The organism is Luedemannella helvata, from assembly GCF_039528415.1.
Lineage (GTDB): Bacteria > Actinomycetota > Actinomycetes > Mycobacteriales > Micromonosporaceae > Luedemannella > Luedemannella helvata.
The window spans coordinates 56706-104509 of the sequence record NZ_BAAALS010000001.1 but is presented as its reverse complement, the minus strand read 5'-3'; the positions used below and the strand labels follow the sequence as shown (position 1 = coordinate 104509).

Annotated in this window: 46 protein-coding genes and 1 pseudogene (1 of these 47 only partly in view); 30 read left to right on the top strand and 17 right to left on the bottom strand. The window is 71.9% G+C overall.

All coding sequences use genetic code 11. The features are described from left to right. Positions 1-315, top strand: a 315-nt coding sequence (locus ABD191_RS00505; RefSeq protein ID WP_344075495.1) for a hypothetical protein, incomplete at its 5' end; no start/stop codon positions are given. A 54-nt stretch (positions 316-369) separates the two neighbouring features. On the opposite strand, the gene ABD191_RS00500 is transcribed toward ABD191_RS00505, so the two are convergent. Next, a complete protein-coding gene (locus ABD191_RS00500) occupies positions 370-2154 on the bottom strand; it encodes an acetyl/propionyl/methylcrotonyl-CoA carboxylase subunit alpha (protein WP_344075493.1) in 1785 nt (594 codons plus the stop codon). Positions 2155-2230: 76 nt separating this feature from the next. Here ABD191_RS00500 and ABD191_RS00495 point away from each other — a divergent pair, with 76 nt between their 5' ends. The 3 genes from ABD191_RS00495 (at position 2231) to ABD191_RS00485 (ending at position 4664) form a co-directional block, all read left to right on the top strand. Further along, positions 2231-2863 carry a PadR family transcriptional regulator gene (locus ABD191_RS00495; RefSeq protein ID WP_344075492.1) on the top strand — a complete coding sequence of 211 codons (633 nt, stop codon included), beginning with the start codon at positions 2231-2233 and terminating at the stop codon, positions 2861-2863. Between the two features lie 64 nt (positions 2864-2927). Beyond that, a complete protein-coding gene (locus ABD191_RS00490; protein ID WP_344075490.1) occupies positions 2928-3887 on the top strand; it encodes an ATP-binding cassette domain-containing protein in 960 nt (319 codons plus the stop codon). A 12-nt stretch (positions 3888-3899) separates the two neighbouring features. After that, positions 3900-4664, top strand: a complete 765-nt coding sequence (locus ABD191_RS00485) for an ABC transporter permease (RefSeq protein ID WP_344075488.1) — start codon at positions 3900-3902, stop codon at positions 4662-4664. A gap of 40 nt (positions 4665-4704) precedes the next feature. Here ABD191_RS00485 and ABD191_RS00480 read toward each other — a convergent pair whose 3' ends face one another. Both ABD191_RS00480 and ABD191_RS00475 read right to left on the bottom strand, forming a co-directional pair. Next, the gene (locus ABD191_RS00480; protein ID WP_344075487.1) at positions 4705-5358 is read right to left on the bottom strand and encodes an O-methyltransferase; all 654 of its coding nucleotides are present in this window, start codon (positions 5356-5358) and stop codon (positions 4705-4707) included. Beyond that, positions 5355-6011 carry a Maf family protein gene (locus ABD191_RS00475; protein ID WP_425560633.1) on the bottom strand — a complete coding sequence of 219 codons (657 nt, stop codon included), beginning with the start codon at positions 6009-6011 and terminating at the stop codon, positions 5355-5357. The genes ABD191_RS00480 and ABD191_RS00475 overlap by 4 nt, the downstream gene beginning before the upstream one ends. Positions 6012-6054: 43 nt before the next feature. Between ABD191_RS00475 and mscL the strand changes: the two genes are divergently transcribed. Continuing rightward, complete coding sequence (mscL, locus tag ABD191_RS00470; RefSeq protein ID WP_344075483.1) at positions 6055-6615, top strand: large conductance mechanosensitive channel protein MscL; 561 nt, start codon at positions 6055-6057, stop codon at positions 6613-6615. A gap of 72 nt (positions 6616-6687) precedes the next feature. Here mscL and ABD191_RS00465 read toward each other — a convergent pair whose 3' ends face one another. Next, a complete protein-coding gene (locus ABD191_RS00465; protein ID WP_344075480.1) occupies positions 6688-6864 on the bottom strand; it encodes an acyl-CoA carboxylase epsilon subunit in 177 nt (58 codons plus the stop codon). 81 nt (positions 6865-6945) lie between these two features. Between ABD191_RS00465 and ABD191_RS00460 the strand changes: the two genes are divergently transcribed. Continuing rightward, positions 6946-9231 carry a prealbumin-like fold domain-containing protein gene (locus tag ABD191_RS00460; RefSeq protein ID WP_344075478.1) on the top strand — a complete coding sequence of 762 codons (2286 nt, stop codon included), beginning with the start codon at positions 6946-6948 and terminating at the stop codon, positions 9229-9231. Here the strand turns inward: ABD191_RS00460 and ABD191_RS00455 are convergent. Beyond that, the gene (locus ABD191_RS00455) at positions 9224-10405 is read right to left on the bottom strand and encodes a glutathionylspermidine synthase family protein (RefSeq protein ID WP_344075476.1); all 1182 of its coding nucleotides are present in this window, start codon (positions 10403-10405) and stop codon (positions 9224-9226) included. The genes ABD191_RS00460 and ABD191_RS00455 overlap by 8 nt on opposite strands. Next, positions 10405-10803, bottom strand: a complete 399-nt coding sequence (locus ABD191_RS00450) for a hypothetical protein (RefSeq protein ID WP_344075474.1) — start codon at positions 10801-10803, stop codon at positions 10405-10407. Before ABD191_RS00450 ends, ABD191_RS00455 begins: the two co-directional genes overlap by 1 nt. 64 nt (positions 10804-10867) lie before the next feature. On the opposite strand from ABD191_RS00450, the gene ABD191_RS00445 reads away from it, so the two are divergent. Next, the gene (locus ABD191_RS00445; RefSeq protein ID WP_344075472.1) at positions 10868-11290 is read left to right on the top strand and encodes a DUF350 domain-containing protein; all 423 of its coding nucleotides are present in this window, start codon (positions 10868-10870) and stop codon (positions 11288-11290) included. On the opposite strand, the gene ABD191_RS00440 is transcribed toward ABD191_RS00445, so the two are convergent. Then, entirely contained in the window at positions 11287-12978 is a 1692-nt protein-coding gene (locus ABD191_RS00440) for a TerB N-terminal domain-containing protein (RefSeq protein ID WP_344075471.1), read from the bottom strand. The two genes, ABD191_RS00445 and ABD191_RS00440, sit on opposite strands and share 4 nt — an antisense overlap. 70 nt (positions 12979-13048) lie before the next feature. Further along, positions 13049-14626 carry an acyl-CoA carboxylase subunit beta gene (locus ABD191_RS00435; RefSeq protein ID WP_344075469.1) on the bottom strand — a complete coding sequence of 526 codons (1578 nt, stop codon included), beginning with the start codon at positions 14624-14626 and terminating at the stop codon, positions 13049-13051. Between the two features lie 31 nt (positions 14627-14657). On the opposite strand from ABD191_RS00435, the gene ABD191_RS00430 reads away from it, so the two are divergent. Further along, positions 14658-15521: a biotin--[acetyl-CoA-carboxylase] ligase gene (locus ABD191_RS00430; RefSeq protein WP_344075468.1), complete on the top strand. Its 864-nt coding sequence runs from the start codon at positions 14658-14660 to the stop codon at positions 15519-15521. A 76-nt stretch (positions 15522-15597) separates the two neighbouring features. Further along, positions 15598-16158 carry a PH domain-containing protein gene (locus tag ABD191_RS00425; RefSeq protein ID WP_344075466.1) on the top strand — a complete coding sequence of 187 codons (561 nt, stop codon included), beginning with the start codon at positions 15598-15600 and terminating at the stop codon, positions 16156-16158. A 631-nt stretch (positions 16159-16789) separates the two neighbouring features. Here the strand turns inward: ABD191_RS00425 and ABD191_RS00420 are convergent. Then, on the bottom strand, positions 16790-17473 hold the full coding sequence (locus tag ABD191_RS00420) for a GtrA family protein (RefSeq protein WP_344075464.1): 684 nt from the start codon (positions 17471-17473) through the stop codon (positions 16790-16792). 63 nt (positions 17474-17536) lie between these two features. Next, positions 17537-18067, bottom strand: coding sequence for a GtrA family protein (locus ABD191_RS00415; protein ID WP_344075462.1), 531 nt, complete (start codon positions 18065-18067; stop codon positions 17537-17539). Between the two features lie 269 nt (positions 18068-18336). Between ABD191_RS00415 and ABD191_RS00410 the strand changes: the two genes are divergently transcribed. The 11 genes and pseudogenes from ABD191_RS00410 (at position 18337) to ABD191_RS00360 (ending at position 32696) form a co-directional block, all read left to right on the top strand. Next, complete coding sequence (locus ABD191_RS00410) at positions 18337-20142, top strand: phosphoenolpyruvate carboxykinase (GTP) (RefSeq protein WP_344075461.1); 1806 nt, start codon at positions 18337-18339, stop codon at positions 20140-20142. Positions 20143-20246: 104 nt separating this feature from the next. Further along, complete coding sequence (locus tag ABD191_RS00405) at positions 20247-21017, top strand: isoprenyl transferase (protein WP_344075459.1); 771 nt, start codon at positions 20247-20249, stop codon at positions 21015-21017. A 76-nt stretch (positions 21018-21093) separates the two neighbouring features. Continuing rightward, positions 21094-21387 (top strand): annotated as a pseudogene (locus ABD191_RS00400) (hypothetical protein); the annotation flags it as partial. A gap of 351 nt (positions 21388-21738) precedes the next feature. Further along, positions 21739-23121: an RNA 5'-3' helicase PhoH2 gene (gene phoH2, locus ABD191_RS00395; protein ID WP_425560614.1), complete on the top strand. Its 1383-nt coding sequence runs from the start codon at positions 21739-21741 to the stop codon at positions 23119-23121. Positions 23122-23495: 374 nt separating this feature from the next. Next, positions 23496-25805, top strand: a complete 2310-nt coding sequence (locus ABD191_RS00390; protein WP_344075456.1) for a YVTN family beta-propeller repeat protein — start codon at positions 23496-23498, stop codon at positions 25803-25805. A gap of 148 nt (positions 25806-25953) precedes the next feature. Continuing rightward, the gene (locus ABD191_RS00385; RefSeq protein WP_344075454.1) at positions 25954-27342 is read left to right on the top strand and encodes a multicopper oxidase domain-containing protein; all 1389 of its coding nucleotides are present in this window, start codon (positions 25954-25956) and stop codon (positions 27340-27342) included. 74 nt (positions 27343-27416) lie between these two features. Continuing rightward, complete coding sequence (locus tag ABD191_RS00380; RefSeq protein ID WP_344075452.1) at positions 27417-28265, top strand: YcnI family protein; 849 nt, start codon at positions 27417-27419, stop codon at positions 28263-28265. Further along, positions 28262-30004 carry a copper resistance CopC/CopD family protein gene (locus ABD191_RS00375; RefSeq protein WP_344075450.1) on the top strand — a complete coding sequence of 581 codons (1743 nt, stop codon included), beginning with the start codon at positions 28262-28264 and terminating at the stop codon, positions 30002-30004. Before ABD191_RS00380 ends, ABD191_RS00375 begins: the two co-directional genes overlap by 4 nt. A gap of 269 nt (positions 30005-30273) precedes the next feature. Continuing rightward, a complete protein-coding gene (locus tag ABD191_RS00370) occupies positions 30274-30897 on the top strand; it encodes an aggregation-promoting factor C-terminal-like domain-containing protein (RefSeq protein WP_344075449.1) in 624 nt (207 codons plus the stop codon). A gap of 121 nt (positions 30898-31018) precedes the next feature. After that, positions 31019-31681 carry a rhomboid family intramembrane serine protease gene (locus ABD191_RS00365; protein WP_344076110.1) on the top strand — a complete coding sequence of 221 codons (663 nt, stop codon included), beginning with the start codon at positions 31019-31021 and terminating at the stop codon, positions 31679-31681. 43 nt (positions 31682-31724) lie between these two features. Further along, positions 31725-32696 carry an NAD(P)/FAD-dependent oxidoreductase gene (locus ABD191_RS00360; RefSeq protein WP_344075447.1) on the top strand — a complete coding sequence of 324 codons (972 nt, stop codon included), beginning with the start codon at positions 31725-31727 and terminating at the stop codon, positions 32694-32696. A 28-nt stretch (positions 32697-32724) separates the two neighbouring features. On the opposite strand, the gene glpX is transcribed toward ABD191_RS00360, so the two are convergent. Continuing rightward, positions 32725-33762 (bottom strand): class II fructose-bisphosphatase, encoded by a 1038-nt coding sequence (gene glpX / locus ABD191_RS00355; protein ID WP_344075445.1) that lies wholly within the window; start codon positions 33760-33762, stop codon positions 32725-32727. A gap of 142 nt (positions 33763-33904) precedes the next feature. Here glpX and ABD191_RS00350 point away from each other — a divergent pair, with 142 nt between their 5' ends. Next, positions 33905-34492, top strand: a complete 588-nt coding sequence (locus tag ABD191_RS00350) for a DUF4245 domain-containing protein (protein WP_344075443.1) — start codon at positions 33905-33907, stop codon at positions 34490-34492. A 66-nt stretch (positions 34493-34558) separates the two neighbouring features. Next, positions 34559-35353 carry a hypothetical protein gene (locus ABD191_RS00345; RefSeq protein ID WP_344075441.1) on the top strand — a complete coding sequence of 265 codons (795 nt, stop codon included), beginning with the start codon at positions 34559-34561 and terminating at the stop codon, positions 35351-35353. Positions 35354-35387: 34 nt separating this feature from the next. Here ABD191_RS00345 and ABD191_RS00340 read toward each other — a convergent pair whose 3' ends face one another. Beyond that, complete coding sequence (locus ABD191_RS00340; protein ID WP_344076108.1) at positions 35388-35597, bottom strand: exodeoxyribonuclease VII small subunit; 210 nt, start codon at positions 35595-35597, stop codon at positions 35388-35390. 11 nt (positions 35598-35608) lie between these two features. Beyond that, a complete protein-coding gene (gene xseA / locus ABD191_RS00335) occupies positions 35609-36832 on the bottom strand; it encodes an exodeoxyribonuclease VII large subunit (RefSeq protein WP_344075439.1) in 1224 nt (407 codons plus the stop codon). A 122-nt stretch (positions 36833-36954) separates the two neighbouring features. Here xseA and ABD191_RS00330 point away from each other — a divergent pair, with 122 nt between their 5' ends. Next, the gene (locus tag ABD191_RS00330) at positions 36955-37914 is read left to right on the top strand and encodes a 4-hydroxy-3-methylbut-2-enyl diphosphate reductase (protein WP_344075437.1); all 960 of its coding nucleotides are present in this window, start codon (positions 36955-36957) and stop codon (positions 37912-37914) included. A gap of 68 nt (positions 37915-37982) precedes the next feature. Then, the gene (locus tag ABD191_RS00325) at positions 37983-38447 is read left to right on the top strand and encodes a hypothetical protein (protein ID WP_344075435.1); all 465 of its coding nucleotides are present in this window, start codon (positions 37983-37985) and stop codon (positions 38445-38447) included. 3 nt (positions 38448-38450) lie between these two features. On the opposite strand, the gene rmuC is transcribed toward ABD191_RS00325, so the two are convergent. After that, a complete protein-coding gene (gene rmuC, locus ABD191_RS00320) occupies positions 38451-39590 on the bottom strand; it encodes a DNA recombination protein RmuC (protein ID WP_344075433.1) in 1140 nt (379 codons plus the stop codon). A 61-nt stretch (positions 39591-39651) separates the two neighbouring features. Between rmuC and ABD191_RS00315 the strand changes: the two genes are divergently transcribed. Both ABD191_RS00315 and valS read left to right on the top strand, forming a co-directional pair. Then, positions 39652-40410 carry a hypothetical protein gene (locus ABD191_RS00315; protein ID WP_344075431.1) on the top strand — a complete coding sequence of 253 codons (759 nt, stop codon included), beginning with the start codon at positions 39652-39654 and terminating at the stop codon, positions 40408-40410. Between the two features lie 41 nt (positions 40411-40451). Next, complete coding sequence (gene valS, locus ABD191_RS00310; RefSeq protein WP_344075429.1) at positions 40452-43070, top strand: valine--tRNA ligase; 2619 nt, start codon at positions 40452-40454, stop codon at positions 43068-43070. A 284-nt stretch (positions 43071-43354) separates the two neighbouring features. On the opposite strand, the gene ABD191_RS00305 is transcribed toward valS, so the two are convergent. Next, positions 43355-43804, bottom strand: a complete 450-nt coding sequence (locus tag ABD191_RS00305) for a GNAT family N-acetyltransferase (RefSeq protein WP_344076105.1) — start codon at positions 43802-43804, stop codon at positions 43355-43357. A 59-nt stretch (positions 43805-43863) separates the two neighbouring features. Beyond that, a complete protein-coding gene (gene sodN, locus ABD191_RS00300; RefSeq protein ID WP_344075428.1) occupies positions 43864-44268 on the bottom strand; it encodes a superoxide dismutase, Ni in 405 nt (134 codons plus the stop codon). Positions 44269-44328: 60 nt separating this feature from the next. Between sodN and ABD191_RS00295 the strand changes: the two genes are divergently transcribed. The 4 genes from ABD191_RS00295 (at position 44329) to ABD191_RS00280 (ending at position 47619) form a co-directional block, all read left to right on the top strand. Beyond that, positions 44329-44676 (top strand): S24/S26 family peptidase, encoded by a 348-nt coding sequence (locus ABD191_RS00295; RefSeq protein ID WP_344075426.1) that lies wholly within the window; start codon positions 44329-44331, stop codon positions 44674-44676. 57 nt (positions 44677-44733) lie between these two features. Then, the gene (locus ABD191_RS00290) at positions 44734-45894 is read left to right on the top strand and encodes an NAD(P)-dependent malic enzyme (protein WP_425560613.1); all 1161 of its coding nucleotides are present in this window, start codon (positions 44734-44736) and stop codon (positions 45892-45894) included. Between the two features lie 221 nt (positions 45895-46115). Then, positions 46116-47069 carry a zinc-binding dehydrogenase gene (locus tag ABD191_RS00285; protein WP_344075422.1) on the top strand — a complete coding sequence of 318 codons (954 nt, stop codon included), beginning with the start codon at positions 46116-46118 and terminating at the stop codon, positions 47067-47069. 160 nt (positions 47070-47229) lie between these two features. Further along, complete coding sequence (locus ABD191_RS00280) at positions 47230-47619, top strand: hypothetical protein (protein ID WP_344075419.1); 390 nt, start codon at positions 47230-47232, stop codon at positions 47617-47619. 3 nt (positions 47620-47622) lie between these two features. On the opposite strand, the gene ABD191_RS00275 is transcribed toward ABD191_RS00280, so the two are convergent. Next, on the bottom strand, positions 47623-47804 hold the final stretch of the coding sequence (locus tag ABD191_RS00275; RefSeq protein ID WP_344075417.1) for an acetate kinase. 955 nt of this gene lie beyond the right edge of the window; only the last 182 of its 1137 coding nucleotides appear in the window; the start codon falls outside the window, past its right edge — the gene reads right to left on this strand; its stop codon occupies positions 47623-47625.

The window sequence follows — 47804 nt, the reverse complement described above, 5'->3', positions numbered from 1 at the left end:
GTCGTGCTTTTGGTGGGGTGGGCCCGGCTGCTGCTCGCCAAAGGTGTGACTTTGGTGGGGTGTGGGCGGCTGCTGTTCGCCATAGTCGTGCTTTTGGTGGGGTGGGCCCGGCTGCTGCTCGCCAAAGGTGTGACTTTGGCGGGGTGGGCCCGGCTGCTGCTCGCCAAAGGTATGACTTTGGCGGGGCGTGGGGGGCAGGCACTCGCCAGAAGCGTGCCTTTGGCGGAAGCTCGTCTGCCGCACCCCGCCAAAGTCGTGACATTGGCGGGGTGCGGCAGCGGGGATGCGGCAGCGGGGGTGGGGCAGCGGGGATAGGGCAGCAGCGGGTGGCGGGGCCGGTGCGTCAGGCGGGGCGGGTGGGTCGCGGTGTCAGCTGATGTGGCAGATCACCGCGCCGGTCGCCAGGGTCTCGCCGATCTTGGCGGTCAGTTCGCGGATCGTGCCGGCGCGGTGGGCGTAGAGGGGCTGCTCCATCTTCATCGCCTCGACGACGATGACCAGATCACCCTCGGCCACCTCGTCGCCGTCCGCCACCGCGATCTTTACGATCGTGCCCTGCATCGGGCTGGTCAGGGACTCGCCCGTCGCCGCGTGGCCGGACCGGCCGCCGGTTCGGCCGCCACGCCGGTGCGGGCCGGACCCGCCGGCCGCCTCCGCGCCCCTGCCGCGCGCTGCGGGCGCGGCAGGACCACCGAGCGCCAGGTCGGCGGGGAGGGTGACCTCCAGGCGCTTGCCGGCGACCTCGACCACGACGGACGTGCGGGTGTCACCCGCCGCCGGGGACGGCGCCCCGGCCGTATGCGGCGCGACCTCGCCCGTCCATTCCGTTTCGATCCAGCGGGTGTGCACGCGGAACGGCTCGTCCGTGAAGGCGGGGTCGCGGATGACGAGGCGGTGGAACGGCAGCACCGTGGCGATGCCCTCCACGACCATCTCGTCGAGGGCGCGGCGGGCGCGCTCCAGCGCCTCCTGTCGCGTCTCGCCGGTGACGATCACCTTGGCGAGCAGGGAGTCGAAGTTGCCGCCCACGGAGTCGCCCGCGGTCACGCCGCTGTCGACGCGTACGCCCGGGCCGGTGGGAAGGACCAGCGCGGAGATGAGGCCGGGCGCGGGCAGGAAGCCGCGACCGGCGTCCTCGCCGTTGATCCGGAACTCGATCGAGTGCCCGCGCGGGGTCAGGTCAGCCGCGTGGCGCAGTTTCTCGCCGGCGGCGATGCGGAACTGTTCGCGGACGAGGTCGATGCCGGCGGTCTCCTCGGTGACCGGGTGCTCGACCTGCAGGCGCGTGTTGACCTCGAGGAAGCTGACCGTGCCGTCGCGGCCGACGAGGTATTCGACCGTGCCGGCGCCGTGGTAGCCGGCCGCCAGGCAGATCGCCCGGGCGCTCGTGTGGATCTGCTCGCGCTGCTCAGCGGTGAGGAACGGCGCGGGGGCCTCCTCGACGAGCTTCTGGTGGCGGCGCTGCAGCGAGCAGTCGCGGGTGCCGACGACGATGACGTTGCCGTGCTGGTCGGCCAGCACCTGCGCCTCGACGTGGCGGGGGCGGTCGAGGTAGCGCTCCACGAAGCACTCGCCGCGCCCGAACGCGGCGACGGCCTCGCGGGTGGCGCTGTCGAACAGCGCGGGGATCTCCTCCAGCGTGTGGGCGACCTTGAGGCCGCGCCCGCCGCCGCCGAAGGCGGCCTTGATGGCGACGGGGAGGCCGTGTTCGCGGGCGAACGCGACGACCTCGTCGGGGCCGGAGACGGGGTCGGTCGTGCCGGCGACGAGGGGGGCGCCGACCCGCTGGGCGATGTGCCGGGCGGTGACCTTGTCACCGAGGTCGCGGATGGCCTGCGGGGACGGGCCGATCCAGGTCAGCCCGGCCTCGATGACGGCGGTCGCGAAGTCGGCGTTCTCGGCCAGGAAGCCGTAGCCGGGGTGGACGGCGTCCGCGCCCGCCCGGCGGGCGATGTCGAGGATCTTGTCGATGCGGAGGTAGGTGGTGGCGGCGATGTCGCCGTCGAGGGCGTATGCCTCGTCGGCGAGGCGGGCGTGCGGCGCGTCGCGGTCGCTGTCGGCGTAGACGGCGACGCTCCGCAGACCGGCGTCCCGGCAGGCGCGGATGACGCGGACCGCGATCTCGCCCCGGTTGGCGATGAGGACTGTATGCACGCAGGTCAGCTTAGGTTCCCGTCCTGAAGACGGTCGACATGGCAGCTTAGTCAAGTTTGGCTATTACGCTTTAGTCATGTCGACGACCCGTCTCATGATCCTCGGCCTGGTGCGCTGGTTGCAGCCCGTGCACGGGTACTACGTGCGCCGCGAGTTGGAAAGCTGGAACGTGGAGGAGTGGGCCGCCATCGCGCCCGGCTCGATCTATCACGCGCTGCGCAAGCTCAGCCAGGAAGGGCTGCTGGAGGAGGTCGGTACCGAGCAGGTGTCCGCCCGCCCGGCCCGGACGTCCTATCGGGTGACACCTGCGGGCGAGCAGGAGTTTCAGGAGCTGCTCCGGCGGTACTGGTGGGACTACAAGGCGCCGGTGGACCCGTTCCAGGTCGCGTTCTCGTTCATCTGGTGCATGCCGCCCGAGGAGGCGGCGGCGGCGCTGCGGCACCGTGCCGCGCGGCTGCGCGCGGTGTCGGGCGGCCAGGCGGCGATGGTCGAAAGCGAGTTCATGCGGGCGAACAAGCCTGTTCATGTCGCCTGGATGTTCGAATTGTCGGTGGCCCGTGCTGAACTCGAAGCCGACTGGTGCGAGCGGATGGCCGACCGGATCGAGGCGGGCGAGCTGCGGGGCGACTGGGAGCCGGTGGGGTTTGACGAGCGGGTCGAGGCGGGACGGATCGTCCGGGAGGCGGCATCGCGATCTAACGAGAAATAACCAATGTTGACTACGACAGCTATATCGCGATAGCGTGCTGAGCGTTCACCGGACGGGAGTTAATATGATCAAGACAACTGGCCTGCGGAAGTCCTTCCGTAGCCGTGCGGGACGGGACACGACCGTGGTCGACGCCGTCCGCGGCGTTGATCTCCAGGTGTCCGAGGGCGAGATCTTCGGGTTCCTGGGCCCCAACGGGGCCGGCAAGACGACCACGCTCCGCATGCTCGCCACGCTCATCGAGCCCGACGGGGGCGACGCCATCATCGCGGGCGCCAACCTGCGCACCGAGCCCGGCGAGGTGCGCCGGCGCATCGGCTACGTCGCCCAGGGCGGCAGCACCTGGGACGACTCGACCGCGCGGGAGGAGCTCGTGCTCCACGCGCGCCTCTACGGCCTGAGCAAGGCCGAGGCCCACCAGCGCGCCGCCAGGGCGCTGGAGGGCTTCCAGCTCGCCGAGTACGCCGACCGCAAGTGCAAGACCTACTCGGGCGGCCAGCGCCGGCGCGTCGACATCGCGCTCGGCATCATCCACCAGCCCAAGGTCGTGTTCCTCGACGAGCCCACCACCGGCCTCGACCCGCAGAGCCGCGCCCACATGTGGGACGAGATCCGCCGGCTGCGCACCGAGGGGCTGACTGTGTTCCTCACCACGCACTACCTCGACGAGGCGGACGCGCTCTGCGACCGCATGGCGATCATGGACCACGGCGAGATCGTCGCCGAGGGCACTCCCGAGGAACTCAAGCGCGAGATCTCCGGCGACGTGCTCAACCTGGGCCTGCCGGCCGGCGTCGCTGAGCGCGCCGGCAAGGTGCTCAACGCGGAGGAGTTCGTCCGCAAGCTGGAGGCCATGGACGGCGGCGGCCTGCGGCTCTACGTCGACGACGGGGCGATCGCGATCCCCCTGGTGCTGCGCGCCCTCGACGGCGCCGGCCTCGCCCTGAACACCATCGAGCTGCACCGGCCGAGCCTCGACGACGTGTTCCTCACCAAGACCGGCCGATCGCTGCGGGAAAGCTGAGGCGAACCACCCATGAAGTTCCTCCGTGACACCTGGCTGATCCTGCAGCGCCAGATGCTGTTGCTGCTGCGCAACCCGGTCTGGCTGTTTGTCGGCATCTTCCAGCCGGTCATGTACCTGTTGCTGTTCGCGCCGCTGCTCAGGCCCGCGCTCGTGCCGCTGGGCGCGACCACCAACGCCGAGATGTACCGGATCTTCGTGCCCGGCCTGCTCGTGCTCCTGGCCATCTTCGGCGGCCTGTTCCAGGGCTTCGGGCTCATCGCGGAGCTGCGCGCCGGGGTCATCGAGCGGTCCCGGGTCACCCCGGTCAGCCGGCTGGCGCTGCTGCTCGGCCGCTCCCTGCGCGACGTCGTCTCGCTCCTCGCACAGGCGGTCATCATCACGCTGCTCGCGCTCGCCTTCGGGCTGCGCGTCTACCTCGGCAACCTGCTCCTGGCGTTCCTGCTGCTCGGGCTCATCGCGCTGATGACCTCGGCGGTCTCCTACGGGGTGGCGCTCAAGGTGCGCAGCGAGGACGCCCTCGCGCCGGTGATGAACACGGTCGCCCAGCCGGTGCTGCTGCTGTCGGGCATCCTGCTGCCGCTCGCGTTCGCGCCGCAGTGGCTCAAGAACGTCGCCCAGTGGAACCCGTTCTCCTGGGCGGTGGACGGCACCCGGGCGCTGTTCGCCGGGCACCTCGACGACCAGCGGGTCTGGCAGTCGCTGCTCATCATGGGCGTGCTCACCACGCTGGCGGTGGTCTGGGCGGCCCGGGAGTTCGCCCGCAGCGTCCGTTGACCCCTCCGGCGGGGCGCCACGGGGGCGCCCCGCCGGAGGCTCAGCGCCTGCGCGCGATCGTGAGACCGTCGGCGATCGGCAGCAGCACGGACTCGACCCGCTCGTCGGCGAGCACCTGCTCGTTGAAGGCGACCATGGCCTCGTCGTCCGGTGACTGCGGGTCGATGATGCGGCCGTGGCGCAGCACGTTGTCGACGAGGATCACGCCGCCGGGCCGCATCCGCGGCACCAGCTCCGCCCAGTACGCCGAATAGCCGCGCTTGTCCGCGTCGATGAACGCCAGGTCGACGTGGGGCTCGGCGGGCAGCTCCCGCAGCTTGTCGGCGGCCGGCCCCAGGCGCAGCTCGATCCGGTCTGCCAGGCCCGCCCGGGCCCAGTACCTGCGGGCGATCGACGTGTACTCGTCCGAGATGTCGAAGCAGGTCAGGAGCCCGTCGTCCGCCATGCCCCGGGCGATGGAGAGCGACGACAGGCCGGTGAACGTGCCGACCTCCACCGCCCGGCGCACGCCCAGCAGGCGGGTGAACAGGGTCAGGAAGCCGGCCTGCTCCGGCGCGATCTGCATGCCCGACTCGGCCGGCAGCGCGGCCAGGGTCTCGGCGATCAGGTCGGCGATGAGGGGATCCGGTGCGGAGCCGTGCGCGACGACGTACGCGTGCAGGTCGTCGGGGAGCCCCAGGGTCTTCGCGGTCACGCCTCGACCCTAGCCGCCCACAGGTCGGGCACGGTCACGCCGTGCGCCCCGAGCAGCTCGCGCAGCAGCGGCAGGGACAGGCCGACGACCGTGCCCGGGTCGCCGTCGATGCCCGCGACGAACCAGCCGCCGAGCGCGTCGATCGTGAACGCCCCCGCCACGTGCAGCGGTTCGCCCGTGGCCAGGTAGGCGTCGACCTCCGCGTCCGAGACGTCGGCGAACCGCACCGTCGTACGGGCGACGCGCTCGTGCAGCTCGTTCGTCTCCGCGTCGACGACGCAGTGCCCGGTGTGCAGCACCCCCTCCCGTCCCCGCATCGCGTGCCAACGCTTGCGCGCGTCCTCCGCGTCCGCCGGCTTGCCGAGGATGGCCCCGTCAAAGGCCAGAACGGAGTCGCAGCCCAGCACGAGACGCCGGTACCCGTCGCCGTTCACCCCGGCCGGCGGCGCGTGCAGGCGCAGCCGCACGGCGACCGCCTCCGCCTTGAGCCGGGCGAGCGTGCCCGACAGCACATCCGCATCCACGGCATCCACAGTGGACTCGTCAACTCCGCTGACCAGCACCTCGGGTTCCACTCCGGCGGCGCGCAGCGTCTTGAGCCGGGCCGGGCTCGCCGAGGCGAGGACCAGCAGGGCACGTGTCGTACTCACGATGGTCACGTTACCGATCGAGGGGGCCAGCGGCAGAATGTCGCGCATGCGGAAGCTGGTACGCGAGTTCCGGGCGTTCGCGATGAGCGGCAACATGCTGGACCTCGCGCTCGGCTTCATCATCGGTACGGCGTTCGCGGCGCTCGTCCAGTCCCTGGCCGAGAACGTGCTCATGCAGATGGTGGCCGCCGTCGCCGGCCAGCCGGACTACGCCGACCTGACGATCACCATCGGTTCTGCGAAGATCAATTATGGGACGTTCGTCACCGACCTGCTGAACTTCCTCATCCTCACGGCCGTGCTGTTCTTCGTCATCAAGATGATCAGCTGGCTGGGCATCGCCAAGGGGCGGGTGTTCGGCCGCCGGGACTGCCCGTGGTGCGAGGAGGAGGTGCCGGCCGAAGCGCTCGTCTGCAAGTTCTGCCGCCACCCGCTCGTCGAGAAGCTGCCGACCCTGGCGGAGGCTCAGGCGCGCCTCGACGCCCGCGAGGCCCGCCGCATCCCCGGCCTGCTGGACCGCCGCCGGCCACCGGCCTCATCGCCGGGCGACCAACCTCCGGACGATGATCCGCCGATCGCCTCGCCACTCACCCCGGTCGACCGCTGAATCCTGGCGCACGAAGCCGCCCATAGCCGGCCTTTCCTGCCAAGATCGCGTGACGAACCGCCGCGGGCGGCGTCAGCGGCGCGGGCGGGCGGAGCGGGCCCAGCGGGAGATGGGCGCGGGCGCGACCACCGCCGGGGCGGTCGACGTGACGGCCAGGGCGACGACGACGGCCGCCAGTTCCTCGTCCGTCGGCGCGCCGCGCACCACGCGCAGGCGCGACGGTTCGTTGTCCGTACCGGGTGCTGCCATACGGAGAGCATAGGACGGGGGTGCACGGGTGACGCGGGGAGATACCGTCAACGCAACCAGCCGTCATCGAAAGGTCCGGATGTGATCCCCCACCGCGTGCGCGCATCGTGGCGGTTCGCCGCGGCGACGCTCGCCTGCGGCGTACTCCTGGGGACGGGCGCGGACCCGGCGGCGGCCGACGAGCCGCAGGCGAGCGCGGTGTCCGCGCCGGTGGCCTACCGGGTGACGTTCGCCGCACGGGTGTGTGACGGGTTCGAGCAGATCAGCGCGGCACGGGTGCGCGGCGACCGGGCGGAAGGGCCGCGCCAGCCCGGGCGCGACTCGCCGTACGCGCCGGGGCAGGCGGTGGACCCGCAGGTGGAGGCGGCGGCGCAGCCGGGCTGCCGGCCGCTGCCCAACGTGCCGTTCACGCTCGGCCAGGGCCGCAGCCGGGGCGCGCCGCTGAGCGTGGTGACCGAACCGTTCCGCACGGCGATCTCGACGCGCGACACGACGCCGCTGCTCGACGCGCGGGGGCAGCCGACCGGCGGGTCGATCGCGGGGGCCACGACGGTGACGTTGACGTCAGCGCAACGCGTCGCGTCGCAGTCGCGCGGCCGGCTGTGGGCGCAGGCCGGCACGCCGGGAGCGCCGCTGCCGGCCGGGCTGGCGTTCGGGACGCTGCGGTGCGCGCTCGACCAGCGCGACGGCGCGAACGTGGCGTGGGTGGGCTTCCCCGCGCAGGTCCGGCACGTGTTCTGTGTGGCGTACTACGTGACGGGCCCGAGCGTGGCCACGGGCACGGTGGTGGTGCGCGCGGCGCTGACCCGCCCGGTCGGCTACCCGCAGCCGGTGCGCCTGCGCACCGACCTGACGTACGCGCAGGACGGCGTGGCGCGGCTCACCGTGCCGGGCGGCGCGTCCACCCAGCCGTCGCGCGGCACCGGCTCGGAGGCTCGGTTCACCCGGCTGGCCACGGCGCCGGGCGGCGTGCCGTACTCGATCGCGGCGGAGCCGCCGCCGGGCTGGACGGTCGCGTCGCTGACCTGCGCGTCGGCCACGACCACCTCGGTCGTGACCAGCGCGGGCGCGGTGGCGACCGTGGCGCTGGCCGCCGACGACATCGTCACCTGCACGTACCTGTTGGTGCCGCCCGCGGTCACCGGGCTGGTGCTGCGCGCGGTGGCCGAGGAGGGCGCGGGCACGTTCAGCTACGCCGTACGCGGGCCGGCCAGCGCCGACCTGGTCGCCACGACGGGCGCGCCGGGCGAGCCCGTCTACGCGGCCGGCGCGGACCTCAGCGCGCTGCCACCCGGGTCGTACGCGGTGACCCAGACCGCGCCCGCCGACGGGTCGTGGCGGTTGGTGTCCGTGACGTGCGACGGCCTGCCCGTGCCCGTGTCCGGCAACGCGGCGACGATCGACGTGCCCAGCCCGGGCGCGCCCCGCGACTGTGTCTTCCGCAACAGCCGTGCGCAGGGCAACCTCACGCTGCGGCTGGCCACGACGACCGGCGCGGGCGCCGGCGTCTTCGTGGTCGCGGGAGGGTCCGCGGGCCTCACCCCGGTGGGCGGGTTCGGCCTGGTCGCCAGCACCCCCGAGGGGGGTACGCCCACGAGCGCCAGCGGCGACCTGCCGACCTCGCTGCCGCTCGGCGAGTACGACGTGACCGCGCTGCCCGCGCTCGCCTCGTCCTCCGGCTCGTGGCGGCTGGCCGCGCTGGCCTGCGACGAGGGACCCGGTTCGCCGGCCGTGGGCGTGGACGGCCCCGCCGCGCTGACGGTGTCGCTGACGGCCGAGCGCCCGTCGCGCACGTGCACGGCCACGTATTCGCGGGTCGCGGCCACCCGGCTGCGGCTGATCTGGTCGGCGCCGGGCGACACGAGCCCGCCCGCGTCGCCGGGAACCCCGCTCTTCCTCGACGTGACCTGCGCGGACGGGGCGACCGGCCGGCTGGTCCGCGCGCCGGGCGCGCAGGAGGCACAGCTGCCCAGGCCGTTGTACTTCGCGGCCGCCACGACCTGTGAGGTCACGGCCGGGCCGGGGGTGCCGGCCGGGCTGAGCGTGACCGTGCGGGCCGAGCCGCGGCCGGCCGGCGACGTGCCGGTCGCGTCGCCGACCGCCGGGGCCGCCCCCGGCGGGGACGGCCTGGCGGTCACGGGCCTGCCGGCGCACGTGGCGCTCGACCTGTCCCTGGCCGAGGTGGTCGTGACCGTGCTGGACGCCCCGCCCGCCCCGACGAGCGCGCCGCCGCCGCCCGTGGTGGCCGGCGGGTCGTTCCCGGTGCCGCCGATGGCGCTGGTGGGCGCGGGGGTGGTCCTGGCCGGGGCGTTCCTGCTGCTGCTCGTGGTGGTGCGGGCCCGGACGCAGCACCGGGCCGTCAGATGATCACATGCGGGATGAACCGGGCGTTCGTGTCCGTGATCAGCCCGGTGGTCTCCCGGATGCCGAGGCCGGCCGGCTCGTCGTCGACCATCCAGGCGCCCAGCACGGCCCGGTTCCCGTCGAATTCGGGCAGCGCGTAGAACGCCTGGTAGCACAGCGGCCCCGCGGTCAGGTCGGCCGGCTTGCCGGCCACCTCGAACCCGGGCGTGACGATCCGTACGCCGGCGCCCTCGCGGCCCAGCAGGGGCTTGGCGACGTAGCCGAGGGCCGCCAGTTCGCGGGGGCCGTCCAGGTAGGATGCCAGCAGGTTGGGGTGGCCCGGGTACCGCTCCCACAGCAGCGCGAGCAGCGCCTTGTTCGACAGGAGCATCTTCCAGGCGGGTTCGATCCAGCGCGGGCCCCGGCCGGCGAGCGCCAGGTCGAGCAGGTGGGCGCCGAACGCGTCCGAGACCAGCCACTCCCACGGGTACAGCTTGAAGATGGTTCTGATCTCACGGTCGTGCTCGTCGACGAACCGGCCGGCGGGGTCCCAGCCGATCTCCTCGATCGGCAGGCAGGTCGTGTGCAGGCCGGCCTGCTCGGCGCACTCCTGCAGGTAGGTGGCCGTCAGGAAGTCCTCGCCGATCTCGTCGGCGGCCGTGTATGTGAGGTGCACGGGGCCGGTCGGCAGCGTCGGCGCGTGCTTGCGCCACGCGTCGACGAGCCGTTCGTGCAGGGAGTTCCACTGGTCGGCGCCGGGGTGGCGCTCCTCCATCCAGAACCACTGCGGGCCGGCGGCCTCCAGCAGGGAGGTCGGGGTGTCCGCGTTGTACTCCAGCAGGCGGGCCGGCCCGTCGCCGTCGTAGCGCAGGTCGAAGCGGGCGTACAGGCTGATCTCGTCGTCCCGGCGGGCCCACGAGCGCTCGATGAGCTCGACGACGCGCGGGTTGACGATGCAGTAGTCGGCGTAGCGCTTCTCCGCGATGACCCAGGCGACCGTGTCGAGGCACATGGTGTGCAGTTCGGCGACCGTGTCCTCCAGCCGTTCCACCTCGGGCAGGCTGAACTCGTAGTAGGCCGATTCATCCCAGTACGCGTAGGGCTGGTCGTTGTCGTCGGGCGAGACCGCGTAGAGCAGGCCCTGCGCCTCGACCGTGGCCTGCCAGCCCTCCCGCGGCACGCAGGTGACCCGCCGCATCAGCCGCCGCCGCCCGAGAACCGGCCGAAGCCGCCGCGGGTGAACGAACCACCGGTCACCTTGTCGCCGATCTTGCTGCCGCCCTTGCCGCCGTAGTACCACCGGCCGACGTAGCCGCCGCCGCCGGACCGGCAGTACGAGTCCTCGATCACCTGCTGGGTGCGCGGGTCGATGCACCGCTTTCGCTGGAAGAACTGCTCGTAGGCGGTGAACCCGCAGCAGGACAGGGCGACCGCGCCGGCGAGACCGAACGCCACGTACTGCGAGCGTTTGGTGCTGGTCGGGCCGGTGCGGCGGGCGCGGGCCTTGTCGGCCGCCTGCACCCACCTGGCGCCCTGCTCCAGCCGCTGGATCGAGGGGTGTTCGGCGGGGCCGGGGTTCCCCGTCTTCCTGTTCATGGCCGGCGAGCGTACCGCCGATGGTCAATACAGGCGTTGCGCAGGTCCGGTACCGTGCGGCGGCATGAGTGACGTGATCGACGGGTTGTTCGGCGCCACGGTGTTCGCGGGCGTGGGGGTCGTGCTTCTCGTGGGTGGGTTCCTGCTCACCGACTGGCTCACGCCGGGCGCGCTGCGTCACCAGATCTGGGCGGAGCGCAACCGCAACGCCGCCATCTTCCTCAGCTCCGCGCTGCTGGGTGTCGGCGCGATCGTCTTCACCTCGATCATCACGACGTACGACGACATGGCCACGGGCCTGGCGTCCACGGCCATCTTCGGCGCGCTCGGGTTGCTGCTCATGGCGGCGGCGTTCTGGATCGTCGACATGCTCACGCCGGGGCGCCTCGGCGCTCTGCTCGTCGACCCGGAACCCCACCCGGCCGTCTGGGTGAGCAGCGCGACCAACCTGGCGATCGCCGCGATCGTCTGCGCGTCGATCGCCTAACTGGCCGCCCGCTCGCTCTCGGCCGCGCCGTCCGGCGTCGCCAGCAGCCGCGCCGCGAGATCGGTGGATTCGGCCGCGCGCCGGCGCACGGTCGCGACGTCCGTGGCGTATTCGCCCAACGCCCGTACGCGCCGGTGCAGGTCGGACTCGTCGAGGCCGAGCAGGTGGAAGATCCGGGCGAGCAGCGCCGTCTCGGCCGGCCCGGCCAGCATGATGAGCAGGTCGGCGGCGGCGCCCCGGGCGCGGGGGTCCAGGCCGGCGAGAGCGGCCACCACGCCGGCCACCCGTGGCGGTTGGCGCATGAGCAGCAGGCCGCGGGCGTGCAGCCGGCGCCGGTCGATGTCGGCCAGCGCCAGGCTGTCGCCCAGCTGCCATTGCAGGCCGGACAGGTCGGTCACGCCCACGGTGACGGCGAGGCGCAGCAGCGCGGCGGCCGGAAGGTAGCCGGGGCCGGGTCGCGCGCTCGCCGGCGTGGTGCGGCGAAACACGATCCGTTCGTCCATGTCGTCCACGGTGAATCGGGCGTCCGGCTCGATGGCCAGGCCGCGGCGGTCCAGCGCCAACGCGAGCGCCAGGTCGGGCGCGGCCCCCGTGGGCAGCAGGGTGGCCAGTTGCGCCCGCGCCACCAGGACGAAGTCGCTCGCCGGTTCGGCGAACGCGGCGGACGCCCACTCGGTGAGCCGGCGCAGGTCCGGGGTGGACGGCCGGGTCACGCCCGCGGGCAGCAGCGCGAACGCCTCCGCCGTGCCACGCGCCTGCGGCTTCGTTCCCAGAAAGCGCGAGTACGGCTCCAGCTCGGCCTGCGCCCGGTCGGCGAGCATGCGCAGCGCCGCCGGGCCGGTCACCATCTGCGCGATGTCCGGCAGGCCGGTGCGCACCACGACCCGCTGCCCGCCGAACCCCGGGCTCACCGGCGCGTAGCTGACCGCCAGCTCCGCGGCCGACTCGTTGATGGGCATGCCGTCGGCGCCGAAGGTCTCCTTGAAGCGCAGCCCGAACAGGCTCGCGAACTCGTCGGGGCACCGGGTGGCGGGCGCCCGCCAGCCCCGGCCCGGGTGGTGGCTGTGCCAGGAGTACGCCCAGTCGACCGGGACCCCGACGCCCGCCGCGATGAAACGCGCGACGCCGACCCGCAGGGCCGGCGGCAGTTCGGGCGGGGCGACGTCCGCCGGGGCCGGCGGGTCGAGGCTGTCACTGCGTACGGCCGACAGCGTCTGGGCGATCGTGAGCAGTCCGGAGGCGTGCCGGTCGACGGCCGGGTGGTGGGCGTAGACGTGGCGCAGGCGGGCCAGCTCGGCGGCGATCGCGGCGTACTCGGCCTCGCTGCCCTCGCGGCGCAGGTCGACCAGGAGGCGCCGCTCCAGGCCGCTGATGAACAGCAGCACGTTGCCGGGCGCGGTGGGCTGCTGGCGCCCGGACGCCAGCCATTGCAGGTAGGCGCCGCGCCCGGCGGGGGACAGCTTCGCGTACGACAGCCCGGTCGCCTTGCCGGCGCCCGGCGCCCGGACCTCGGCGGTCGGGTCGATGAGCGCCGGCTCCGGCCCGTGACCCGTCACCGAGCGCAGGCCGACGCCCAGGTAGAACAGGCCGCCGCGCAGCTGGTACCCGCTGACCGCGACCGGCGGCGAGCCGGCCGGCAGCCACCAGGGCTGGGACGCGGGCGCCGGTGAGGCCGGTAGCGCCGACAACTCTCACCCCCTGCGCTCGCCGTCGCCAGGGGCCCACAATAGGTAGTCGCGCGTCGCTGCGGTAGCCGCCCTACAGCGGGATGTTGCCGTGCTTCTTGGGGGGCAGGGTCTCCCTTTTCGTCCGCAGGGTCCGCAACGCGCGGGTGATGTGCGCCCGCGTCTGGGAGGGCGCGATGACCGCGTCGACGTATCCCCGCTCGGCCGCCAGGTAGGGGTTGGCGAGCGTGTCCTCGTACTCCTGGATGAGCCGGGCCCGATCGTCGGGGGAGGTGCGCAGCTCGTCCCGGTAGAGGATGTTCACGGCGCCCTGCGCGCCCATCACGGCCACCTGGGCGGTTGGCCAGGCGAAGTTCAGGTCCGCGCCCAGGTGCTTGGAGCCCATGACGTCGTACGCGCCGCCGTACGCCTTGCGGGTGATCGTCGTGATCTTCGGCACGGTGGCCTCGGCGTACGCGTAGATGAGCTTGGCGCCGCGCCGGATGATGCCGCCCCACTCCTGGGCCGCGCCGGGCAGGAACCCGGGCACGTCCACGAACGTGAGCAGCGGGATGTTGAACGCGTCACACGTGCGCACGAACCGGGCCGCCTTCTCGGACGCGTCGATGTCCAGGCAGCCGGCCAGGTGCAGCGGCTGGTTGGCCACCACACCGACCGGGTGGCCCTCCACCCGTCCGAAGCCCACCACGATGTTCTGCGCGAACAGCGGCGAGACCTCCAGGAACTCCCCGTCGTCCAGCACGGTGCCGATGACGGTGTGCATGTCGTAGGGCTGGTTGGCCGAGTCGGGAATCAGCGTGTCGAGGGCGTGATCGGCCTCGTCGGGGTCGAGGTCCGCGGCGCTCGGCCAGGCGGGTGGGTCGTCGGCGTTGTTGCTCGGCAGGTACGCCAGGAGAGCGCGCACGTAGTCGACGGCGTCGTCCTCGTCCGTTGCCAGGTAGTGCGCGTTGCCGCTGCGGTGGTTGTGGGTGCGCGCGCCGCCCAGCTCCTCGAAGCCGACGTCCTCGCCGGTCACGGTCTTGATGACGTCCGGCCCGGTGATGAACATGTGGCTGGTCTGGTCGACCATCACGGTGAAGTCGGTGATCGCGGGGGAGTAGACGGCCCCGCCCGCGCACGGCCCCATGATCAGCGAGATCTGCGGGATGACGCCGGACGCGCGTACGTTGCGGAAGAAGATCTCCCCGTACCGGCCGAGGCTGACCACGCCCTCCTGGATGCGGGCGCCGCCGGAGTCGTTGATGCCGATGAGCGGGCAGCCGATCTTCATGGCCAGGTCCATGATTTTCACGATCTTTTCGCCGAAGACCTCGCCCAGCGACCCGCCGAAGACCGTGAAGTCCTGCGCGAACACGCACACCTGCCGGCCGTCGACCGTGCCGTACCCGGTGATCACCCCGTCGCCGTAGGGCCGGGTCCTGTCGAGCCCGAAGTTCGTCGACCGGTGTCGGGCCAGTTCGTCCAGTTCCACGAAGGAACCCGGGTCGACCAGCAGTTCGATCCGTTCCCGGGCGGTCTTCTTGCCCCGGGCGTGCTGTTTGGCCACGGCTCGCTCGGAGCCGGCGTGCACCGCCTCGGCGGTCCGCCGCGCAAGATCCGCGATCTTGCCGGCCGTGGTGTGGATGTCGATCGTGTTTTGCTCGGCTGTCACGCCTGCGATCGTAGTCAGGCAGCATATTGGGGTGGCCGACTCCCCGTACACCGATCTTGACCGCCCCCCGCTACGGGAGGCGGCGCTACGCCGGGCGCTGCTCGGCGACCTCTGGACCGACGTGCGGGTGGTCGCGCGCACCGGCTCCACGAACGCCGACGTGGCGGTGTCCGCGCGGGACGGCGCCCCGGAGGGCCTCGTCCTCGTGGCCGAGCAGCAGGACGCCGGCCGGGGGCGACTCGGCCGCAGCTGGGTCTCGCCGGCGCGCGCCGGCCTGGCCGTGAGCGTTCTCCTGCGCCCGACGGTCCCGCTGGCCCGGTGGAACTGGCTGCCGCTGCTCGCGGGGGTGGCCCTCGCCGAGGCCGTGGGCCGCGTCGGGGTGGTCGACGCCGTCCTCAAGTGGCCCAACGACCTGCTCGTCCGGTCGGCCACCGCGCCCGACCTGGTCGGTCCCGGGTACGGCAAGTGCGCCGGCCTGCTCGCCGAGGTCGTCCCCGGCGGCGCCGTCGTGCTGGGCATCGGCCTCAACGTGCACCAGCGCGTCGACGAACTGCCTCCGCCGGGCGAACTCGGCGCCCTGCCGCCCGTCTCCCTCGCCCTCGCGGGCGCCCTGTGCACCGATCGTGACCCGCTGCTGCGGGCCCTGCTCCGCGCCGTCGCCGACTGGTACGCCCGGTGGACCGAAGCGGACGGCGACCCGGTCGCGAGCGGCGTTCGCGAGGCGTACCTGCGCGACTGCGTCACCGTGGGCGCCGACGTGCGTGTCAGCATGCCCGACGGGTCCATCGTCGCCGGCCGCGCCTCCGATGTGGACCTGGACGGGCGCCTCGTCGTTCTCGGCGCCCACGGCGACCGGCACGCCGTCGCTGCCGGGGACGTCCGCCACGTACGCTGACATCGACTGGACAGATGAGGGTTCTGGTGGCCCACAACCGCTAAGGTCAGCGCCGATCCCTCACATGGAGGTTGGTGTGGCTTTTCCTGAAGATTCACTCACCGACGACGAGAAGGTCGTGCTGCACCTTCACCCGCACTGGAAGGCTGTCATCCTGCCGGTGTTCTGGACGGTGCTGCTCATCGCGGCCGTCGCGGTCGCGTCGGTGTTCCTGCCGGACGGTGGCGCGTCCAGCATCGCGCTCCTCGTGATCGGGGCCGTGGCGTTCGCGCTGTTCATCTGGCTCGCCGTGGCGCCGTTCATCGTCTGGCGCAGCACCCACTTCGTCTTCACGAACGAGCGGGTCCTGCTCCGCGAGGGCGTCTTCTCCCGCGAGCAGCGCGACATCCCGCTCGCCCGGGTCAACGACGTCTCCTCCAAGCAGAGCCTGCTGGAGCGCATGCTCGGCTGCGGCACCCTCACGGTCGAGTCGGCCGGCGAGCGGGGCCAGTCGGTCCTGCGGGACATCCCGAAGGTGGTCGCCGTCCAGAAGGCCGTCTACCAGCTGGTCGAGGCCGACCACGAGCGCCGCACCCTCGACGGCGAGGAGATGCGCCAGATCATGCGCGAGCGCGGTGGGGCCGACCCGGTGAAGTAGGCCTGGCTCCCTTCTTCCGCGGCCCAGACGCCCCTCCCGTAGGGCGCCGTCTGGGCCGCTCTGTTCCCCTCCCGCCGCACTCGACGCGTCGCCCACCCCTCCGGCCCCCGCCAATGTCGTGCTTTTTGGCGTGGGCGGGGGCGTCCTGCCTCGCCAAAGTCGTGCCTTTGGCGGAGGTGGCGCTCTCCCGCTTCGCCAAAGTCGTGCTTTTGGCGTGGGCGGGGGCGTCCTGCTTCGCCAAAGTCGTGCTTTTGGCGGAGGTAGGGCTCTCCCGCTTCGCCAATGTCGTGCTTTTGGCGGAGGTGGGGCTCTCCCGCTTCGCCAATGTCGTGCTTTTGGCGGAGGTGGGGCTCTCCTGCCTCGCCAAAGTCGTGCTTTTGGCGTGGGCGGGGGCGCCCTGCCTCGCCAATGTCGTGCTTTTGGCGGAGGTGGGGCTCTCCTGCTTCGCCAAAGTCGTGCTTTTGGCGGAGGTGGGGGCGTCCTGCCTCGCCAAAGTCGTGCTTTTGGCGGGAGGCGGGGCGCGGCGGCTCGCCAATGTCATGACTTTGGCGACGGGGGTGACGTCGCGACCCGCCAGAAGCACGACTTTGGTGGGGCCTCCCACGCTGTGGGCGGACTTGTCGGGGGCGGGTCAGCGGGAGTTGGCGGAGGCGGTGCGGCGACCGCTCTGGGAAGGCGTCACGCGCCCGCCGGTGCGGGGCCTCCCAGTGGTGGCCGGGCCGGTCGCCCCGTTGGCGGGTGCCGGCTCCGCCGGTGCGCTGGCCGCCGCCACCGGGGTCGGGACCTCGTCCCGTTGTGTGATCTTGGTCGCGGCGGCGTCGGGCTCGTCGGCGAGTTCCGGGGGTACGGCGGCGAAGGCCTCCATGGCGACCGTCTCGGCCGGCTCCTTCTTGAAGACGTGCGTCCGGTATGCCCAGAAGCGGAAGATCGTACCGAGGACGATGCCGATGCCGGCGAAGGCGTTCAGGGCCACCCAGTGGGTCAGGTGAAGGCCGTATTTGCCGAGGTAGACGGTCGCCGACTCGATGATCAGGCCAACCATGTTGAAGAAGAAGAAGAGCGCGTACTCGCGGCGCAGGGTCGACTTCGGGCGGTCCCGGTAGGTCCAGTGGCGGTTCATGAAGTACGCGGCCGTGGTCGCCACGAGCGTGCCGATCGCCTTGGCCTTGACCTCGCCGTCGTGCAGCACGGTGAGCCAGAGCACATTCGTGACGCTCAGGTTGACGGCGAGATTGATCACACCGATGGTGCCGAACTTGGCCATCTCGTGGACAAGGTTCTGCCACCGCTGGGGGAGTCGCTGCACTAGACGCACCGGCCCACCTTACGCGCTAGGTCCGCCCTGGACCGAAATCGCGTTGTTTCGGGGGGATGAAGCTCAGGCCTCGGCCGGGCTGGGCGCCGGCACCGGGGCGTTGCGGAAGACGAAACGCCGGTAGGCCCAGAAGCGGAATGTCGAGGCCAGGGCCGTACCGAAGATGGTTTTGGAGATGTTGTCGGCCAGCGGGGTGCGCAGGGCCGGCCACTGCGAGCCGAGCAGGTTGTGACTGAAAAGAAGCACGGCCGCGGTGATCAGCAGGCCGACCACGTTGAAGAAGAAATACAGTGCGTACTCGCGGTGCAACCCACGGCGATCGCGGTCGCGCCACGTCCAGTAGCGGTTGCCGATGAAGGCCAGCGTGGCGGCGATGACGGTCGACGCGACGGTCGACGGGAACCAGCCCCAGTCGAGGCCGACGCGGCAGATGTTGAAGACCACGAAGTCGACCACGAACGTGCTGGCGCCCACGACGCCGAACTTGCCCAGTTCGTGGATCAGATTCGCGAAGCGCCGGTAGAGACCGACCAGGCCGCCAGGACCGCTGCCGGAGGGCGCGGGTTCGGTGACGGGGGAGGGCAGCGAAGGCACGAACCTGAGCGTACCGGTCGGGTGCGTCCCGCAACGTCCGGTAGACCGCGTGCCACGCCCGTGCGCGACTTTGTGCGCAACAAACGCCCCTCGCGCACTGATGCGCAAGACTTGCTGTCACCTGCCTCTGGTTGTGCACTTATTCACAAGGACTCTGGGTTCTAGCAGTAATTCTTCGGTCTAGGGTGAGGCCATCCCCGAAAGTTTCAACGACCGTTCGAAACGGTCGTCTTCCGGCGTTGGGTCAACGTCGACCAGAGGAGATGTCCATGACCGCGGCGGCACCCGAGAAAACCGAGACCTTCCCCCCAACTCACCCGGCCCTGCGCGCCTGGGTTCGCGACATAGCCGACCTCACCAAACCTGACCGCGTCGTGTGGTGCGACGGTTCCGATACCGAGGCCCGCGGGCTGACCGAGGCGCTGGTCCAGACAGGCACGCTGGAGCCGCTCGCCCGGCCCGGCGACTACCTCGCCCGGACGGACCCCGGCGACGTGGCGCGGGTGGAGGAGCGCACCTTCATCTGCTCGCCCGACGAGGCCGACGCGGGCCCGACGAACAACTGGATGGACCCGGTCGAGATGCGGGCGACCATGACCGCCCTCTACGACGGCTGCATGCGCGGGCGGACCATGTACATCGTCCCGTTCTGCATGGGACCGCTCGACGCGGCCGAGCCGAAGTTCGGGGTGGAGATCACGGACAGCGCGTACGTCGTGCTGAGCATGCGGACCATGACCCGGATGGGCGCCGAGGTGCTGGCCGCCATGGGCGAGGACGCCCCCTTCGTGCGCGCGCTGCACTCGGTCGGCGCCCCGCTCGAGCCCGGTGAGAAGGACGTCCCCTGGCCGTGCAACGAGACGAAGTACATCACGCAGTTTCCGGCGACCCGCGAGATCTGGTCGTACGGGTCGGGCTACGGCGGCAACTCGCTGCTGGGCAAGAAGTGCTACTCGCTGCGCATCGCCAGCGTGATGGGCCGCGACGAGGGCTGGCTCGCCGAGCACATGCTGATCCTCAAGCTCACCTCGCCGCAGGGCAGCACGCACTACATCGCCGCGGCGTTCCCGTCGGCGTGCGGCAAGACCAACCTGGCCATGCTGGAGCCGACGCTGCCGGGCTGGCGGGTGGAGACGCTCGGGGACGACATCGCCTGGCTGCGCTTCGGCGACGACGGCCGCCTCTACGCGATCAACCCCGAGTACGGGCTGTTCGGCGTCGCGCCCGGCACCGACTGGACGACCAACCCCAACGCCATGCGCACGCTGGAGCGGGGCAACACGATCTACACCAATGTCGCCCGTACCCCGGAGGGCGGGGTGTGGTGGGAAGGCATGGGGGACGCGCCGGCCGGGCTCACCGACTGGCACGGCGAGGCCTGGAACGGCAGCGCGCCGGCGGCCCACCCGAACTCCCGTTTCTGCGTGCCCATCCGGCAGTGCCCGATTCTCGCCCCGGAGTACGACGACCCGCGCGGTGTGCCGATCTCGGCGATCCTGTTCGGCGGTCGCCGCCGCACCACGATCCCGCTCGTGACGGAGGCGCGCGACTGGGCGCACGGCGTCTTCCTCGGCGCGACCCTGAGTTCGGAGACCACCGCCGCGGCGACCGGCCAGGTCGGCGTCGTGCGGCGCGACCCGATGGCGATGCTGCCGTTCATCGGCTACCACGCGGGCGACTACTTCGCGCACTGGATCAACATCGGCAAGAACGCCGACGCGGCGGCACTCCCGAAGATCTTCTACGTGAACTGGTTCCGGCGCGGGGACGACGGCCGGTTCCTCTGGCCGGGCTTCGGCGAGAACTCGCGGGTGCTCAAGTGGGTGGTGGAGCGGCTGGAGGGCACCGGTGAGGCGGTGGAGACGCCGATCGGGCTCACCCCGCCGGCCGCCGCGATCGACCGTACCGGGTTGGACCTGGACGAGGCGGACGTGGCGGCGGCGCTGCGCGTCGACCTCGACGAGTGGCGGGCCGAACTGCCGGATTTGACCGAGTGGTTTGACCGGTTCGGTGAGAAACTTCCGACCGTACTCTGGTCGGAGCTGGACGCCCTGAAGGTCCGTCTCGACGGGTAACCATAAGATCCAGGCGCGTCGCTGTCGCAACACCGACTCTGCGGCGCGCCTGGATGGACCACTCAGGTCTGGCGTGCCGTTAAAAGGTGGTTACGCTGCTGGTTGTGGGTCTCCGCCAGGTTCTGTATTCCGTGTACGAGCGGCGTCTCGCCCGCAAGCTCGCGGGTACGCCGCGCCCGCTGCACGTGGGCGTCATGTGCGACGGCAACCGTCGGTGGGCCAAGGAAATGGGCTACGTCGATCCCAACGACGGGCACCGGGTCGGCGCGGAGCGCATCAAGGAGCTGCTGCGCTGGTGCGACGAGGCCGGCATCGCCCATGTCACCCTCTGGCTGCTGTCCACGGACAACCTGAGCCGCCCGGCGGCCGAACTCGACCCGCTGCTGCGCATCATCGAGGACCTGGTCACCGAGCTGGCCGCCGACGGGCAGCCGTGGCGGCTGCGGATGGTCGGCGCGCTCGACGTGCTGCCCCAGCCGCTGGCCGTGGCGCTCAAGGCCGCCGAGGAGCGTACGGTCGGCCGCGACGAGGGCGCCCAGGTCAACATCGCCGTCGGGTACGGCGGCCGGCGCGAGGTCGTCGACGCCGTGCGTTCGCTGCTGCACGAGCACGCCCGCTCGGGCGGCACGCTGGAGGAGCTGGCCGAGGTGATCGACGTCGACCACATCGCGGAGCACCTCTACACCAAGGGCCAGCCCGATCCGGACCTCGTCATCCGTACCAGCGGGGAGCAGCGGCTGTCCGGGTTCCTGCTCTGGCAGAGCGCCCACTCGGAGTTCTACTTCGCCGATGTGAACTGGCCGGAGTTCCGCAAGGTCGACTTCATGCGCGCCCTGCGCAGTTACGCGAACCGTCAACGGCGGTTCGGGGCGTAACGCTCCGTCCCCTCTTCTCGTTGAGCCCAGCGGCGGCGACCTCCGCCGGTCCTGTCGCGCGCTCCGGGGAGACGGCGTGAACGAGTTCTTCGCGGTGCTCCTGGTGCTGCTGCTCGCCGTTTCGGGGTACATCGCCGGACGCATGCACGGGCAGTACAGCTATCACGTCGGGTACCGGTTCGGATACCGGCACGGGTACTACGACGGCGACCGGGCGAGCTGGAACCGCCGCCGACGCGAGTTGCAGAACGCCGTGGCGTCCGTGATGCGCGAGCCGGAGACGCCCCGCCAGGCCACGCCGGGCGGGCGGGCCACGGGCACCACGTACGCCAGCTCCGCGTACGCCGAGCCGGTGGCGCCGGAGCCCGCTGCGGACGGTGATGGGGCCGCCGTGGCGACCGACAAGCCGGAGATCGAGCCCGGCGGCCCAGCCGGCAGCGTGGTCGCCGAGCGGGCCGCGCGGCCCCGTCGCCCGCGTGGGTGGCCCACGGCCGGTGGCGTGCGCAGAGCGTGACGTCCCGCAAAGATCTGGTCACCGTTGCCTTTTACGGTTAGTTTCTTGATGTGGCACGGGGGTTTCCCGGGCCGCCCGAGGCCCGACCGAGCCGTTGTCGGAAGGCGACGGCGTTGATGCAGACGCGTGGCCGGCACCCGACCGCGTGCGGGCATCGGTGGTTGTGCGGACCCGGATGCCGAGGTGCGCGTCCGCCGGAGCTGCCTCGTGACCAAGACCAGTTCCCCCGCATCGGTCAAGTCCACCCCCGCCCCCCGTCGTCGTGCGGCCACCGCCGACGCGGGTGAGGAGTCCCCGCCAGGCCGCCGCATCATCGTTCTCGACACGTCCGTGCTGCTCGCGGACCCCTCGGCGATTCTTCGGTTCGCGGAGCACGAGGTCGTGCTGCCGCTCGTGGTGATCTCGGAGCTCGAGGGCAAGCGCCACCACCCTGAGATAGGGGCGTTCGCCCGTCAGGCCCTGCGCATGCTCGACGACCTGCGCGTCGCGCACGGCCGCCTCGACGTACCCATCGCGGTCAACGACTCCGGTGGCGTCGTGCGGGTGGAGCTCAACCACACCGATCCGGCGATCCTGCCACCCGGCTTCCGCACCGAGGCCAACGACGCGCGCATCCTCGCGGTGGCGCTGGCCCTGGCGGCGGACGGCAACGACGTCACCCTCGTCACGAAGGACATGCCGCTGCGGGTCAAGGCCGCCGCGGTGGGCCTGATCGCGGACGAGTACCGGCACGGTCAGGCGAGCGATCCCGGCTGGACCGGCATCGCCGAGATCGAGCTGGGTGCCGACGAGGTGGCCCAGCTCTACGCGGGCGAGACGCTCGACCACGAGGAGGCTCGGGAGCTGCCCTGCCACACGGGCCTGGTGCTGCACTCGCAGAACGGCTCGGCGCTGGGACGTGTGCTGCCCGACAAGAGCGTGCGGCTCGTGCGCGGTGACCGGGAGGCGTTCGGGCTTCGCGGCCGTTCGGCCGAGCAGCGCATCGCCCTCGACCTGCTGCTGGACGAGTCGATCGGGATCGTCTCGCTGGGCGGGCGGGCCGGTACGGGCAAGTCGGCGCTGGCGCTGTGCGCGGGCCTGGAGGCGGTGATGGAGCGGCGCAAGCACCGCAAGGTCATCGTCTTCCGGCCGCTGTACGCCGTCGGCGGGCAGGAGCTGGGTTATCTGCCGGGGTCCGAGGCCGAGAAGATGGCCCCGTGGGCGCAGGCGGTCTACGACACGCTCGGCGCGGTCGCGCACGAGAACGTGCTCGAGGAGATCGCCTCGCGCGGGCTGCTGGAGGTCCTGCCGCTCACCCACATCCGGGGCCGGAGCCTGCACGACGCGTTCGTCATCGTGGACGAGGCGCAGTCGTTGGAGCGCGGGGTGCTGTTGACCGTGCTGTCGCGCATCGGCACCGGCTCGCGCGTCGTGCTCACCCACGACGTGGCGCAGCGGGACAACCTGCGCGTCGGCCGCCACGACGGCGTGGCCGCGGTCATCGAGGCGCTGAAGGGCCACCCGCTGTTCGCGCACGTGACGCTGACCCGGTCCGAGCGTTCCCCGATCGCGGAGGTTGTCACCGATCTGTTGGAGGAACTGCCCGTCTGATCGACCGATAACGACGGCGCGGCCGACCGAATAGTGTCGGCCGCGCCGTCGTTCTGTTGTCGTGCCGACGTGGTGAATCCAGCCTCGGATACATAGCTGTATCCTGCTTCACATCGCCTGCGAGCTGGTTCTGAGTCAGCCGAAATCATGTTTCGGGCCGCGCACACGGGCGCTTTTCTCATCCACGCCTGTTGGTAATTGCCCATTCGCGTTGAGTGATGTTTGTCGTAACAAACACATGGCTTCTTATCTATGTGGTTTTGATGTCGCGAAAGCCGACCCGGCCACCGCCGCACCCCCGTGCGGCGCCCGACCTCGGCGCCGCAATGTCGCGGCCCGGCCGCGGGACATCTGTTCACGCAGAAGGAGCCGTGATGCACTCACCCCCCGGCGGCGTACGCGCCGCACGCAGACGGGCCAGCCGCCGACGGCTGGCCTGGCTGCTATCGCCGGTCCTGGTCATCGCCGCGGTGACCGTACCGGCCAGCCCGTCGTCGGCCGCACCGGTCGGCGTCGCCATCCCGATCCAGTTCCAGCTCACCGACAACCAGGGCTCCTGGTTCGACACGGGCGCGACGCTGTTCGGCACGAAGGCGCTCGGCGTGGCGGTCACCCCGCGCACGAAGCTGCTGAACCTGCCGCTGGACACCACCACCCTGCTCAACACCGATCTGGCCGAGGACCTGCTGGACCTGCCGCTCCTGGGTGGCACCGCGCCGCTGCTCGGCAGCCTCGGGCTGGACCTGGGCGGCGTACTCAACCTCGACCAGCTCAACCAGGCTGTCGACGCGGCCGGCGGGCTCCTCGGGTTCCTCAACCCGACGGTCCAGCGGGCCAAGTCGCAGATCAATCAGCTCGCCCAGCAGGTCGCGGGCCAGCCGGCCGACTCGGCGCTGCCGTTGTCGAGCCTGCCCGTCGGCCTCGACCTGATGCGCACGCTGAACGAGATCAGCAACCTGGCGCCGCGGGACCTGAGCCTCAAGCCCCAGGCGAAGTTCAAGGTCGCCGCGCCGCAGGCCGCCTCGTCGCACTCGGTGACGAGCCTTATCTGGCCGCTCGGTGCCACGCCGATCGACCAGAGCAGCGCGTTCATCGGCGACGTCACGGCGGATCTCACCGAGCCGGGCCTGTACGCCTGGGCGTGCAAGATCCACCCGTACATGCTCGGCGCCGTCGTCGTGGACGACCCGCTCACCCCCGGCCTCGACTTCGGCAAGAAGCTCAACGTCGCGGTCAAGGGCGGGGTGGTCGTGCCCAGTTCGGCCGACATCGTCCAGCAGTTGGTCCAGAAGTTCTTCCGGATCACCGCGCCGGACAACTGGCAGGTCTTCAGCAACACCGAGACCAAGAACTGGAACCCGTACTACCCGACCGCGCCCATCCTGCAGTACGACGCGAACGAGCAGCCCGTGCTCATCCCGAGCCTGGACTCCTACTACAACAGCAAGTTCAGCGAGGGCGTGACCCTGCCGGCGCTCACCCAACGGCCCAGCACGCCGGGCGTCGGTGAGCTGTGGGTCGACACCCAGATGGAGAAGTACGCCGGCAAGTCCAAGTCCGGCGCCGCCACGAAGGTCGACGTGCAGAACTGGACGGTGGCCCGCAAGGTCGCCCTGCCGCAGATCAACCTGAACAACCCGCACAACATGTGGTCGGACAAGGACGGCAAGTACATCTACCAGACCGAGTGGTTCTCGGACCGGCTCACCGTCTTCGACCGGAAGACGGGCCAACTGATCCGCACCATCCAGGTCGGGCCGGACCCGTCGCACGTGATGACCCGCACGGATACCGACCAGTTGCACGTCGCCATCAACGCGGGCAACGCGGTGGTCGAGCTGAAGCCGGGCGCCACGGCGATCGACCGGCGCATCCTCGTGCAGGGCCCGGGCCAGACCCCGGCGCACCCGCACGCGCACTGGATGAGCGCGGACGGGCAGACCATGGTCACGCCGAACGTCAACCACCACAACTCCACGATCGTGGACGTCGCGACCGGTTCGATCCAGCAGGTCCAGACCGCGCAGTTGCCCATCGCCACCGGCATGATGCCGGACACGTCGAAGTACTACGTGGCGAACTTCCTGGGCCAGAGCGTGTCGTGCATCTCGCTGTCGGGCAGCTCCTGCCGCTCCGACTCGGGCACGGACGTGGCGTACAAGGAGATCAACCTCTGGTCGAACTACGACATGGTCAGCGGGGCGACCTCCGGCGCGTTCGGCGGCCTGCCCATCCAGCTGCCGGTCAGCCCGGACGGCAAGTACCTGCTCGTCGCGAACACGTTGACCAGCAACATCACGGTCATCGACACCGACACCGACAAGATCGTCAAGACGCTGCCGTGTGACTCCGGTTGCCACGGCATCAACTTCGGCGCCAAGCGCGGTGGCGGCTACTACGCCTACGTGTCGAGCAAGTTCTCGAACGCGCTCAGCATCGTCGACGGGGACCCGAACGGGGACGGCAACCCGGCGGACGCGGCTGTCGTGGGCCGGATGGTCCTCAACGCGGGGTCGGGCACCATCGCCGACGACGACGTGACCGCCTACAACGGCATGGGCGGCCAGGGCGTCCTCGCGTACCCGATCCCCTACAACGGCTGGGTGCAGAACGCGCCGTCGGACATGGCGGACCAGCTCACCTGCCCGCAGCTCAACCCCATCAACACCGGCGTCTGTTCCTGACGCCGACCGGCTGATTCACAGACGGGGGATGGACCGTAAAGCGGACGGTCCATCCCCCTGACCAGCCACACCTCGCGGGCAGCCGGCAGGCCACGGCGGCCAGGTCACGCGCGCCCGCTTCCCCCACAGTAGACGAGGGAGTTCCTCCATGTCCGATCTCGGCATGCCGGCGCGGTTCACCGCCGTCCGGCGGCTGCTCACCGGCGGCCCTCCGCTGGTGCGCAGGGTGCTCGTCATCGGGGCGATCGCCCTGATCATGACCGCCCTCGGCGCGATCGTCTTCGCGCCCAAGCCGGCCTTCGCCGCCAACCACACCATCAACATCACCGGGTTCGCCTTCAGCCCGGACCTGCTCACCGTGGCGCCCGGCGACACGGTCACGTTCGTCAACCAGGAGACCGACGGCACGATCCACTCCATCCGGGGTGACTTCACGTCGCCCGACCTGCCGCCCGGCGCGAGCTTCACGGTCACCATCAGCGCCGCCGGCACGTTCAGCTACTACTGCGGCCTGCACCCGTACATGACGGGGACGATCGTGGCGACGAGCAACCCCCCGCCGACCTCGGCGGCGGCCACCACCCGGCCGCCGACCAGCCGGCCACCCACGAGCGCCGCGCCGACGTCGCGTCCGCCGACCAGTTCCGTGCCGACGAGCGCGGGCCCGACGTCGGCGACCCCGACCACGCCGGCCCCCGGGGCCGCCCCCTGCGACAACCCGACCGTCGGGGCCGACCAGGGCGACGGCACCAAGCTGGCCACGTACGAGACGGTCAGCGGGGTCAAGGTGTTCAAGCTCTGCATGGCGCCGGTCAACTGGGAGGTCTCGCCGGGGGTCGTCCGGCCGGCGTACGCGTTCAACGGCCTTGTGCCCGGCCCGACGATCAAGGTGAACGAGGGCGACAAGCTCCGGTTCATCGTGCAGAACCAGCTGCCCGACCACACGGCGGTGCACTGGCACGGCATGGAGTTGCCGAACGCGCAGGACGGCGTGCCGGACATCACCCAGCCGCACATCCTGCCGGGGGAGACCTACACGTACGAGTGGACCGCCAAGACGACCGGCACCCACTGGTACCACTCCCACATGGGCGGCGGCCAGGTCGGCAAGGGCCTCTACGGGGCGCTGCTGATCACGCCGACGCTCGGTGACATCACGGCCGACAAGCACTACACGCTGGCGATCGGCGACGGGTCCAACGGGTTCACGCTGAACGGCAAGTCCTATCCGGCGACCGCCACGCTGGCCGCCAAGGTGAACCAGAAGGTCCACGTCCGGCTGATCGGCGCCGGGCCGGAGATGCTGCACCCGATGCACCTGCACGGGATGCAGTTCCAGGTCGTGGCTCAGGACGGCACCAAGCTGGCGTCACCGTACTGGGCGGACACGCTCACGGTCGCCGTCGGGCAGACGTTCGACATCGTCTTCCAGCCCAAGGACGTCGGCAAGTGGCTGCTGCACTGCCACATCTTCTCCCACTCCGAGGGACCGAACGGAATGCTCGGCCTGGTCACGGTCGTCAACGTGACCGCGTAGCTCCGCATACCCCCACCATGGCCGGGCCGGTCGCCCGCCGACCGGCCCGGCCTTTCACACCAAGGAGTACGCCCATGAAGCTCACGCGCATCCTGACAGTGCTCGCGGTCGGCGCGGCGGCGGCCGTCCTGCTGCCCGCCCAGCCCGCCGCCGCGCACGTCACCGTGTCGCCGGCCACCGCGACGGCCGGCGGGCGGGGCACCTTCACGTTCAAGGTCCCCAACGAGCGGCCCGACGCCGACACCACGAAGGTCGAGGTGGTGTTCCCGCCGGACGTCACGATGACCAGCGTGTCCCTGCGGCCGGTGCCCGGCTGGACCGCGACGGTCAACACCCGCGAACTGCCGCCCGCGAGCGCCGCGGCGGCCGGCGGGCAGGAGGAAAGCGCGGTCGACCGGGCCGTCACCGGCATCGTCTGGCAGGGCGGCGCGATCCGGCCCGGCGAGTTCCAGACGTTCGACGTCGCCCTCGGGCCGCTGCCCACCACGCCCGGCAAACTGGTCGTCAAGGCGCTCCAGACGTACTCGTCCGGCGAGGTCGTGCGGTGGATCGAGGTGCCGCGCGACGGCGCCGCCCGGCCCGCGCATCCGGCCATGGTGATCGACATTCAGCCGGCCGCGGCCACGCAGGCGGTTCCCGCGCCGACGGCCGCGCCGGTCGACGACACCGCGCGGACCGTGGCGTACCTCGGCCTCGCGGCAGGGCTGCTCGCCCTCGTGGCGGCCCTGGTCGCCCTGGTGCGCCGCCGGCCGGGGCCCCGCGACGCCGACGCTCCGTCCGGCGGCGCTCCAGCACCGGACGTCGACGCGGCCCCGAAGGCCGGTGTGCGTTCGGCCGGCGCTTCGCGGGCGGGGGGCAACCCGCGCCCGGCCGGGGCATCGGCCGTCGAGCGGGATGCGCAGCGCGCGGACGTGCTGCGATGACGGGGCGCCTGCGCCGGATCATGGCCGGCGCCGTCCTCGCCGGGGTCGCCACCGTGCTGGGCGGCCTGGTGGCGCCGGCCCCGGCGTGGGCGCACGCTGACCTGGTCTTCGCGCAGCCGGCGGCGGGCCAGACGTTCCAGGAGTCGCCGACCGGGCTGCTGCTCCAGTTCACCGAGCCCGTGACCGTCCCGGCGGGCGGCGTGCGCCTCTTCGGCCCGGACGGGGCCACCATCACGACCGGACCGTCCACGCACCGTGCCGGGGACGGCACGTCGGTGGAGACGCCGCTGACGGGTCCGTTGGGCGACGGGGTGTACACGGTCGCCTGGCGGGTGATCTCCGCGGACAGCCACCCGGCGCAGGGCGCGTTCACGTTCACGGTGGGCGACGGCGCGGCCCGGCCGGGCGCGGCCACGGCGGTCCCGGACGACACCGGCGCGCGGGTGGCGTTCGCCGTGGCCCGTTGGGTCTCGTTCGCGGGGCTGGCCGTGCTCGTGGGCGCGGTCCTGTTCGTCGCCTGGTGCTGGCCGGCGGGCGCCCGCCGGCCAGCCGTCCGCGCGCTCGTCTGGGGCGGCTGGGCCACCGGGCTGGTCGGCGCCCTCGCCGCCGCGCTGACGTACGGGCCGTACGCCGCGGGCCGGTCGCTCGGCGACGTCCTGGACGGGGAGTTGCTCGACACGACGTTGGCCGCCGGGCTCGGCCGGGCCCTCGCCGCCCGGGCGGCCCTGCTGGTCGCCGCGGCCCCGGCGCTGTCGTGGCTGCTGCGCCGGTATCCCGACGACCCGGGCCCCCGCCTGCGTCGCGCGGTGACCGGCGCGGTCATCCTGGGCGCCGGGGCGCTCGCCGCGACCTGGACGGTGGCGGGGCACAGCGTGTCGGGCCGGTTCGTACCCGTGGCCGTGGCGGTCGACATCGCGCACCTGGTGGCCATGGCGGCGTGGCTCGGCGGGCTGGCCACCCTGGCACTGGCACTGCTGCCGGCCCGCGAGCTGCGGGCCATGCGGCGCGCGGTGCCGGCGTTCTCCCGGCTCGCCCTGATCTGCGTCGGCGTGCTCGTGGTGACCGGGCTGTTCCAGGCCTGGCGGCAGGTGCAGACGCCCGCGGCGTTGACCCAGACGTCCTATGGCCGGCTGCTGGCCGCCAAGGTTGTCGTGGTCTGCGTGCTTGTCGGGCTCGGGATGGCGGCCCGCGGCTGGGTGCGCCGTCACTACGACGCCCGGCCGGGCGCCAGGAACCCCGCGCCGGACCCCCACCAGCTGTACGCGTTCCGCCGGCGGGTACTCGCGGAGACCGGCCTGGGCGTCGTCGTACTCGCGGTGTCCGCGGTCCTGATGGCCACGCAGCCGGCGGGTGCGGCGTACGCCGCACGCGAGCAGGCGGCCCGCCAGTTGGCCCTGCAGGCGGCGGCGGTGCCCGGCTCGGTGCCCTTCGACGCGGGGTCGGGTCGCGGCCTCATCGCGTTCGACCTGCAACCGCGCCGCGTCGGTGCCACCGTGCTGCACCTGTCCATCCTGGACCCGACGGGCCGGCCCTTCGCGGTGCCGCAGGCGGGGGTGGAGCTGCGGCTGCCGGAGCGCGACATCGGCCCGTTGCCGGTCGAGCTGCGCCAGGCGGGCGACGGCCACTATCTCGCGGCGCTGTCGCTTCCGCTCGCGGGCGCCTGGACCGCCACGGTTACGGTACGTGTCAGCGACGTTGACGAAGCGTCAGTGGACATTCCAGTCATAGTGGCGCAGTGAATTGCCAGTATTCTCCATGTTGGACAGATTATGCGGTGTGGCATAAGTCACTTGGGGGTGCCCTCGTGCCACCGCCTGAGTGAGGGTGGTCGACGGGCTGCGACGCTTTCGTGTTCGCGACGCGGCCCGCGACCGGCCAACGGGGGGACGGTCGCACCCTCTGTCCCCGGCGAAGGGAACGCTTCGTGGCCCGGCCACGCCGACGCACCACGGCAACCCAACTCCCCAAGCATTCCGCGAGGCCCAGCTTCGCGCCGCGGATCGCCGCGGTGGCGCTGCTGCTGACCGGCGCGGTCGGCGGCGGTTACCTCGGCATCCACCGGCAGCAGGCCGCTGATGTCGCCGCGCAGGAGGCGCGGTACGACGTCGAGTCCGAGATCGCGGCGATGGACCAGTCCAAGCTGTACGACGCGCGCGCCGGTCTCGACCCGGCCGTGCAGCGGGCGCTCGACAAGGCGGCCGACGAGGCCAAGGACCAGGCCGCCAAGGCGAAGAAGGCCAACGAGCTGGCCGAGCGCGCGCAGGCCGCGAGCCGGTCGGAGAACCGCGAGCCGCCGGACTACGGCCCGATCCCCGCGTCGTGCTCCGAGTTCAGCGGCAACCGCGCGATCGGCTGCGCCGAGCTGCTCAAGAAGGGCTTCGGCCTCGACCAGATGCCGTGCCTGAACAAGCTCTGGAACAAGGAGAGCAACTGGCGTACGACGGCCGAGAACACCTCGTCCGGCGCGTACGGCATCCCGCAGGCGCTGCCCGGCTCCAAGATGGCCAGCGAGGGCGACGACTGGCGCACCAACCCGGCCACGCAGATCAAGTGGGGCCTGGGCTACATCAAGGGCCGCTACGGCACGCCGTGCAAGGCGTGGGACCACTCGGTGGCGACCGGCTGGTACTAATCGCCGAAGCCGACAGAGCGATGAACCGTGGCGGTACCTATGCGTACCACCACGGTTCATTGCTTCCCGGGTCATCACTAGCGGTTGACCGCGCGGGCGTGGTAGCTGTGTCCGCGTGACGATCGAGGAGCCTTCCCAGCCGGCCCACGTTCCCGAACGTGGGCCGGCTGTCGACTCGCCGGACCGCTTCGGCACCCCCGCCTTCTACGCCGCCATCGGCCGCGCGTTCGTGGCCATGTGCGCCCTCGTGCCCATCCTCGCCGTCGTCGAGCTGGGCGACCGGCTCACGGGCGGGCTGTTCCTGCGGGTCGGCGGCATCCGGCCGCGCCGCCTCGACGGGCTCGACGGCATCATCCTGGCGCCCTTCCTGCACGCGAGCTGGGACCATCTGGTGGTCAACAGCGCGCCGCTGATCCTGCTCGGCACGTTCGTCCTCGCCGCCGGCTGGCGCAGCTTCCTGCTCAGTACGCTGATCATCGCGGTGATCAGCGGCATCGGCACGTGGCTGCTGACCCCGGAGAACACGATCGTGGTCGGCGCGAGCGGTGTGGTCTTCGGCTACCTCGGGCTGCTGCTCGCCCGGGGCGTGGTCGAACGCAGCCTCTGGCATGTGGCCGTGGGCGCCCTCGTGGCCGTGCTCTACGGCTGGCAGATCCTGCTGATCGACCCGGCGAACACCCAGGTGTCCTGGCAGGCGCACCTGTTCGGGTTCGTCGGCGGGCTGGTCGCCGCGTTGCTGGTGCGGACCCGCCGGAGCTTGCCGCCCGCCATCTCCCACCCGTAACGTTGCGTGCAGCTCAGCTGAACACATTGTGGTGGAGGCCTGTGTGGGCGACGTGGATCTCGTCATCGTGGGAGCCGGCCCGACGGGCCTGTTCGCCGCGTACTACGCCGGGTTCCGGGGCTTCTCCACGGTCGTGATCGACGCCCTCCCGGAGGCGGGCGGCCAGATCACCGCCATGTACCCCGAGAAGGTCATCTACGACGTCGCCGGCTTTCCCGCGATCCGTGGCCGGGAGCTGATCGCGAACCTGGTGGCGCAGGCGGCCCCCTACCGCCCCACCTACCTGCTGGGCGTACGGGCGGAGGGGCTCGACCGAGACCCTGACGGCCGCCCGCTGCTGAGCCTGTCGGACGGGCAGACGCTGCGCTGCGGCGCCATCCTCATCACGGGCGGCCTGGGCAGCTTCTCGCCCCGGCCGCTGCCCTGCGCGGCGGGCTGGACGGGCACCGGGCTGGTCTACTTCGTGCCCGAGCTGAACGTGCTCGCGGGGCGCGATGTCGTCATCGTGGGCGGGGGCGACTCGGCGTTCGACTGGGCGCTGGCCCTGCAGCCGATCGCCGCGTCGGTCACTCTCGTGCACCGTCGCGACGCGTTCCGCGCGCACGCCGGTACGGTCGCCAAGGTGCGCGACCTGCCCGTACGGATTCTGGTGAACGCCCAGGTCACGAGGCTGATCGGGGACGACGAGGTCACGGCCGTGGAGGTCGCCGTCAAGGGCGAGGAGCCGGCCACGCTGCCGGCGGGCGCGGTCGTCGCGGCCCTCGGCTTCACCGCCGACCTGGGCCCGCTGGCCGAGTGGGGTCTCACGCTGGACCACCGGCACATCGTCGTGGACTCCACGATGGCCACGAACCTGCCGCGCGTCTTCGCGGCCGGCGACATCACGGAGTACCCGGGCAAGGTGCGCCTGATCGCCACGGGCTTCGGCGAGGCGGCCACGGCCGTCAACAACGCGGCCCCGGTCATCGACCCGGGCGCCCACCTCTTCCCGGGCCATTCCTCCGACGCCGGCTGACGCGCGGCGCCGGAGGTGACCCGGGAGGTCAGTCCTCCCCGGACTGGTCCGTGATGGCGTCGAAGTCGACGCGGGAGTAGCGGCGCAGCTTCTCCAGGCGGTGCCAGGAGTCGATGACCCGGATCGTGCCGCTCTTGGAGCGCATGACGATCGACTGGGTGTAGGCGCCCCCGGCCCGGTACCGCACGCCCTTGAGCAGGTCGCCGGACGTCACGCCGGTGGCGCAGAAGAACGCGTTGTCGCCGCGTACGAGGTCGTTGGTGGTGAGGACCCGGTCGAGGTCGTGGCCGGCGGCGACGGCGCGCTCCCGCTCGGCGTCGTCCTGCGGCCAGAGCTTGGCCTGGATCTCGCCGCCGATGCACTTGAGCGCACACGCGGCGACGATGCCCTCGGGCGTGCCGCCGATGCCCATGAGCACGTCGACCTCGCTCGTGTCGCGCGCGGCGCTGATCGCGCCGGCGATGTCGCCGTCGAGGATGAACCGGATGCGCGCGCCCGCGTCGCGCACCTCCTTGACGAGGGCGGCGTGTCGGGGCCGGTCGAGGATGCAGACGGTCACGTCCGAGACGGAGCAGTGCTTGACCTTCGCGATCCGCTGCAGGTTCTCCCGTACGCCCGCCTCGATGTCGATGACCCCGGCCGCCTCGGGACCGACCGCCAGCTTCTCCATGTAGAACACGGCCGACGGGTCGAACATGGCGCCGCGCTCGGCGACCGCCAGGACCGCGAGCGCGTTCGGCATGCCCTTGCTCATCATGGTGGTCCCGTCGATCGGGTCCACGGCCACGTCCACCTCGGGGCCGCCCTGCCAGTCGCCGACGTGCTCGCCGTTGTAGAGCATGGGCGCGTTGTCCTTCTCGCCCTCGCCGATGACCACGACGCCACGCATGGGCAGCGAGTTGATCAGCAGGCGCATGGCGTCGACGGCCGCGCCGTCGCCGCGCTCCTTGTCGCCCCGGCCCACCCAGCGGCCGGCGGCCATGGCGGCGGCCTCTGTCACGCGGACGAGTTCGAGGGCGAGGTTACGGTCAAGATCTTCGGCGCGGCGGGGGACTGAAGCGGACATCGGTGGCCTCCTCGGGGCGTCGCGGTCGGACCGCTCGTGTAGGAAAGCGCTTACACACAGCGTTCCGACTTTTCCCTATGGTGCCATCGCTGAGTTTCGGGCCGGTGGCGAAGGCCCGTGAGCCGTCGGTCACTATGGTGGCGTGAATCCCGCGCAGACCTCCGTACCAGCAGATCTTCCCCGCACGGTGACGCCGGAACCGGCGGCCGCGCCCGTCGGGCCCCGGCGCTCGGCGCGCGGCTGGCGTGACATGGCGCGCTCCCTCGTGGTCCTCCTCATCCCGGTGGCGATCATCGTGGGGATCTACCGCTTCCAGGGCGGGGAGGACGTCGTCGTGGTCGACACCGCGCCCGCCTACGCGAACGCGCGGGCCGCCCAGGCCTTCCCGGTGCTGGAGCCGACCGGGCTGGACGCCGGCTGGCGCACGGTCAGCGCCGCGTACCAGGTCGAGCCCGACGGCGCGGTGCTGCGCGTCGGCTACCTCACCCCGGACGAGGGCCAGACCCAGCTGGTCCAGTCCTCCCGCCCGGCCGCGGCGCTCGTCAAGGACGAGCTCGGGGAGAGCGGGACGCCCCTGGGTACCGTGAACGAGGCCGGCCTCGCCTGGCAGGTGTACGCGGTCCGCGACGGTGAGCACGCGATCGTGTCCGTCAGCCCGGACCGGACGGTGATCGTGGTCGGCGCGACGGACGTAGCCACTCTGCGTACTCTTGCCGGCGCGCTGCGCTGACCTGCGGGGCGGGGTAGAGCCGGTTTCGTACACTCGGCTATCCGCGCCGACTGTCGGAGGTAGGTCATGTCGCACACGGAGCGCGCCACCCGGCGGCCCGCCACGCTCGTCGTGCTCGCGCTCGCCGCGCTGCTGAGCCTGGCGCTGGCCGCGTGCGACAAGGGCGACGCCGGGGTCGGCCACGGGCTGAACCCGCCGGGCGCCGCCAAGGACGAGCTCACGGCCGCGATCAAGGCGCTGGCCGGCAAGCCGTACCGCTTCTCGGTCGCGCAGGGCGACACGCCGATCTCCAGCGGCGCGGTCGACGGCAAGGGCTCGGCACAGTTCCACGCGACCGTCTCCGACCCGACCTCCGGCGCGTCCGTCGAGCTGGACGCGGCCCGCGTCGACAAGGCCGCCTACCTCAAGGTCGACTTCGGTGCGCTCGCCGGGGTCGTGCCCGTCCTGGGCGACCTCAACCGCAAGTGGGTCAAGGTCGACGCCAAGAAGCTGCCCTCGTCGCTGTCCAAGCAGCTCGACGCCGGGCTGTCCGCCGACCTGTCCGTGCTCGCCGCCGGTGTGCAGACCGCCGAGCGCAACGGCAACGTCTACCAGGGCACCCTGGACCTGTCCAAGGGCGCGGCGCTGCTCAACACGGCGTCCGGCGGCAAGGTGGACGCCGCGGCCAAGGCGCTGCCCTACGAGGCGACCGTCGCCGACGGGGCGCTCGCCACGCTGAAGGTCAAGGGCCTCAAGATCGGCACGCAGACGGCCGACGTGACCCTGACCCTCACGGACGTCGGCAAGCCCATCACGATCGCCAAGCCCAAGGGCGCGGTCTCGGCGCCGGCGGATCTCTACTCCCTGCTGGCCGCCGCCTGACGGCGGCGCGGTCACTCCCCGCCGGGCTGGGCCGTTACTCCCGGCCGTCCGCCGCCTGACGGGCCGCGTCCAGCCGCTCGCGGGCGCCGTCGAGCCAGCGCTGGCACACCTTGGCGAGATGCTCGCCGCGCTCCCAGAGCGCGAGCGACTCTTCCAGCGTGGCGCCGCCGGCCTCCAGGCGCTCGACGACACTCGCCAGCTCGGCGCGCGCCTGCTCGTAGCTCAGCTCGTCCTTCGCCGCCATGGCACCGCCCCTCACGTCGCGACCACCTTAGCGGCCAGCTCGCCCTCGGCCAGTCGCACGCGCAGCGCGTCGCCCGTCGACACGTCGGCCGGCGCCCGCACCACGGCACCGTCGGCCGCCTGCACGATCGCGTACCCCCGCTGGAGGGTCGCCGCGGGCGACAGCGCCCGCAGCCGCGCCACGGTGTGGCGCAGGTCGTCGTCGGCCCGCTCCAGCCGGTAACCCAGCGTCCGGTGGGCGCGATGCCGCAGCGCGTCCACGTCCGCGGCGCGCTGATCCAGCATCGCGGTCGGATTCGCGAGTACGGGCCGGGAGCGCGCGGCGTCCAGGCGCTGCTGCTCGCGCGCGAGGTGGTGGCGCATCGCCCGCTCCAGCCGTCCCCGGGCGGTGGCGATGAGGCGCCGCTCCTCGGCGAGGTCGGGCACCACCCGCTTGGCCGCGTCGGTCGGGGTGGACGCCCGCACGTCGGCCACGAAGTCGATGAGCGGGACGTCCGTCTCGTGCCCGATCGCGGAGATCACCGGCGTACGGCAGGCGAAGATGGCCCGGCACAGCGCCTCGTCGGAGAAGGGCAGCAGGTCCTCGACCCCGCCGCCGCCCCGGGCCAGGATGATGACCTCGACGGCCGGGTCGGCGTCGAGCACCTTGAGCGCCTCGATGATCTGGGGCACGGCGGCCGGCCCCTGCACGGCCGTGTTGAGGATGCGGAACCGCACCGCCGGCCAGCGCCGGCGCGCGTTGTCGAGCACGTCGCGCTCGGCCGCGCTGGCCCGGCCCGTGACCAGCCCGACCGTGCCGGGAAGGAAGGGCAGCGGCCGCTTGCGCGCCCGGTCGAACAGGCCCTCGGCGGCCAGCAGCTTCTTGAGCTGTTCGAGGCGGGCCAGCAGTTCGCCGAGGCCCACCTGGCGGATCTCGTCGGCCCGCAGGGAGAACGTGCCCCGGCCGGCGAAGAAGTCCGGCTTGGCGTGCGCGACGACGCGGGCGCCCTCCTTCAGCTCCGGCGCGCCGAGGTCGAGCACGTCCCGATTGGTCGTGACCGTCAGGCTGATCTCGGCCGACGGGTCGCGCAGGGTCAGGAAGACCGTGCTCGTGCCCGGGCGCCGGGAGATCTGCGCCACCTGGCCCTCCACCCACACCCAGCCCAGCCGGGCGATCCACGCGGAGATCATCTGGCTCACGACGCGGACGGGCCACGGCTCCTCGGCCGTCGACTTCTTCTTCTCGGGTGTGGTCATCGCGGCTGAGCGTAACCGCGCGGTACGACGCGGGCCTTCCGATAGGTCTGTGTCCGATTGTCGCGGCGGTGGCCCGGATCACTCACCTCGGCGGCGCGTGCGGGCGCCCGTACCATGGGGGCGTGACCTCCAAGCGCGTACTCCTCGCCAAGCCCCGCGGCTACTGCGCCGGCGTCGACCGGGCGGTGCAGACGGTCGAAGAGGCCCTCAAGCTCTACGGCGCCCCCATCTACGTGCGCAAGCAGATCGTGCACAACAAGCATGTCGTCGCCACCCTGGAAGCGGCCGGCGCGATCTTCGTGGAGGAGAACGAGGAGGTGCCCGAGGGCGCCACCGTGATCTTCTCGGCCCACGGCGTGGCGCCCGAGGTCTACGAGCAGGCCCGCACGCGCAATCTCAAGGCGATCGACGCCACCTGCCCGCTGGTGACCAAGGTCCACCACGAGGCGCGTCGCTACGCCGCGCAGGACTACGACATCCTGCTCATCGGCCACGAGGGCCACGAGGAGGTCATCGGTACGGCCGGCGAGGCCCCCGCCCACGTGCAGCTCGTGGACGGCCCGGAGGGTGCCGAAAAGATCGAGGTCCGGGATCCGGCCAAGGTCGTCTGGCTGTCGCAGACCACCCTGTCGGTGGACGAGACCATGGAGACGGTCGCCCGGCTCAAGGAGCGCCTGCCGCTGCTCCAGTCGCCGCCCAGCGACGACATCTGCTACGCCACCCAGAACCGCCAGCAGGTCGTCAAGCAGATCGCCCCCGAGTGCGACGTGATGATCGTGGTCGGTTCCACGAACTCGTCGAACTCCCTGCGCCTGCGCGACGTGGCCCTCGACGCCGGCTCGCGCGCCAGCTACCTCGTCGACTACGCCCACGAGATCGACGACGCCTGGCTCGCGGGCGCCACGACGGTCGGCCTCACCTCGGGTGCCAGCGTCCCGGACGAGCTGGTCACCGAGGTCCTCGAGCGCCTCGCGGCGCAGGGTTTCACGGACGTCGACGAGGTCACCACCGTGCAGGAGAAGATCACCTTCTCCCTCCCGCAGGAACTCAAGCGCGACATGAAGGCCGCCGCGGCCCGCTGACCGCACGTGTTGTGATCGGGCGGTGACTGCGGGCAGCGCCCGGCCGCGCGACCCAATAGCATGGGTCGATGTCTGAAGCTCGTGAGACGGAGCCCGCGGTCCTGCCGCCGCCCCTGTCGGTGGCGGAGATCCTCGCCAAGCGCGAGGAGAACCCTGACGACTACGCGCACGTGCCCGAGGGATACCTGGCCGTGCACGAGGTCCGCTACGCGTGGCCGGTCGTGTGGATGATCGCGCCCGTCGCGGAGGCGAACGACGTACGGATCAGGACGGTCGAGACCTACGGGACGTGGGGCGGCACGTCATGGCGGGCCTACCAGAAGGACGACGTGCAGCGCGTGGCGGACGCCATCGCGGCGGGCACGGCGGTGGTGGAGCCCCGGTGGCGGCGCGACACGGTCGAGGGCCGGGCGGCGATCGACGAGTTCAAGCGCAACCGGGGGCACCGGCGCTTCTTCGAGCTGCTCGTGCCGACCGTCATCGTCACCTCGGTCGTGCTGCTGCTGGTGCTGCTGTTCGCCATGGGCTCCTGACGGTCACGGGTCCGGGGCCACCAGCTCCGGGGCCTGCGGCTGGCGCGGCGCGAGCTCGACCTGGGCCGGGGTCGGCAGCGGTTCGCCGGTGACCCCCAGGTCGGTGAAGCGGCGGGCGCTGACCAGGACCCGCGACTCCAGCGACCCGATCGCCCGGTTGTACGCGGTCACCGCACCCGACAGGGAGGAGCCCACCTTGGACAGGTGGTCGGCCAGGCTGGCCAGGCGCGTGTACAGCTCGCGGCCCAGGCGGTGGACCTCGACGGCGTGCTCCGTGAGCGCCTCCTGGCGCCACGAGTACGCGATCGTGCGCAGGAGCGCGACCAGGGTCGCCGGGGTGGCGAGCACGACGTTGCGGCCGAACGCCTGCTCCAGCAGGGTCGCGTCGCGGGCCAGGGCCGCGTCGAGGAACGGGTCCGCGGGCAGGAACAGGACCACGAACTCCGGGGACTGTTCGACCGAGGCCCAGTAGCGCTTGGCCCCCAGCGCCTCCACGTGCGCGCGCAGGTGGCGGGCGTGCTGGTCGAGGTGGTGGTCGCGGACCCGCTGGTCGCGCGCCTCCATCGCCGACAGGTACGCGTCCAGGGGCGCCTTGGCGTCCACCACGATCCGGCGGCCGCCGTAGAGCTGCACGATCAGGTCGGGTCGCTGGGTGCCCTGGTCGCCGCTGATGGACACCTGCTCGGCGAAGTCGCAGTGCTCCAGCAGGCCGGCCGCCTCGACGACCCGGCGCAGCTGGTGCTCTCCCCAACGACCGCGCACCTGCGGGCTGCGCAGGGCCGCCACGAGCTGGCCCGCCTCGGCGCGCAGCGCGGTGGACGCCTCGTGCACCTGCCCGAGCTGCGAGCGCAGCTCCGAGTACGCGCCGACGCGGGCGCGCTCCAACTCCGCCACGCGTTGCTCGTACCGCTGAAGGGTCTCGTGGAGCGGGGCGACCGCGCGCGCGACGGCCTCCTGCGACTGGGCCGTCGCCTCGAACGTCAGCGCGCGCATCGACTGCTCCAGCCGCGCCTCGCCGGCCTGCGAGGCGGCGAGCGTGGCCTCCAGCCGCGCCACCTGGACGGCCCCGCGCGAACGGGCACCGAGCACTCCGAGCGCGATGCCCACGGCCAGCCCCACCAGCAACAGCGTCACCTCAGTCACCACTTCAGCATGCGGTATGGGTGCGACGGGTATGTACCGTGGGCGAGGAATGGGAGGGCACATGTTCTGGGGTCGCAAGCGCCGCGAGCGGGAGCTGGCGGACGCGCGGGAAGAGGCACTGCGCTGGTACGAGCGCCTGGGCGGCCAGATCATGAACCTGCCCAAGCGCGACGACCCTGCGATCCAGCAGGCGCTCGTCGACGCCGGCGAGCGCTACAACGCGGCCGGCGCCCAGCTGGACCGGGCGACCACCCCGGCGCAGTACGGCCTGGCCCGGGAGACCGCGGTGGAAGGCCTGGCCTACATCCGGGCCGCCCGCGTCGCCATGGGCTTCGACCCCGGCCCCGACATCCCGCCGCTGGCGGGCCAGCGCCAGGCCGGCCAGATCACCCAGGAGAACGAGGTCCAGATCGAGGGCCGCCCGTTCCGCGCCTCGCCGCGACACAGCAACCGCACGCCCTACTACTACCCGGGCGGCATGGTGCAGGGCCGGCCGGTCCCAGGCGGCTGGTATTCGGAGCCCTGGTGGAAGACCGCCCTCGTGGCGGGCGCCTGGGGCGTCGGCTCCTTCCTCATCATGGACGCGCTGTTCAGTCCGGGCCTGTTCGGCTGGGACGGCGGCGGCTTCGCGGCCGGCCACGACGACGGCTTCCAGGACGGCCTCGACTACGCCGAGGACCACGGCTGGGACCCGGGCGGCGAGCAGGACGCGGCGGCAGACGCCGGAGGCGGCGATTTCGGCGGCTACGACTACGGCTCCGACTACGCCGGTGACTTCGGCGGCGGCGACTTCGGCGGCGGGGACTTCGGGGGGTTCTAAATCGGCGGACGATCGACCGCCGGGCGGCTAGCCTCGCTGCCATGACGCAGACGGTGGGTCGCGCGTCCCGCCTTCCCGAACGTCCCACGCTGGACGGTCTGGAGGAGGCCTGGGCGCGCCGGTGGCAGGAGGAGGAGACGTACGCGTTCGACCGGTCAGCTGACCGCGCCGACGTGTACTCGATCGACACCCCGCCGCCCACCGTATCCGGCGCCCTGCACATCGGACACGTCTTCTCCTACACGCAGACGGACATCATCGCCCGCTTCCAGCGCATGCGCGGCAAGGCCGTGTTCTACCCGATCGGCTGGGACGACAACGGCCTGGCCACCGAGCGCCGGGTGCAGTACCACTTCGGCGTGCGCTGCGACCCGTCGCTGCCGTACGACCCGTCGTTCGTGCCGCAGCCGGGCAGCGCGGAGCTGACGCCGATCTCGCGGCCCAACTTCGTGGCGCTGTGCCGCCAGCTCACCGAGGAGGACGAGCGGGCCTACGAGGCGCTGTGGCGGCGGCTGGGGCTCAGCTTCGACTGGTCGTACCAGTACACGACCATCGGGGACCGGGCCCGGCTGGCGTCGCAGCGGGCGTTCCTGCGGGCCCTGGCGCGCGGCGAGGCGTACACGGCCCAGGCGCCGACCCTGTGGGACACCACGTACGCCACGGCCGTGGCCCAGGCCGAGCTTGAGGACCGCGAGCGCCCCGGCGCGTACCACAGGATCGTCTTCCGCGGACCCGCCGGCGAGCCGATCGAGATCGACACGACGCGGCCGGAGCTGCTGCCCGCCTGCGTGGCCCTGGTCTGCCACCCGGACGACGACCGCTACGCGGGCCTCGTCGGCAGCGACGCGACCACGCCGGTGTTCGGCGTCGAGGTGCCCATCCGCGCCCATCACCTCGCCGACCCCGCCAAGGGCACGGGCATCGCCATGGTGTGCACGTTCGGCGACCTCACCGACGTGACCTGGTGGCGGGAGCTGGACCTCGCCACCCGCGTGATCATCGGCCGGGACGGCCGGCTGCTGCCCGACGCGCCCTCCGATGTGGACCCGGCACGCTATCAGCGCCTCGCCGGCCGCACGGTCAACGCCGCGCGCCGCGAGATCGTGGCGATGCTCGGCGACGCGCTCGTCGGCGAGCCCCGCCCCATCACCCACCCGGTGAAGTTCTACGAGCGCGGCGAGCGCCCGCTCGAGATCGTCGCGACCCGTCAGTGGTACATCCGCAACGGCGGCCGGGACCCGGACCTCAGGAAAGACCTCCTGGAGTACGGGCGGGCGCTCGCGTGGACGCCCGAGTACATGCGCCACCGGTACGAGCACTGGGTCAACGGGCTGGTCGGCGACTGGCTCATCAGCCGCCAGCGCTTCTTCGGCGTGCCGTTCCCGGTGTGGTATCCGCTCGGCGCCGACGGCGAACCGGACTACGAGCATCCGCTCATCCCCGACGAGTCGCGGCTGCCGGTGGACCCGACCACGGACGTGCCGGACGGCTTCACCGAGGCCGACCGGGGCCGGCCGGGCGGGTTCGTGGCCGACCCGGACGTCATGGACACCTGGGCCACCTCGTCGCTGACCCCGCAGATCGCGGGCGGCTGGTGCGTCGACGAGGACCTGTTCGCCCGGGTGTACCCGATGGACCACCGGGCCCAGGCCCACGAGATCATCCGGACCTGGCTGTTCGCCACGATCGTGCGGGCGCGGGCGGAGTTCGGGGCCCTGCCCTGGCGCTCTGCCGTGATCTCCGGCTGGATCCTCGACCCCGACCGCAAGAAGCTGTCCAAGTCCAAGGGCAACGCGGAGACCGGCCCGGCGCACTACCTGGACCGGTTCGGCTCCGACGGGGTGCGCTACTGGGCGGCGTCGGGCCGCCCCGGCGTCGACACGGCGCTCGACGAGGGCCAGATGAAGGTCGGCCGGCGCCTCGCCACCAAGATCCTCAACGCCACGAAGTTCGTCCTGGGGTTGGCGGCGAGCGGGTCCGCGCAGGTGAGCGAGCCGCTCGACGTCGCCATGCTCGGCGAGCTGGACGGCGTCGTGCGGGTGGCCACGGAGGCCATGGCCGCGCAGGACTACACGACCGCGCTCGCCGCCACGGAGACGTTCTTCTGGCGGTTCTGCGACGACTACATCGAGCTGGTCAAGGACCGCGCGTACGGGTCGGGTCCCGGGGCCGCGTCCGCCCAGGCGGCGCTGCTGCGGGGCCTTGACGTGCTGCTGCGGCTGCTCGCCCCCGTCCTGCCGTACGCGACCGAGGAGGCCTGGTCGTGGTGGCACGACGGCTCGGTGCACCGGGCGGCGTGGCCGGTCGCCGCCAACGAACCCGGCGACGCGGCCGGCCGCGGTGACGCGGGCGGTGGTGACGCAGGCGGTGGTGTGGCGGGCGGTGGTGAGGCCGGCTGCGGTGCTGCGGGCGACGCGCGTGGCGGAGTTGCTGCGGACGCGTTGTTCGCGCTGGCCGCCGAGGCGCTGGGGCAGATCCGCCGGGAGAAGTCGCGGCGCAAGCTGTCCATGCGCGCCGAGTTCGACCGGGTCTCGATCGCCGGGGGCGCCGACGACCTGGCCCTGCTCCGGGCGGCGGCGGGCGACCTGCGCGCGGCCGGTCGGGTGGGCACCCTCGACTGGCACCCCACCGCCGGCGCGTTGACGATCACTGTCGGCTGAACCGGCCCCACCCACTCTGGATCTTGGCACCAAAGCCCGGCTATAAGCGGCCTTTGGTGCCAAGATCCGCTAGGGGAGGGGGCGACGGCCGCGGTGTATCCGTCGGGTGGCGCGTCCGAACGGGCGCGGCGTTGGGCGCTCGCTACGTGGGGGACGTTGCCTCGTTGGGCCGGTGGGGCGAGCGTGTGGGGGCTACGTGCGGCGGTGGGTGTATGCGTGGGGGGCAGGCGAGGCCACGCCCACCGCCATCGCCATGGTCGGGGCGCTCGTGCTGCTGGGCGGCGTCATGCTGGCGGTGGCGGCGACCCGCTGGCGGCGAGGCGGCGCAAAGCGTCCCCGGTGAGCCGGTAGGGGATCCACTCGTCCAGCGCGGCCGCGCCCAGGGCCGCGTAGAAATCGCGGGCCGGGTTCCAGTTCAGCACCCACCAGTCCAGGCGGGCGTACCCGCGCTCGAGGCACAGTAGGGCGAGCGCGCGCAGCAGGGCCCGCCCCGCGCCGGTGCCCCGCGCGGTCGGCTGCACGTACAGGTCTTCGAGGTAGATGCCGTGCACGCCCGCCCAGGTGGAGAAGTTGAGGAACCACAGGGCAAAGCCGACCGGCTCGTCGGTGGCGGGGTCGACGGCGACGTGCCCGAACAGGGCCGGCGCCGCCCCGAACAGGGCGTCGCGCAGCTGCGCCTCGGACAGCAGGCACTGGTCGGCGGCGCGCTCGAAGTCGGCCAGCTGGTGCACCATAGCGACGACGGCGGGCACGTCCGATGGACGTACCCGCCGCACGGCGACAGCGGGGGTGCTCACCCCTGCTTCGTCTCCCAGAAGATCTTCGCGATCTCGTCGATCTTGGCGAGCAGCTCATCCGCCTTGGCGGGGTCGGTCGTGCCCTTGGCGCCGGCGGCACCCGCGAGCTTCGTGGCCTCGTTGAACAGCTGGTGCAGCTGCGGGTACTTCTCGAAGTGCGGGGCCTTGAAGTAGTCGGTCCACAGCACCCACAGGTGGTGCTTGACCAGCTCGGCCCGCTGCTCCTTGATGATGAGCGAGCGGGTGCGGAACTCGAAGTCCTCGTTGGCCAGGTACTTCTCGATGATGGCCTTGACCGACTCGGCCTCGATCCGGGCCTGCGCCGGGTCGTATACGCCGCAGGGCAGATCGCAGTGGGCGCTCGCGGTCGTACGCGGCGTAAGCATGCGTGGCAGTCGCATCAGGGACCCCTCCATGGAAGTTTGCGATGATCCTCCTAACGGACCCTACTCCCGACCGGGGTGGCCTACGCAGAGAGGCGCGTCGTGTTCGCCGTACTCGTCAAAGGTCCTTCCATGGCGCCCACGCTGCGCGACGGCGACGCGGTGCTGGCGCGCCGCGGCGGTCGCGAGCCGCGGCCGGGCGACGTGGTGCTGGGGCGGTTCCGCTCCCGACCGGAGCTTCTCGTGATCAAAAGGGTCGTACGCAGGGAAGGCGACGGCTGGTGGCTGGCGGGGGATAACCCGTATGCCAGCGACGACTCGGCAAGCTATGGTGTCGCGACCATCGAGGCCCGGGTCGTACTCCAGTGGTGGCCACGTTTCCGCTGGCGGTTATGCTCGGGGAAGGAAACGGGCGACCCCCGCTAATCGCATCGATCGCAATAAAAGTCGCGATAATCGTCAATGTCGACGTGGGGAGCACTCGTGACGTACGACACATCAATTTTTCAGGCGCATCGTGGTGGCAAACTGGCCACCCGCTCGACTGTCGCCCTCGCCTCGCGCGAGGACCTGTCCATCGCCTACACGCCCGGGGTCGCGCAGGTCTGCGAGGCCATCGCAGCCGACCCGGCGCTCGCCGACACCTACACCTGGGTGGGGCACACGGTCGCGGTCGTGACCGACGGCAGCGCGGTGCTCGGCCTGGGCAACATCGGCCCGCGCGCGGCGCTGCCCGTCATGGAGGGCAAGGCGGTCCTGTTCAAGCAGTTCGGTGACGTGGACGCCGTGCCGATCTGCCTGAACACGCAGGACACCGAGGAGATCATCGCCGCGGTGACCGCGCTGGCCCCGTCGTTCGGCGGCATCAACCTCGAGGACATCAGCGCACCCCGCTGCTTCGAGATCGAACGCCGCCTCGACGCCGCACTGGACATCCCGGTGTTCCACGACGACCAGCACGGCACCGCCATCGTGGTGCTGGCCGCCCTGCGCAACGCCGCACAGGTGCTCGACCGCAAGATCGAGGACCTGCGCGTCGTGGTCAGCGGGGCCGGCGCCGCCGGCAACGCGGTCGCCCGGATGCTGCTCACCGGCGGCGTGACCGACGTCATCGTGGTCGACTCGCGCGGCGTCATCCACGCCGGGCGCACCGACCTGCACCCGGAGAAGGCGTCCCTGGCGGCCGCCACCAACCCGCGCGGGATCACCGGCGACATCACCGCGGCCCTGCGCGGTGCCGACGTGCTCGTCGGCGTCTCCGGCGGCACGGTCGCCGAGCACGCCCTTGCCGGCATGGCACCCGGCGGCGCGATCTTCGCGCTGGCCAACCCCAACCCGGAGGTCCACCCGACCGTCGCGGCCCGCTACGCGGCCGTCGTCGCCACCGGGCGCAGCGACTTCCCGAACCAGATCAACAACGTGCTGGCGTTCCCGGGCATCTTCCGGGGCGCCCTGGAGGCCCGGGCCACCCGCGTCACCGACGGCATGAAGCTCGCCGCCGCCGACGCCATCGCCGCGGTCGCCGCCGAGGACCTCTCGATCGACGCCATCGTGCCCTCGGCCCTCGACCCCCGGGTCGCCCCGGCGGTGGCCTCGGTCGTCGCCGAGGTCGCCCGCCAGGAGGGTGTGACCCGGGCGGCGTGACGCCGCCGACGCGCGCCGCGACGGTCCCCCGGGGCCGTCGCGGCGCGCGTTACCGGGCTGGGTACGTAGCTGTGCCTGTCCTCATCGGACGTCCTCCAGCCTGTCCACGGGAATCCGGCGAGGCCCAAGCGAGCGTGGCGGGCGTTGTCGGCGACAAGCGAGTGTGCGAGTGACCACGGGGAACTCGTCGCGGTGCTTGCCGGCTGGTACGGTGGATGATCATGCGCGCGGTGTATGCGAATCAGATAGACCAGGACAACCCGCTCTCGTGCCTCACGGTCGGCGAGCGACCCGAGCCGGACCTGCCGGCGGGCGGGTGGACCACCGTCGACGTGCGGTTCAGTGCGCTGAATCACCATGACCTGTGGTCGCTGCGGGGGGTGGGGCTGCCCGCCGACCGGCTGCCCATGATCCTCGGCTGCGATGCCGCGGGCGTCGCGCCGGACGGGACCGAGGTGGTCGTCTATCCCGTCGTGGACGATCCGGCCGACCCGCGCGGGTTCTCGCTGCTGTCGGAGCGCCACCAGGGCACGCTGGCCGACCGGGTCGCCGTCCCGCAGGCGTGCCTCGTGCCCAAGCCCGCCGAGGTGTCCTTCGCCGACGCGGCCTGCCTGCCGACCGCCTGGCTCACGGCGTACCACATGCTCGTCTCCCGCGGCCGCGTAGCGGACGCGGACGCGGTGCTGGTGCAGGGCGCGGGCGGCGGGGTGGCCACGGCGGCGATCGTGCTCGGCGTCGCCCTGGGCAAGCGGGTGTACGCGACCAGTCGCGTGGCTGGCAAGCGCGAGCGGGCCGCCGAGCTGGGCGCCATGGCGGTCGAACCGGGCGCGCGGCTGCCCGAGCGGGTCGGCGTCGTGATCGAGACGGTCGGGGCGGCCACGCTTGACCACTCGCTCAAGTGCGCGGCGCCCGGCGCCCGCATCGTGGTGTCGGGCTCGACCTCGGGACACCTGGCGACCATCGACCTGCGACGGGTCTTCGCGATGCGCCTGGAGCTGCTCGGGGCGTCCATGGGCTCCCGGGACGAACTGGCCGCGCTACTGCGACTGTGTGCGGAGGGGCGCATCCGTCCGGTGGTGGACTCGGTCTTCCCGTTCGGCGACGCGCGGTCCGCGTTCGAGCGGTTGAGCTCCGGCGAGGTCTTCGGCAAGGTCCTGCTCGACCACACGCGGTGAGCTGACCGCGCCCCTTTACCACGAATCCCGGCCGGTCCCTTGTGGAGAGACGGAATCCGGCCAGTCGGGTGCACGGTTGCTGAGACGCCCACGATCCGGGCACAGTCGCGCGATGGTCGCGGCACGCCGTTCGCGGCCCGGATCCGGAAGGTACGACGCAATGGCGACATGGAACGACGTGGCCTCGTACGTGCGGGGCAAATACAAGATCTCCGACGAGCAGCCAAACATGATCAAGCTGGTCTTCGAGATGGACAACCTGCGCACCCAGGTGGTCGTGCTCTGGCACATCACCCTCGACGGGGACGAGAGCTGGGTGCAGATCGAGTCGCCGTTCGGCGAGATCGGCAACGTGAACCTGGCCCACGCCCTCCAGGCGGCGGCCAACATGGTCTGCGGCGGTATCGGGTTGTTCGGCAACCTGGTCACCTACCGGCACGCGGTACCGCTCGACAGCGTCAGCATCAGTGAGATCGAGCGCCCGCTGGCGCTGGTCACGACGACCGCCGACAAGCTCGAGCAGCAGCTCACCGGCGGCGACCAGTACTGACGGCTACCGCTGCTCCGACGGCGCCCGGTCGGCTTCCAGCACCCCGCGGGTCTGGATCGCGATCTCCAGCTCCTCGTCCGTGGGGACCACGCACACGGCGACCGGCGCGCCGTCGGGCGAAATGATCCGCTCGCCGGAGCGGGCCCCGTCGTCGCGATCCGGATCGACGGCGATGCCGAACGCGG

What these genes read in the sequence shown, in the direction of transcription:
- ABD191_RS00465 (WP_344075480.1), bottom strand. Translation starts at nt 6,864, where the DNA reads ATGGCAGCACCCGGTACGGACAACGAACCGTCGCGCCTGCGCGTGGTG.
- ABD191_RS00285 (WP_344075422.1), top strand. Translation starts at nt 46,116, where the DNA reads ATGCGCGCGGTGTATGCGAATCAGATAGACCAGGACAACCCGCTCTCG.
- ABD191_RS00375 (WP_344075450.1), top strand. Translation starts at nt 28,262, where the DNA reads ATGACGGGGCGCCTGCGCCGGATCATGGCCGGCGCCGTCCTCGCCGGG.
- ABD191_RS00485 (WP_344075488.1), top strand. Translation starts at nt 3,900, where the DNA reads ATGAAGTTCCTCCGTGACACCTGGCTGATCCTGCAGCGCCAGATGCTG.
- mscL (WP_344075483.1), top strand. Translation starts at nt 6,055, where the DNA reads ATGCGGAAGCTGGTACGCGAGTTCCGGGCGTTCGCGATGAGCGGCAAC.
- ABD191_RS00490 (WP_344075490.1), top strand. Translation starts at nt 2,928, where the DNA reads ATGATCAAGACAACTGGCCTGCGGAAGTCCTTCCGTAGCCGTGCGGGA.
- ABD191_RS00305 (WP_344076105.1), bottom strand. Translation starts at nt 43,804, where the DNA reads ATGGTGCACCAGCTGGCCGACTTCGAGCGCGCCGCCGACCAGTGCCTG.
- ABD191_RS00280 (WP_344075419.1), top strand. Translation starts at nt 47,230, where the DNA reads ATGGCGACATGGAACGACGTGGCCTCGTACGTGCGGGGCAAATACAAG.
- xseA (WP_344075439.1), bottom strand. Translation starts at nt 36,832, where the DNA reads ATGACCACACCCGAGAAGAAGAAGTCGACGGCCGAGGAGCCGTGGCCC.
- ABD191_RS00445 (WP_344075472.1), top strand. Translation starts at nt 10,868, where the DNA reads ATGAGTGACGTGATCGACGGGTTGTTCGGCGCCACGGTGTTCGCGGGC.
- ABD191_RS00450 (WP_344075474.1), bottom strand. Translation starts at nt 10,803, where the DNA reads ATGAACAGGAAGACGGGGAACCCCGGCCCCGCCGAACACCCCTCGATC.
- ABD191_RS00390 (WP_344075456.1), top strand. Translation starts at nt 23,496, where the DNA reads ATGCACTCACCCCCCGGCGGCGTACGCGCCGCACGCAGACGGGCCAGC.
- glpX (WP_344075445.1), bottom strand. Translation starts at nt 33,762, where the DNA reads ATGTCCGCTTCAGTCCCCCGCCGCGCCGAAGATCTTGACCGTAACCTC.
- sodN (WP_344075428.1), bottom strand. Translation starts at nt 44,268, where the DNA reads ATGCGACTGCCACGCATGCTTACGCCGCGTACGACCGCGAGCGCCCAC.
- ABD191_RS00455 (WP_344075476.1), bottom strand. Translation starts at nt 10,405, where the DNA reads ATGCGGCGGGTCACCTGCGTGCCGCGGGAGGGCTGGCAGGCCACGGTC.
- ABD191_RS00315 (WP_344075431.1), top strand. Translation starts at nt 39,652, where the DNA reads ATGTTCTGGGGTCGCAAGCGCCGCGAGCGGGAGCTGGCGGACGCGCGG.
- valS (WP_344075429.1), top strand. Translation starts at nt 40,452, where the DNA reads ATGACGCAGACGGTGGGTCGCGCGTCCCGCCTTCCCGAACGTCCCACG.
- ABD191_RS00385 (WP_344075454.1), top strand. Translation starts at nt 25,954, where the DNA reads ATGTCCGATCTCGGCATGCCGGCGCGGTTCACCGCCGTCCGGCGGCTG.
- ABD191_RS00495 (WP_344075492.1), top strand. Translation starts at nt 2,231, where the DNA reads ATGTCGACGACCCGTCTCATGATCCTCGGCCTGGTGCGCTGGTTGCAG.
- ABD191_RS00410 (WP_344075461.1), top strand. Translation starts at nt 18,337, where the DNA reads ATGACCGCGGCGGCACCCGAGAAAACCGAGACCTTCCCCCCAACTCAC.
- ABD191_RS00325 (WP_344075435.1), top strand. Translation starts at nt 37,983, where the DNA reads ATGTCTGAAGCTCGTGAGACGGAGCCCGCGGTCCTGCCGCCGCCCCTG.
- ABD191_RS00340 (WP_344076108.1), bottom strand. Translation starts at nt 35,597, where the DNA reads ATGGCGGCGAAGGACGAGCTGAGCTACGAGCAGGCGCGCGCCGAGCTG.
- ABD191_RS00345 (WP_344075441.1), top strand. Translation starts at nt 34,559, where the DNA reads ATGTCGCACACGGAGCGCGCCACCCGGCGGCCCGCCACGCTCGTCGTG.
- ABD191_RS00380 (WP_344075452.1), top strand. Translation starts at nt 27,417, where the DNA reads ATGAAGCTCACGCGCATCCTGACAGTGCTCGCGGTCGGCGCGGCGGCG.